Below are 57,063 nucleotides of genomic sequence, written 5' to 3'. Positions count from 1 at the left end.
CTGATCACGCAGGCCATCACCGATAAGGGTAAAACCGGTCACGCAGACGATTATCAATGCAGAGGGTACAAGAACCAGATGGGGGTGGCCTGGGAAGACGCCAAATCCGTTCTTGATCATCATCCCCAGCTCGGGGGTTCCCGCCTCCACCCCCAGACCGATGAAGCTCAATCCGCTCACGCTGAGAAGAAGGCCACCAAGCCCTAAGGTGATCATCGGTATCAGGGGAGCGATGGTGTTGGGCAGTATATGTCTTCCCATGATGTAGCTCTCGCTTGCACCCAGTGCTCGGGCGCTCTCGACGAATCCCTTCTCCTTGACTGAGATCACAGTGCTGCGTATGACTCTGGCGTACTTCGACCAGCCAACTATGGACAACGCCAATATCAGGTTTGGCACTCCCGGCCCCAGGGTTCCGACCAGCACCAGGGCGAGGACGATGTCCGGGAAGACGAGCTCGAAGTCGATGATCCTGCAGATCAGCCGGTCGGCAGTGCCTCCGAAGTATCCGGCCATCATCCCCAGAGCAGTGCCCAATGCCACTCTTATCAAGAGGACCACAGCAGCGATGAAGAGAGAGAGCCTCAGCCCATACACTAGCATGCTCAAGAGACATCGGCCCATGTAATCGGTTCCGAGAGGATGCTCAAGCGTCCAGGGAGCGATCCTGTTTCTCAGATCTATCGCTTCGGGATCATGAGGGGCGATCAGTGGTGCAAAAAGAGCTATGATCAGTACCGTCCCAATGATCGCAGAGCCTATGAGTATCTTCTTGTTTCCAAGGATACCCTCTTTCAGGAGATCTCGCTGGGCCATGCCTATAAAACGCCCTCCGGATCTATTCTGGGGTCGATATAGGTATAGAGCAGATCGACGATGATATTTATGAGGATGAATATCACCCCGATTAAGAGGACGCTGGCCTGAACCAATGGGACGTCTCCTGACTGGACCGAGTCCACCAGGAGCCGGCCGATTCCCGGCCAGGCAAAAATGTTCTCCACAATCACCGCCCCGCCGAATAGGCCTCCCAACTCCAGCCCGAGGTAAGTGACCAACGGGGGGAGGGAATTCCTGAATATATGCCCGAAAAACACCCGTGCTTCGCCCAGGCCTTTCGCTTTCGCTGCCAGGACGTAGTCTTGCCTTGACTCTTCCAGGATATCGTATCGGGTCATGCGCATAAGCATCGCTGCCCCTCCAAAGGAGAGCGATGCTGCAGGCATGAGCATGGAATATAGCCCGCTTCGTCCCGCCACGGGAAGCAGATGCAGGCCTATGGCAAATATGAGGATTAAGACGAAGGCTGTGACATATCCGGGCACGGAGATGCCCAGAATGGCAAGATAGCTGAGCATATCATCGATCCACGAATCCTCCTTCCAGGCGGCTAGAAAGCCCAGAGCAAGCCCAAAGAACATGACTATCAGCATGGAGATCATCACCAGCTCGCCGGTCGCCCGGAGGGACTCACTGAGAATGGTTATGACCGGCCTTCTGGTGACGTAAGAGTAGCCCAGATCGCCATGCAACACCCCGCTGGCCCAGCTCAGGTATAGCTGATATGGAGGTGCATCCAGCCCCATCTCCTTTTTCAGTACCTCCACTGTATCACGGGAAGTGGGAAGCTCACCGTTCATCCTGGTCTGCAGTATTCGCTCCGCAGGATCTCCAGGGAAGAGATAGAGGAGGGCGAAGACAAATACGGTGAGAACGGATATGGTCAGAATGGCAGCGGCAATCCGCCTCAGGATGAGCCCGTACATGTCCTGCTCCCGTCCCTCGCTCTTGTTCCTCTCGCACTCCCTCTTTTCATTCAGGCTTTGTAGGCATTCTCCAGGTGATGCCTGCCGATCAGGCTCAGCTCATAGTCCTGTATATCGGAGCTTGAGGCGGAAATGCCCGTGTAGTAGGTCAGATAAACCACAGGAACATCCTTCAGTATCCTCTCTTGAAGCTGGTCGTAGATCTCCTTTCTCGCCTCCTGGTCCATGGTCTCCCTTCCTTTTTCGATGAGGTCGGCCACATCATCAGGGGCATAGTTCATGCAGTCGTAGTAATACGATTCCGTAGTAAAATAGCTGGCCCATGTGTCCGGGTCTCTATTGAGGAGAGTATTGACGGAGACCAGATAGATGTCCACCTTCCCTCCTTTGGCCTGTTCTCTCACTGCAGAGTCATCGAGAATGGTGATCTCTATATCGATTCCCACCTGGCCCAGCTGATCTTTCAACGCCTCTGCAATGCTTGGAAGCTCCGGCCTGCTCGGATAGGTGAACAGAGATAATTTGAGATCCTCCCCATCCTTATCCATGATGCCATCGTTATCGCTGTCCGACCAGCCGGCCTCTTCCAGGAGTGCAATTGCCTCCTCTGGGTCATATGATGGGGTTTCGAGGTTATCGTTTGACCAGTAGAGATTGGATGAGAAAGGAGCTGATGCCGTCTGATCCATGCCCTCCAGGAGGGAATCGCAGATCAGATCGCGGTCTATTGCCATGCTTATCGCTTGACGCACCAGAACATCATCCAGGGGCGGATTAGCTACATTCAGCAGTAGATGGCGTACTCTGCCCATCTCCTCTTGCTCGTAGACTTTGAAGCTGGAGTCCTCGGCCAGCTTCTTGGCAAGAGCAGGAGAGATAGTGCCAATTATGTCCACCTCGCCTGCTCTCAGCATGCTCTCCCTGGTCTTCTCTTCAGGGACGTTTGAAAATACCACCTTCTCCACCTTTGCTTTGGAGCCCCAATAGTCTTCAAATCGAACACCTGTCATGCTCTCCTTTGGCACCCAGGAGTCGAACTTGAAGGGGCCGGTGCCTATGGGCTCTACGACCTCATCATTGCTGTCGAAAGATGATGCCGCCAGTATCTCAGTTGCATCCTTGCTCAGGTATCCTGCCAGGGGAGCAAATGGCCTGCTGGTGGTTATCACCAGGGTGTACTCATCAGGCGCTGTGACTGACTCCACTGGAAATGCCTTGATGGAAGAATATTCTGCCGATCTTCTGAAGGTCCTCTCCAAGCTCAGCTTCGCAGCTTCTGCATTAAAAGGCGTTCCATCATGGAAGCTGACTCCTTCTCTTAAGTGAAATGTCCATGTTCTGCCGTCCTCGGATACATCCCATGACTGGGCAAGCATTGGCGATAGTTTTCCCTCTGAGTCCACACTCAGAAGCGGCTCAGAAACGTCCACGCTCAATTGATATACAATGGGATCAAGCGATTTTGGCTCCCAGGGCGATGCCACCTTCAGCGTTTCATCATCTGCTGCAGAGATGCCCACGAAGAGGCTGACCAGGAATAGGGCAACTTCAACGATTGCTGCCCTCTGGATTATTCTCTTCGAGAATTGAGGCCCTCTGCTCATAGAATGCCCATAATTCATCATTTCTAATTCCAACCATATTCTTCAATTGGTGCTCTTTTTTTAGTGCTGCAATACCTCTGTAAGCCACTCATGTGAATATCGAATATGCTGATCAATGAGCCGCTTTTCTGGCCACCTCACAGCATTCATGTGATTAAGCTTTCTGGATGGGTGTATATATTAAATAAGGATTTCGGTATTATAGCATTAAATAAGATCAATTCTAATATAAGTAATATTTATGTCCAACTCTTTTGCGATGGGATGCGTCATGTCTTTATAATTTCTTCCAGCTTATTAAAGCATATATAATAAAATACAGCTGTTGCCGCATAGAACAAGCCAGTGACCATAAAAGGCATGCGGCTATCGCCTTTAGCCATCATAAGGCCGCCGACATAGTTTCCAATTCCTACAAAGGTGTAGCAGGCCATCCACATTATGCTGTTTATCATCGACCTCTCCTCAGGCTGAACGATCTCCAGCTTGAAGCTATTCAGGATGGGATTTGCCATATTCATGATCATATATCTCATCACAAATCCAACCACGGCAATGAGCAGGTTATTGGTGAGGACAAACATCAGCAAAAATGGTATCGATAAGATCTGCACAATGGCGACCAGCCGGACCTTCCCCGTCCTTTCGGTGAGAACGGGGACTAGAAAATATCCGAGAATCATGAAGACCTGCGAGACGGAGAAGATGATGCCGATCTGGTTGGCACTGGCACCGAGAACCGTATCAAAGTATACATTGAAATAGGGAAGGGATGTGCCCCATCCTATCCCATAAAGGCAATAAAATAGGGTCATTTGTCTGATGACCTTGGACTTGAATATGGATCGATAGATGTGAAGCTGGCCTCTGATGTCATTATTCTCTTCCGAATTCTTCTCCGCGACATATGCCAGGGGCAGCAGCGATGCCACAGTGGCAACCAATGACACATAGAGAGTTAGCCGATAGGATATGGCGCTGCCAGACTGGGCAGAGATGAGATCTGCCAGGATATCGGGCAGAAATCCGCCCAACATGTTTCCTGATAGGAGGGAAAAGGTGTAGATGAGCGAGGACATGGAGAAGAGATACATCCTCTCTTCTTTGGTCGAGTTTTCCAGGAGGAAGGTCGATCCGGTCACCAGGCCCAGGGCGGATGCCATCCCGGATGCCAGGCTGAATAGCACCAATAGCTCCGGTGTTGTGGTATTATAGAGAAAGAAGAGCGATATAGCGCTGAGAACTGAAGAGAGAAGCAACGTCCTCTTTCTGCCCAGGCGATCACAGACAAAGGCTGCAGGTATGGAAAAGAGTCCCATGGAGGTGGCGGAGATAGATAGGATCAGCCCCAGAAAATCCTCTCCGAAGCCCAGTCGCAGGATGTAGAGATTGAATATGACCCCATATATCCCCGCATTTAGAGTGGTCAGGAAGACGAAGAGCAGATACTTTCTCGCATTGGGGCTGAAGCGCCTTAGCTTGGAGGCATAGCCATTGCCTGCCAGGAGCAAATTCATCAGAAGAAGATCAAATGACATGATAGCTTATTCTGGCAAAAAAAGCTGAGGCTTCACTTAACCCCGGTGACCAGGAACTGCCTGCCGCCGTATCCATGCTTCAGATGGTTGAGGGTTAATAGCAGCTTTCGGTTGAGGTTATCTCTAAGCTGAACATCCCTGAAACCGAGTCTGGTGAGCATCTCTATATCATGGTCAGGCCGCTTCATATTGCAGGACCACAGGTCCCTTTTTATCGTTTTATCCATCTCCTGGTAGCATGGCATCCTCCTCTCGGTGAGCATGATCAGGATCAGAGAGAGACTGCGCCACAGCTGCCTGCATGCCGTCCTATCTCTTTCATCAAACCAGGTGCCATCTACGATCACCAGCCTCCCGCCCGGCCGCAGAACCCTCTGCCATTCAGCAATTGCCTTTTCCGGCTGGGGAAGGGTCCAGAGAACATACCTGTTGACCACAGCATCGAAGGAGCTATCATCAAAGGGCAGAACTTCGCCATCTCCCTGGATTAGATGCATTGGATTGCGCAGAGCTTCCGAGTTCGACTGGGCCTTCTTCAGCATTCCCTCCGAGGCATCAATGCCTGTGACATCATGACCCAGCTCGGAGAGAAGATTGGACACAATTCCCGGTCCCGTGCCCACGTCAAGAATCCGGAGGGGGGCGCTGCCTATAGCTACGCTGAAGATCTTCTGCCATATGCGCCTCTCCCTGGAGGAGTATATGACCTGCCTGACGTTCTCATCGTAGGCCTTTGCCCTCCCGTCCCAGTGTCTGGTTATCCTCTCTTTCATCCCCGGCTCCTGGAAAGGTAGATCGAAAGCGGCAAGACTATCATATCCTCAGGCCTCCACCGGCCAGCGATCATACGGAGGATAGAGGAATGCACCCTTTTCTTCGACATTGAAGTCTATGCGGCAGAAACGGTCCACATATTCCTGATGTATGGCCACGGGATCTATATCCTCGAATAGATCGGGGTAAAAGAGCTTGGCCAGGTATGCAGTGCCTATGATGTTGTTCCCCGCGCCGATGAGCAGGAAGTAGTCCAGACAGTATACCTGATTCTCCTTTACCGCATCGACATTAACCAGCTCACTTCGATTTAGGACTTGATCTCTTGAGGCGGTCATCTTGGAGAGATCATCTGTCTCATATCCGCCATCGCCCCAGCTTGCCACTGCCTCAAAAATATATTTGGGGTTTTCTTTGACGATGAACTCTGGATCCGCAGCGATCATGCCTTTGTACTGAGGATCATCTGGACCCACTGCCCCATCGATGATGTTTTTCCCCCCGGCTAAGACCAGAACCTGGCCCAGATTGCTGCCTGAAGCATAACAATTATAGGGCTCGGATGCGTACTCGAAGAACGCCGTTGGCCTCTCTTCCTCAGGAATGTCTTTGGTCCGGCTTTCAAACAGGTTGTAGTATTCAGTATACCATTTTATGAACTGCTCTGCCTCTTTCTCATGATCTATAAGGTAACCGTAGGTGCGGACGTTCTTCACCAGAACATCAAGCTCACGCATATTGAGAGAGATCAGAGGTACATCGGGGAGGTTTTTCTTGAATATATCCTTCTGTGCCCGGCCCGCGGTTGAAGAAGATCCTCTCTCTATATTGGTCTGGAGAGCATCGGTCTTCAGCATAATTATCCTCTCAAAGTCAGCATTTTCGGCTTGGGCTCCTTCGTCTGGAGAGACTGAAGGAAGGTCGGATAGTTCTGGAAGATATGTCTTATGCGCCGATCTATCTGCACCATAGGCTACAAGGAGGTCTTCTGCACCCAGGATTCTGGTCATCTCCACCCCATTGTAACCCATATTCACCAGGCGCTTTATGGGCTTATTCAACGTCTCTGCCTCACCCAGGATGTCTATATAGGTGATCCGAGTCTCTCTGCCATCCAGTATGGCTTGGACCTGCTCTATATCCTCTTCATCAACATCGCCGTCATAGTTTGCATCGGCAAGCTTGGTGGGCTCGGTTTTGCCCGCTGCGATATCCCTGATATAGTCCAGGTCGGCCTGGTCCAGATGCTCATCCATATTGGCATTGCCATAGATCTCCAGGACGAAATCAGCAGCATTAGTAGGAGATAATATCACGAGAGCATAGATCAAAATCCAAATTAAGCGGTTCGGCTCCATTATTTTATACCTCGCACGGGATAATACATGAATTCAGCAGTCACTTTTTCATACGATAATACATCGAGTTAATAAATACTGTGATGAATTTTTAGGGCTTTAAGAGCCATCCTTTCCCATTGGATCCCCTTTTTTGAGTCGAAAGGCATTGATTCTCTACTCTGGTTGCAGATAGGGATAAAAGGAAATGGTGAGGCAAGGACAATGAAGCGCATCATCGGACTCTCTTGGCCACATCGCCCACCACCACAAATGTGGGCTCATGATACTCCAATCTGCTCAAGACAGAGCCCCTTTTATTCTGGAGCTTCTGCACCTCTTCCAGATGCCTGAATGAGACATTGAAAAGGCCCGCCTCTTCGAAGACATTGCAGATCCTCTCCGGTTTGGATTGGCTGAAGAGTGGGAGCTCCTTTTTTATCGATTGGTAGTGGTCTAGGAATTTGGATTTAAGAGATGGGGCCTTCCTCGAGCAGATTTTAGCAGCAGCACTGGATATGCCCCTGCGGATCTGGGCATTTAGAGAGGGATCAAACCAGGCCCCGTCGATGGCCAGGATGCGGCCCCCGTCCTTCAGAACCCGAGACCATTCTCTCACCGCCGCCAGGGGATGGGGAAGGGTCCAGAGCAGGTGCCTGTTCACCAGGAGGTCGAAGCTCTCACTATCGAAAGAAAGCTGCTCGCCATCTGCATGGCGAAAGTCCACCTGCAAGCCCATCGATTGGGCGTTCTGCCTCGCTTTTTCTATCATCCCGGAGGAGATGTCGACACCGGTCACATCAAGCCCCATCTCCGCCAGTATCAAGGCCATAAATCCGGGACCGGTCCCCACATCCAGGACTCTCTTGTATCTCCTCCCCTGGAGGAATGGCTCTAACTCCATCTTCCAGACGGCCTTCTCCTCCTCTTCAAATCCATGACTGCCGTTGGTATAGCTCCGGCTTCTCCAATCCCAGTATTGCGAAATGCTCTCCTTTGCATCCATAATCGTCTCTTAACCTCCTTTACCCCGATCGGAAACCATCTCAATCACTGACTAGCAGGTCTGATGCCATTAGATGACACTTTATAATATTAAATAGCTCAGTTTTATTGATAGATCATACATACATCTATGCTATTGGGATTTGGTTAATAAATCCTTTGCCCAATTCACATTAGGTCTGAAAATGATAAGTTGGCTAATGAGATTGAAAGATATTATGAAAAATTAGCTTTTTTATTAATAATTGCATTTTGGATCAGAAGCTCCCCCTGCAGGGCTAGTCGATGAATCCCTGCGCTTCGAAGAGGAGGTTTCCTTTATCATCCACCTCTCGGAAGACTGCCCAGGTGGCTTTATCCCTGGAGACAGGATTGAGTTCGTCGTCGAAGTACCTTATCTCTGAGCGGACTGATCTGCTTGATCCGATATTTTCATTACTTTTTAGCATGATATAATATTATACCTTACTAGTATAAGATATTTTCTAAAGTAATGATAGATTTGGTAGAATTATAGAGGAGTGTGGTTGCTATTTGCATGCTGATGGATTTGCTCAGATTTTGAATTTTCAGAGAATTATCAGAAAATGTACTTTTCAACAACATCAAGAACAATTAATAATACATTTATATCTAATGGAGCCATTAAGTATCACAAACACAGGATGGATATTATGGAAGCAAAAAAGCATTCGATCTCAAATCTATCGCTCATCTTTTGCCTATTGCTATCGGGATTGCCCATGGTTCAGGGCGAGGAGCGATCGGACAACTACGCCATAGAGAAGCTTGTCATTGGCACCACCAATCAGGTGGAGGATATCAACGTAAATGTTCGTCTACCGCCGGGGCTCATGATCTGCGCCAGCGTGCTTGGATTTGTAATGATATCGATGGAGCCGGAGAGATCTCAAAAGGCGTTGGAGCTGTAGATGAGATCGAAGACGTTGCTCGAGGATGTTGCTCGAATACCCTGAAAATGTTGAACGAGGTTAGGACATCAACATGCCTTATCATCAATCGCCTCCTGCAGTTGGTGCAAGCTTATCGGCTTAGAGATAAAGCCATCTCCTCCCTCGCTGATGCATTCATCTCTGCGGCTGGTGCAGCCAGTGACAAAGATGATCCTGGGGCCCTCTGGCCAGCGTTTCCGGATGATTCTAGCCGCCTGCAATCCATCCATCTCTGGCATCTGAATGTCCATGAGCACCAGATTGTAAGAGCGGCTTTCCATGGCAATCAAAGCTTCGAGGCCATTGTCTACTGTATCGGCATTATACCCCAGCGTCTTTAGCATCCGCAAGGCGACCAGCTGATTTGCCGGGTCATCCTCGGCAATGAGAATGCTTAAAGCTCTATTGGGGTGCTTTTCAAAGACCAAATCAGATCCTTTTTCAAATGTCATCCCACTCACCATTTTCCCAAGAAAGCAATTCTCTCTATGGTTGGAGAATTAATAGTAATTTGTATTATTAAGTAATAAGCATTTCGATTGTAGTAATATCAAAGCTTTTGTCGTCTTGTACTCCAATAAAATCCAGAAAAAAGAAAAATGAGCCTGCCGGCCTAGAGCACGATCTGCTTATTGTGGTTTAGAACCTCTGCCATCGTGTCTGCACCCTCAACCGATCCAGGGAAGTTGGTGAAGATCACTCGCTCTGCATCGATTCCCTTATCCTTCAAGGACTCTTCAATTCCCTTGGCCAGCTCCCCGGACTGCATATTCTCTATGATATATTTCACATTCTGGTATTTCTCAGGATTGGCATTGATGTCGTCCACCACTCTGGCCGCGGTCTTGGTTCCATTCAGAGCGAACTCGGGCGCAAAGAAGTTGACCACATTCATGCCCAGCCAGTTTTGCACGGGATCTTTTTGCCAGAGCATGACTATGACCTGCGTCTGGTTTAGCTGCTTCTTCTCCGACTCTGTAGGCTCGATGGCGTCAAAGCTTTTTGCATAATCATTGTAGCGCTGCTCGTAGTAGGTTTTGTTGGCCGGGTCTTTATTTGCGAGCCACCCTTCTACCTCGGCAGCCAGCAGCTTGGAGTTGGTCGGGGTGTTCCATCCGCGGGAAGGGTTGGATATCGTCATCCATTCAGCTGTCCCATAGTTATTGGCCGTCATGAAATCGTTGATTGCCGGCATGTTATACCTTTGGTCGTTGCTGTCGTTGTACGCCATAAACATGTTAGCATCTTTGATGAAATCCATGTTGAGCTGAATGCGATTTGGAATGATGTCTGTTTGCAGGTGAGGGCACAGGGTAGGGTCAGCGATGGAAATGGCCTCCACCCTATCTCCGCCGATATAGGTTGCCGGATCCATCAATACACTGGTGGTGCAGACGATCTTGAGAGTTGACGGTGCCGTTTCTGCACCAGCAGGAACGATCAAAAAGATCGCCAGCATCAGTATGGCTAAGTTGGATGATTGAATTCTCATAATTGGAATTAGTAATACTAAATATTTAAGTTTTACTACTATTGACTTGATTATCTTTGTAAGTTCGTATTAAATATAACGAATCAAGAGACATTATCTATTTTAGCCAAAAACGACCTCACTACATCATTGGCCATCTTCCGGGCGATCTCTGCCGGGATTCCCATGGCCAGGCAGTTTTCGGGCAGCCAACCCCTGGCGGAAGGATCGTTGGACCGATGGATATCTGAGACAGAGAAGCATTTTCCGCCATGCCCGCAGGATAGGTAACTAGGGTAGCGCAAGCCGGGCCCCAGGGAACCGATATTAAATTAAAAACGTTATGGCTGCCGAAATGAGCCAGTGCACATAAATCCCTGATCTGCTCGCCGCTGGCAAAACATACTATGCATTTTACGCCAGGGTCCTCCTGGAAATCATCGCAGCGCCTCATCACCACATACCTGCCCAGGGTTTTGATCTCACCTACTGCCTTGTAGGTCTCGCATGCGATATTTTCGTTCTCTTTCAGATGCTTTCCATCCTGTTTTGCAGCCTCAGATCCTGTGGACATCAGGCCCGGCAACCTCGGATCAAATCCCCTATATCCAAACCATGCCGGACCTCCCATGCAGCGGCAAAATAAATGACTGGGGTCATTTCCGGCATAAACAGGACCCGTAATCCTGCCTTCAGCAATCTGATACATGTTGCAGGCAAGGCAATCGCTGAACGAAGAGGACCGGACAGCATTTTCCGGTACCTGATCCGAGCCGTACACGCATACCGGACTGGTCTTCATATTCACGGCATTTGCCAGGAGGGATCCTATTTGCCTGATTGACAATCTTTCCTTGACTATTACCACCGCCGAGAGCTTTAATCATCAATGTATTTTTGTATTTATCCTTCTCTTAAAAGACAGCATTACGGATATTGCAAATACGCCTGTGAGCAGCAGGGCCACCAGAGGAGCGACGGGCAGCGTAAACTCAAAACCCGCCCAGACGCCAAAGGCGCTCACCAAGAGAGCTACCAGCGGCGCAACTATGAACATGCTCTTTACATTAAAGCAGAACTGGCCAGCTATGGATGCAGGCGTCACCAGCAATACGAATATCAAGAGGCCGCCCACAATGTTGAGGCTGAGCGCCACGGATAGGGCAATAATGAATAATAGTACGTAATATACGAGCTTAACCCGGACCCCGGCTGACTCGGCGATCTTCATGTTGAACATGATGGCCGAGATCTCTTTGTAGAACGCTAAAACGAAGAGGATGGAAAGGCAGCAGATGGCAGCAAGGGCATAAATCTCCTCCCGGTATAAAGATATGACATCCCCAAATAGAAGGCTGCTTGCGGAGAGCCCTTTGCCCATATACTCCATATAAGAGATCAAGAAGATGGCCACTGCCATGGACAGGGAGAATAAAACGCTTAAGGTGGCATCGGCCGCCATCTTGGCCTTCTCGCTAACCGGACCGATGAGAGCTGCCACTCCCATGCTGAAGGCGATGGCAGCCATCTGAGCATTCGCTCCCAGGAACATGCCCAGAGCCGCACCGGCAAAGGCAGCATGGGACATGGTAAAGCCAATTGAGGAGAGGCTCATCCTGGAGATGATCACCCCCAGGATGCTGCAGGCGACGGAGGCAAAGATCATCGCCTCCAGGGCATGGCAGACCACATTGTTCTCTATCAGCCACTCGAGCATCTTTCCTTGACCTCGCACTCCTTTCTGATTATCTCCTCCACCTCCCCCGCCTGGCAGCTCAGGTCGCCGGTGATCCTGCCCCGGTTCATGACCACTAGATGAATGGGAATATCGGGGAGTCCATCGAATGCATGAGCCACCATGAGGATGGGGACCCCCTGCTGCACCATCCCCTTGAACACATCCTGCAGGAACTCTCTGGCCCGAAAATCGAGATTGCTGAATGGCTCATCCAGCATGAAGAGATCCGGCTCCTTGGCAATGTTATGGGCGATCATCACCTTCTGCTGCTGGCCGCCGCTGAGGGTGCCTATGGTTTTGTGTGCCAGGTCCTCGATACCTACTGTTTTTATCGCCCTCTGCACGGCATCATAGTCGGACTCCTTCGGGCGGCTCAACAGTCCCTGACGGCCAAAGCGTCCCATCATCACCACCTCCTGGGCGGTGAAAGGGGTGAATGGATCGAAATAGAAGTTCTGAATGACATAGCCCACCCTCCTTCTCACCTCAAAGCCACGTCGGCGAACATCCAGGCCGCAGACACAGGCCCTACCATGGGTGATCTTGACCAGGCCGTTGATCGACTCCAGCAGGGTGGTCTTTCCCGCGCTGTTCGGGCCGCCGATGACCACATACTCCCCCCGATCAACCTCCAGGGAAAGATCCTTGATAACCGGCTCTGAGCCGCCCTCATATGCGGTGTAGATGCTCTCAAGAACTATAGCTCTCAAAAGACGCTCACCCATGGTCCCAATCCGGACGCAGATCCGCAGTGAAGAGATCAGTATCGGCCATGCGGTACATCTTCTCAGCCAGCTGCTCGATGAGCAGGTCATGCTCTTTTCCGCTCTCTGAGGTAAAGGCAATCGGCCTGGGAATGATGACCAGCTCCCTCTCCCCGGCAGCGAAATGACAGCGGATCTCGTTGCTGGGGACGATCCGGATGTTTCGCTTGCCCAGGGTGCAGCCACTGCCGATCTGCACTCCGTCGGCGAGGCAGGATTGAGGAGGCTTATCCTGGCAGAAGACCTCTGCCTTCATCTGGAAGGGATCGGAGCAGAGGTTCTTGCGGGCATATCTGCCGATCATATAGCCCAGGACGATGTAAGGCCCGAGATGGCCATGAAATGCCGCCAAGTCCTCGATGGTATACTCTTTATCCATGCCAGTGTATCTGCATTTGCCCTCTTGGTGGTCCATAATCAGACTGCCTCCACATGATATGCCTTTATTCTGAATTTAAGTGCTACATATTAAATGTTTGTACGCAAATGTTGTTACTAAATCTCTGTCATCCACTTCTGGATCTGCCCCATTTCTTCTTGTATTCGTTCCTCTCGATGAGGTTTATCAATTCCTCTTCGATAAAGGCAATCCTGACGAGGCTGCACGCGGATTAGAGAAATAGAAATAGCAGAAATAATATCATAATATTAGCCACTTCGATTAACGAGTATTCCATAGCGGTAATCCTAAGCCCTAACGATCCCTGGAAATAAGAGATATTAGTGGGGACGCCAATTCTGAAGCATCCTATGCCCAGGTGCAAAAACCTGGCTATAAACAGCAGTAGAAGACAGCTGACGATGGAAAGAGAGCCCTCACGAAGCAATGTGCCTGAAGCCACCAGTGCAGCGCTCTGGCTGACCAGGCTGGCCATGAGAACTATCAGGCTGGATGATGAGAATCCAAGGGGCTCGACCAAGCTGTTGTATCTCTCCACAATGGGCAGTACCAGCACATATTCAATGGCCAATTGGGCTAGAAAGATGGTGGGGACCAGCACCTTGATGATGTTGATGGACGAGGATAGGCACTCCTTAAGACCGGTTTTTAGTATCGCCACCCATCCATACCATTGTTCTGGATCTTCTTCGCACTCCAATGTCAGCGCCTTGGCTGAGAGCAATCGTCTCGCGGCAAGGATGCCGATGCCAGCCACAAAGAAGTTGGCGAGTAGATCCAGGCATACGTAAAGGCCGCCGGTTTGAGGGCCCAGAACGGAGAGGGCCACTGGCAGCGAGAAGATGAGCATGCTATTCAATCCCTTGGGAATAAATCCCACTAAAACGGCCACAATCAGTTCACAATCGGTGATCTGCCTCTTCCTGTCATGGTCAGATAGCGAAAATAGGGTGAGCGGCGAATGACATTGGCCAGGAAAAATCCAATCACGATCGGTGGGATCATGACCTGAGATATCTCCACAGTGGCTATGAGAGCGGTATAAAGGGTCATATCGATATATAATATAGTGATATATTTATATTATTATCCTGCGATCTCGTGTGCCTCCACTAAGATTGTGCCTCCACTAAGATTGCGCCTCCACCAGCCGGGCATATCTCCCTTTCCGGGCGATGAGATCCTCATGCCTTCCCTGCTCTACTACCCGTCCCCCATTTATGACGAAGATCCAGTCAGCATCCACCACAGTGCTCAGCCGATGAGCGATCATGATGGTGGTGCGACCCTCTCTCCTTTCCATCAGAGCCTCTTTGATTGCCCTCTCGTTCTCTGCATCCAAGCTGGAGGTGGCCTCATCCAGGACAAGTATGGGCGCTCCCTTAAGAAGAGCTCTGGCGATGGCGATCCTCTGTCGCTCTCCGCCGCTGAGACGAACTCCCCTCTCTCCCACCAGGGTATCATACCCCTGGGGCAGGGTGATTATAAAATCATGAATGCGGGCCCTGCTAGCGACCTCTTCCACCTCGGCATCGCTAGCTTCTGGCCGGCCTAACCGGATGTTCTCTCTGATGCTATCGCTGAAGAGGAAGACATCCTGAGAAACCACAGAAAACAAACGGCGTAGCTGCATCATGGGATAGCGGCGCAGATCACTTCCACCGAGCAATATCCTTCCCGCTTCCGGATCCCAAAAACGGAGCATCAGATTGATCACTGTGCTCTTTCCTGCTCCGCTCGTCCCCACCAGTGCCACTGTCGATCCTGCGGGAATCTCCAGGCTGATGGAGCTTAAGATTAAAGGCTCATCCGGAGCATAGCGGAAGCTGACATCCTGCAGAGAAATGGATGGCTCTATGGATTCGATCGGAACTGCCGGACCCAGACCGGACTCGTCCCTTACCGCTGGCTGCTCATCCAATAGAAGAAAGAGTCTGCGAGCAGCAGCGCGGGTCAAAGAGAGCTGCTTGGAGATCTCGACCACTGAGGTTATGGAGAGAAAGACGCTTGAGGCCAGGATCATGGTGATGGGAAGAAAGCCTGGCGCAAGGGAATTCTGCCTGACCAGGATGCTGGCACATAGGAGCACGGCAAGAGTCCCTGCAGAGACGATGCTGATCTTCGCTGCGCTTTGCAGCCCGATGTTTCTCGCCTGCCTGGCCTGCAATGCCAGCAGTGTGGCAGAATTTTCAGATAGCTCTTCTAATCTTTGTCTGCTGTAGCCGAAAGACAGGATCTCCTTCATTCCCTGAATGGTATCCAGCTCCTGGGAGTTGAGAAGTGCCTGCTGCCCCCTCAACCTCTCCCCTAGAGTTGTGCCCAGCCAGAAAGCCAGCCTGGGCATGAGGATCAGCAGGATGAGAAAAATGAGCAATGCCTCTGCCAAAAGCAGGTTGATGGTTGCCAGAGCGGTGAGAGCGATGATGGGGACGATAAATGCTACTACCGCTGGTCCTGCTGTATGGGCGAAGAAGAGCTCCAGCAATTCTATGTCTGATACTGCTGTGCTGACCAGATCGCCCGTGCGCCTCCTGGCAAGCTTTGCCGGAGCGAGGGGCTCTATGGCCCAGAAGAACTCGTCCCTCAGGTCGACCAGGATGCGGAATGCCGCCACATGAGATAGATAAGGGCCTAAATAGCCAAAGGTCCCTCTGGCCAGGCCGAGGATGATCATGGCGGCAGCATAGGGATAAAGCTCCTCGATGGCCGTGCCGGCCACCGCCCGGGCGAAGAGAGCTGCACCAAGAACGGCAACGCCGATTCCCGAGACCTGTCTTAAGATCTCGGATATGACGGCCAGGCTCATCAGTCCCAGATGAGGGCGAATAGGATAGATCAGCCGGCGCCAAACCGATCTGGAATCAAGAACGCCTCTTATCATGGCCCTCCTCCCGCCACAGCGGCGAGATTGCTGCCAACTTTCATGGGGAGAGCATTCTCGTCATCCCTGCATTCTGGCATATCCAGGGACTGAGCCGCCACCAGGTGGGCATAGATGCCTCCTTTAGCCAGCAGCTCCTCATGGCCGCCGGACTCGGCGATTCTCCCCATTTCCATGACTAAAATGCAGTCCGCCTTTCTGACTGTGCTCAGCCGATGGGCGATGATCATAACAGTGTGCTGGGCCTGCAGACGGCCGAGGGCCTTCTGGATGTCCTCTTCGTTCTCGGCATCGATGCTGGAGGTCGGCTCATCCAGGAGGAGAATCGGTGCCCCCTTGAGAAGGGCGCGGGCAATGGCGATTCTCTGCCGTTCTCCTCCGGAGAGAAGCACTCCCCTCTCGCCTATGACCGTCTGGTAGCCTTCAGGAAGCGCTACAATGAACTGATGAGCGTTGGCTGCTGTTGCCGCCCGGACGATCTCTTCATGACTGGCCTTGGGATTTCCCAAGCGCAGGTTATTCTCCACGGTATCATAGAATAGGTAGGACTCCTGAGCAACCAGAGCCATTTGGCTGCGCAGGAAATTGAGGGGCAAGCTGCGAATATCATGGCCCCCCAGGAGCACTCTGCCCTCTTGGGGATCGTGGAAGCGGAAGAGAAGATCGATGACTGTGCTCTTGCCAGTTCCTGTCGCCCCAACCAAAGCCACAGTGCTGCCTGGCTTCACCTCAAACGAGATGTTATGCAAAACCGGCCTATCGCCGTGATAAGCGAAGTGAACCCCCTCAAACCTGATCTCCGGCTCAATAGCAGAAGGTGCTGTATCTTGGCCATCCCGGACCTCAGGCATCTGATCTAATAGCTCGAATATGGCGTTCGCGGTTCTTTTTCCCAGCAGGCTGTAGTGATGATATAAAAGCAGATGGCTGACGTGCTCGTAGAAGAGCGAGCCCAGCAAAAGGACCATGACCAGTTTGTCCATCGATAGGCTACCCTGGCTGAGGCGGAATGATGAGACGATCATGGTCAGGGAGTAGCCCAGAACTGGGACCACCTCGGAGACGAAACTGGCTCCGAAATAGAGCTGCAGGCTCTGCACCAATGCCTTCTCCAGGTTCCTGGATCTTCTATGAAGCTCTTGCCCCCGGCGTTCTGCCTGGCTGAAGAGCTTGAGGGTGGTCAGTCCCTGCAGGCTCTCGGCAAAGTAAGCAGACAGCTCCCGGTATGTCTCCCATGCTCTTCTACCCACCTTCCACTCCTCCAGATTGGTGAATATCAGCAGGGAAAGGGGGACCAGGGGGACAAAAGCCATAAGCATCAGGGCGGAGATCAGGTCTACATAGATGGCAAAGCCCAAAAAGAGGAGAACGGGCATAACCAGACAGAGAGCCATATAAGGAACATAAAGCCCCACGTAGGCCTCAAGCGCCTCCACTCCATCCAAGACCGTGGTGGCCAGGGCGCTTGTGTTGCGCATCTCGACGAAAGAGGGACCCAGATCGAGAAGATGCTGATTGATCCTCTTTCGGACGCTGCTCTTGACCATGGCGGCGGAACGCTGGGCGGTGATATCTATGGAGGCCTCGGCAATGGCTCGCAGGCCTATGGCCGCCAGCATGCCTGAGAACAGATCCAGCATGGAGAGGAGAGTGCGACCATCATATATTCCCACGATGATCCTTCCCGCCAGGAAGAGGAGGGCGATGTTGGCAATAGATCCCATCAGGCCAGACAAGAAGGTGAGGGCGATCCAGCGCCTTGCACCAGGGGCGAACTTCAGAATCCGTTTGTCGATTAAGCCTTCCATGTTCTCCTTCTTTTGCCGCAGCCCTTCTCCTGCGCCGTAAAATTAAATCCTGTCGTGTTACACTCGTTAATAAATCTGTCGTAGGAGATATTATAAATTCATATTATTATCTTGCTTTGGAGGGTAAATGAAAATAAATTGGCTTCTGCTCGCTAGAGTTGGTAAGAGGGTATTCGTTTCCCATGGATTTTATCCATTCAGACGCTGATCGAATACCCCCATATTCTCCATCCGCCTGCATTGGATGGCTCACGACATACGCTTTAAATAGCACTTTGTGCAGAAAAGTTAATATTATATCATCACTTCATCGATTCCTGTGTAGGTGGTATATTTTGAAAGAAAAGAGGAATTTCGCCCTCCGAGATGCTTCGGGCAATGAGGTTGGCATCTATACGGGAATGGCACCCAGGCAAGCAGCCCTCAAAGTGGCGAGCAGAGGAGTCAAGGATATAAGGCTGAGGGAAAGGGGCACAAAAAAGGTCCATATCTATCAGGGCAACAGAAGAAAGGTCAAGAAGCCAAAGAACGCTCCTGCCTGGATGCCCGATAAGATCTGGAAGCCGACGGTAAAGAAGATTGGGATAGAGAAGCTGGAGAAGATCTGAACTCATCGTTACTCTGTCGGGGGCAGCGGCCAGCACATCTCCCGTGTTGGCCTTTTTATCTGCCTGAGTCCTCATCCTGTGCAGTAACAATTTTCTTATTTTGATTATGATTAAATTCTAATACAGGTTTGATTGATATGCCTACATGCGACCGCTATCTTCTCCTGCTTGCCGGATGGATCGCTTCGGCTGCAGGATGGAGGGCGGGGCAGAGGAAAGATGGTGATGATACCCTTAAAAGCACTAATGCTGGCCTTTGCATTATTGATGCTCTCTGCATCGGGCAATGGCTATGTACTGCATATATTCGGCAATGCCAATCTCGACGATGATATCAATGACCAGGATTTAGCATATCTAGAGAGGATAATAGAGGGAACCGAAGAGCCGACATGGCTCTCTGATGCGGACAATAATGGAGAGATCGACGAATCAGACATCTCACTAGTGCAGAGCATCATCAACGGAACCCCTAGCGAGATCACAATCGTTGATTCAGACAATAAGACAGTGACTGTAAAGCAGCCCCTGGAGAGGCTGGTGGTCTATACCCATCAGTGCGCTGAGATCCTCCAGCTCCTGGGGGCAGAGGAGAAGGTGGTGGGGGTCAGGGACACATTCGCTGAGCAGCCCAACAGGTTCCCGCGGTTGAGCAAGTACCAGAGCATAGGCAGTGGTGGAGAGCCCGATGTGGAGGCGGTCTTAAAGACCAATCCCGATGCCATCCTCGCTTATACCTGGTACCCATCTGAAGAGTCGCTGGACGATAAACTTCCCCCAGAGGTTGAGGTCCTGCGATTCGATTGTGAGTGCAGCGGCCAGGGCCCCGACGACATGAGAGAGAGGGTCCGGTTGCTGGGAATCCTGATGGGTGCAAGGGATAGGGCAGAGGAGTATCTGCAGTGGCACGACGCCATCCTCGACCAGGTGGAGGATGAGGTCCGGAAGATCCCCCAGAATGAACGGGTGCGGGTATACCTGGAGAGCACGCCCGAGGGCGACCGGCCCATGAGTTCCCGAACGGCTATTGGCACCGGCCATGCAGCCCACAAGCTGGTGGAGATGGCAGGAGGTGTTAACATCGCTGCCGGCCGCCTTCCTGGATATGAGGATACAGCCTTCGAGTATGGCGAGATAGAGACTGAGTGGGTCCTCTCCCAGAATCCGGAGGTCATCGTAGGCCGGGCCATGGGCCCAGGGATCAGGCCTTATGAAAATGTCAATGACAGCCTCCTTGAAAGCTACGCCCAGGATATCAGGAGCCTGCCGGGATTCGATGAGGTCCGGGCCGTGAAGAACGATGGGATATACATCATAACCAATGACTATGCAATAACGCCCAACTACCCCTCTGCCGTCCTCCTTCTGGCCAGATGGTTCTATCCGGATCGATTCGCAGATATCGACCCCCAGGCGGCTCACCAGGAGTATGTGAATATGATGGGCTTGGACTACGATGTCCGAGAGAAGGGCGCGTTCTTCTTCTCTGAAGAGCAAGCAGAGGATCTATGACATTTTTCAGCTGAGATTGATGAATTCGACAACTACCAAAAGAAAGGAGATGCTATAATTGAGTGCAGATAAAATCTTTGTATTGGCACTGGTTCTCCTCGCCAATATCATTCCCCTGTCATCGGGGTCAGGCTATGTGCTCCATGTTTTTGGCAATGCCAATATGGACGGCAAAATCGACCAGGAGGATATAGCCACCCTCAGAGAGATCATCAGCAATAATATGAGTCCCACAGGCCTGGCCGATGCCAACCTCGATGGCGAGGTTGATTTGCGGGATATAGCCCAGGTGGAGATGATCATCAATGGAACGGAGAAGGAGCTGAGCCTTCTGGACGGGAACGATTTGCCCATCACCATCAATAAGCCAGTGGAGAGAATCGTGGTCGAATACCTGGACAATGCCGATCTGATGCAGATTCTCAAGAAGACGGATAAGGTAGTGGGGGTGGACCTGGCAGTGGCCAAATCCCCGGCGGAGTTTCCAGAGATGTCCAACCGGACGTGCGTGGGAGCCATGCACAAGGAACCGGACTATGAGAAGGTATTGAGTCTTGATCCCGATCTTCTCCTGGTATTCTCCAATGTCACCCAGGAGAAGGATAAGAACCTGCCTGGAGTGCCAGTGCTCTTTGCCGGCCTGTACTATCCCGACCTGCTCAAACCTGAGACATCTGCTTTCACCGATGCAGTGCGCAAGCTGGGCTATGTTCTTGACGCGCAACAGGATGCAGAAGAGTATATCCAATGGCATATGAATTCGCTCAATAGACTGGTTGAGAGCACAGGAAGTATTCCTGATAGCGAGAGGCCGACGGTCCTGGTGGCCGCCTATCCCGAAGCTGATGAGAAGACCATCTTCACCTTTGCCCAGATAGACACCCTTACCAGCATGGTGGATCTGGCCGGCGGGAGAACGGTGGCGTCTGATCTGCCTGATTTTATGAAGTCCACCTATAGAATCGAGGTGGACCCGGAGTGGGTCTTGCAAGAAGATCCGGATTATATCGTTTTGCTGGTTGTTGCCACCACTTACAGCGGATTGGTGTTGGATCCGCCCAGCGGCTATGATGCCGATGATCCCACTGGAATGAAGGAGGCTCTGGAGGCCTTTATGAGCCGTCCGGAATATGCCAACCTCAAAGCGGTGCAGAACGGCGATGTCTACATATTGAGCGGCAACCTCAGAAACGATGCCAGCAAAGGCCTTATTGGCGCAGCCTACCTGGCGCGGATATTCCATCCAGATGAGGCGGAGATGGATCCCGAGGAGCTGCATCAGGAGTACTTGCAGAGGTTCCTGGGGCTGGACTACGATTTGGATGAGCACGGAGTATTCATCTATCCGCCCCCTGATCAAGGGCTCCGGAGAGCTGGAGGGGGTGCCGGATGGTTATTATGCTGCTGTATCCTATGAAGGGGCTGCCAAAGCCTGAGAAGAAAGAGTCGACAGGGCACAAGCCCTGTCCAAATTTTTATCAATGCGGGCCAATTTTAGTAATATTTTTCTTTTGATAGTTATGATTAAATAGTAAAATATGCTGATAAGTATCATTGTGATAGAAAAAGGCTGCTTTTGATCGACCGATATGGTCTGCTCTGGCATGATCGAGCGGCCTGACATAAGGAGACTGGAAATGAAGAGATGCTTAATAGCAGTGATTATGCTCTGCGGCCTTTTGGCGCAGGCATCGGCGGGAGACTATATCCTTCATATCTATGGCAACGCCAATATGGACGGGACCATAGATATGAAGGACATAGAATATCTCCAGGAGATAATAGCAGGATCGGTTAATGCTTCTCCCCTGGCAGATGCCAATTTCGACGGTAAGGTTGATGAAAATGACATATCCCAGGTGGAGATGATCATCAATGATTCTCAAGAGAATATCACCATACTTGACGGAAATGGAAAGCCGGTGACGGTAAGGCTGCCCGTGGAAAGGGCCATCGTCGAGCACCTGGACAATTCAGAGATGATGATGATCTTGAAACGGACGGATAAGGTGGCGGGTGTGGATCTGGCCATGTCCAAATCAGAGAAGGAGTTTCCCGATCTGGTCAAAAAGACAAGCGTATCCGGCTTCTCTCCAGCCACAGATCCCGACTACGAGCAGGCTTTGAGTTTGAGCCCCGACCTCCTCCTCACCTTCTCCAACAAGACCGCAGAGAAGGAAGAGAAGATGCCAGAAGTGCCTGTTGTCTTTGCCGGACTATACTATCCTAACCTGATCAATCCAGAGAATTCCTCCTTTACCGATGCCGTGCATAAGCTGGGGTATATCATGCAGGCGAGAGAGCAAGCAGAGGAGTACATCGATTGGCATATCAGCAAGATCGATGAGATCAAGTCATACACCGAGAATCTAGCCGAGGAAAAGAGGCCTAAAGTGCTCATAGCCACCCTGCCAAAAGAGGGAGATAATTCGATATTCACCTATGCAAAGATCGATACCTTAAGCCAGATGGTTACTTTAGCCGGAGGCAGAAGCATCGCCGAAGATCTGCCCGCCTACCTGGAATCAAGCTACAGAATCGAGGTGGACCCCGAATGGGTCATTAAGAGCGATCCCGATTATATGATATTCATCACCATTGTTCTCACTCCGCCAATAGGATACGACTCTGATGACATCTCAGGCATTTCTCAAGCACTTTTATCATTCAAGAGTCGCCCGGAGTATGCCAATCTCACAGCTGTCAAGAACAACCAGGTCTACATCATCAACGGTAACCTGAGAAACGATGCCAGCAAAGGGCTTATCGGGGCTGCCTATCTGGCGCGGATCTTTCATTCTGACAATGTAGATCTGGATCCCGAGGATCTGCATCAGGAGTACTTGCAGAGGTTCCTGGGGCTGGACTACGACCTGGATGAGCACGGAGTATTCATCTATCCACCCCTGATCAATGGCCCCGGAAAGCTGGAGGGGGTGCCGGATAGCTTCTATCAAAGCTATGCAAATGATTCTGAGGCAAGAGCTCAATGAGGCTCCAGGCAATTCTGCGCCATTGTGCTCAAATTTTTTATAATTTTGAAAAACCCGGGGACCGGTCAAGGGAATTTCAGGCTTGATCGATGGCTGATTTGCACTTGCATGCCATTGCCGAATTCTTCGCCTCCAAAGCCCGTCTCTGAGCTATATTGCTACTAATAGCAAAAGTTTTATTAACTAGTAATATCTCTATAGGGAATACAGCGACAGAAAGCTGGTTGACCTCCTTTACCGTCGTCCGCCTGTCGTCGGTCTCCGGCCTCTGCCAGGGCCGGACTCCTCTTCTGAAAACATCGGGAGTTCATAGCGATTGAGGCTAATATGCCATGACCTTGCTTATGATCACAGACATAAGAAAAAGCATCTATGACAGTGGATCGGATATAGTCACTGCGGTATTTATGAATGGAGAGGTCCGTGGTGGCGACAAAATCAGGTTCCCGGATGAGAATATTCTTTTAGCACTGGAGAGCGCCACCGCACAAAAGGATATCCCGGCAATTGGGGTGCATTGCGGTGACCAGTATATCCGCATGCGGGCCAATCCCGGCCACGGTCTGGCTGTCGGAGAAAGGATAAGACTGGAGAGCATATAGAGCAAAGCCTAAAGCCTAATTCCAAACTCCGGCAGCCTCTCTCGCGCCTCTTCGCGGGCCTGCTGGTGCTCGTCAAGGAACCTCTTTATCCTCTCGGCCACATCCTTCTTGCAATTGCCGCACATCCTCCTGCCGCTGCGGCATTCAGCGTCAAGCTCTAAAAGCTCCTTGTCATCCTCAGATAGATGGAATAGAAGGAACTCATATATGGTGCACTTATCCGGCTCTCCTCCCAGCTTCTTCTGCTCTGCCAGGCTCTGCCTGCCGCCAGTGATGGCCCGCATGATCTTTCCTGCCGCCTCTTTGGGATCCTCAGTCAGAGCGATGTAGCTCTCCGGCTTGGAGGAGGACATCTTCCCCCCAGTAAGGCCGGTCATGAAGCGGTGGTAGATGGAGGCAGGGGGTATGAAGCCATACTCTCCGTGCTCCGTCTCCAGCCTTATGATTAACTCCTCTATCTCCTGCTGGGCCTCATCGATCCTCTGGCCCTCTCTCAGCTGGAGGTCTGTAATGTCGATATGCTCCTCATACCTCTTGACCTGTCCCAGCCCCGTCCCCCGCAGAGCCGATTCAGCCGCTTGCATCAACTCCTGGCTAGCGGCCTTGCCCCGGACGCTGATGTAGTCTCCTCTCCTTTCGACCAGAAACCTCCTCATTCGGTAGGCTAGGTCGCGGGTGAGCTTGATATGGGGATCCTGATCTGCACCCACCGGTATCACCACCGGCTTTGGCCCGCCGTACTCCTCGAGCTGTGGGTGGAGGATATCGGCGCTCTGGGCCATCACGCTCTCCATATGAGAGATGCAGGTCTCTCCGCTGAATCCATAGATGGCGCTGACCTCGGAGAAGTTGGCCTCTATCCCCAGCTCAAAGGCCAGGTTTCGCACATCGTAGTTCTTGGACTGAAAATAGATGTGGCTGTTCTCTTTGGGCTGAAATCCCAGGGCGATGAGGCTGAGGATGTACTCCTCGATGCCAAACTGTCTGCACCTCTCCCAGCTTATCCCCCGTACCGCATGGGCTTCCATATCGGCCACTGCAGCGAAGGCATCACCGCCCTGCTGCTGGTGCCAGATGATCTCATTCATCACCATCATGTGGCCGAAGTGAGCCCTGCCGGTAGGCATAAAGCCGCTCATGACGGCGAAAGGCCGGCCGCTTTTCATGGCCGCCAGCACAGCATCGTAGTTTCTGTGGCCGAATATTATCTTGCGCCTCATGTAGCGATGAGGATCTACCAGCTCGGGAAGGATATCATCGAAGCTCGATATCCCAAACTCCTCGAAGAGCTTGGTGTAATCTTCCACATGAACTGCACCCCAGGGATCAAGCCTCGTTTCCATGGCCGAAAGAGGAGGGAGCGCCTATATATCTATCTTCTCATCATCCCTCCGTGTTCCTCTGCACCGGCGATCAAAGGACGAAGTGCTGGAGATGAAATCTGGTGCGACCCCAGCACAGTTTATTCGATTTGACCCTTGCCGCAATATTCCGCGCTGCGATTGTGTCAGCCGGACCAGAGAAGCCGCAGCAGACACACGAAAATTCGTCCCTTGTAGGACGGTTGGATCGAGATATAAGATGACAGATAGGGCATTCCTGGGAAGTATAAGCAGGATCAATGCAGATCACGGGCACACCAGCTATGGCAGCCTTGTAGTCGATATACTGTGTCTATGGCCTTCGCAACCAGCTTCTTAGAGATGCAATGATTAACGTCTCTATGGAACCTAGCTTCTTTACCGGAAAGCTTCTTCAGATGACGTTTTGCGCTATCTGTTCCACAGCTCTGAAGATCGGCTTTGAGGGTTTACATCATTGCATAGATAATAACGATCCATATACATATAGAACTTTCGGCATTCCTCCCCACCCTGAAGGATGGGGCCTCCTGCCGAATTGAGGTGAAATCAAAATTAAAACTGTATTATTATAAATAGTAATATCTCAATAATATTTATCTACTTGCATCAGTATAACAACAATTTAAGCGCTAAAATAAATCGCCTTCCTTGACTGTTGCATTGCGATTACCATAGAGTTGCATCTATGATTTGATGGATATAATATACGACTATGGCAAAACAATGGCAGCCGAGGTTTATATCTATAGTATAATCTTATGTCAAAGAAGAATATCTCGCCTCGAAATAAACTATTTATATCATAAGGTATTTGTTATATACAAAAATAGAATGAGGTCATTATGAGACAATTCTCAGTAAAAGTTTTGGATGATGCCGACAGGGAGTTCGTAGAGGTTCTCCGAGAGCTTGGCATTCCCAGAAATGTGGCCAGTATGATCACCTACCTGGCCAATGTGGAGGAGGCCACATCAAGGGAGATCGAGATCGGATCCAACCTCCGCCAGCCCGAGGTGAGCATTGCCATGCGCACGTTGCGCAATAATAACTGGGTGGAGGAGAGGGAGATCAAAAAGGATGGCAAAGGAAGGCCGATGAAGGTCTACCGGCTGACCATATCCCTGGGCGATATCATAAAGCATTTCGAGGATGAGAAGCGAAAAGAGTCCGTCAAGACCCTGGAGAGCATCGAAAAGCTCAAAGAGTTGAGCCGAAGCTTGAGCGTCACTCCTTAATGGCCAAATGCCATTTGCAGCCAGATAAGTCGCCAGTGTATCTGGCTGTAACTCTGAATTCGTTTATAAACTGTATTGGAGCTGCAAAAACTATTTTCTGCGAGATTCGGCCATCCAAAAGAGCTCTGTCCCAGATAGGCCGTTTAAAAGGGATGAGATGGCAATTTAGACATCCCACCTCTCTGGCATTCAACAATCTTATTCGAGGACCGTTCAGACCTGCAAACCGGAGATCACAGAAGACAAAAATCTTCCTCCCGGAGGATGATCAAGGGTTAAATGAAGCCATTTGGTCTCTTCGGCCCAAAGCTCCGCCGCAGAAGCCTATTTCTCTACTTCTCCTCTGCCTATTAAATCATCCAGGTTCTCTTCCATGAGCTTCTTGCTTTTGATCTCTTCTTTTTTGCCGCCCTTTCTCTCCGCATTTCGCTTCTTAAAGTCAGCCAAGAATCTCACCACTTCTACAGAGGAATGGTATGGATAATTAAGCTTTCCATCATTCTTTTAAAGTGCCTGGCGACTTCCCTTGTAGACCCACTGGTCGTATATCCCCCTGGAGTCCTGGTTGTCGATTACCTCACCCCTCCAGCCCGCCTTCCCCATCTCCTTCGCGATGAGATCCGCTTCCTTTTGGGAGTAGACGGTAAATAATAGCCTCTTTTCGGCGAGCGAGGCTGCAGCAAGAAGTATCTCCCTCCACAGGGGCCAGTTGGAGTCATCGATCAGACCCACCATGAAGCCGAGCACGGTTTGAAACGGCCTGCCGGAAAAATAGCGTGGCAGGAGCCTGGCATCCAGCACGAAGGACCTCTGTGGGTTCATCAGCCCATTCTTTAAGGCTATGCAGAGCTCACAGCGATCGGAGTCCATGGCCATGGGATCTAGATCCAGACGAATGAGGGCCTGAGTGGCCAGTCCGTTGCCGCAGCAGATCTCTAAAATAGGCTCATCAGAGCAGGAGAAGTTGGGCTTCAATAGATCGACCAGCCTCGTTATTCTATCCTCAGCATAATGCAGCTCGTCTGCAGTGCCGCAGCTCTCGCATAGCAGCTCGTCTTTCATGAAGATGGCATAATACTCGACGAGGGCACGGAGAAAGGCGCTCTCATCGACCATGATTCTCTTTGTCGCCTCCGATCCGAACCGATCAGCAGCATTCATCAGGATCCTCTCCCTGCAATACCGGTCTGTTAAAAGCAGCCAGAAATCCTCCGGACTGGCCAGGTGAAGTGCAATGCCGATGTCCTCCAGAAGGATAGAGCGATCCCAATCCACTCCTTCCTCCATTATCTGTCGGGTTACAGGCAGGTCGAGCAGGTCCTGCAGGGACTCTTCCGCCAAAAATATGCTCTCCTCCTCGCCCAGATCAAGTAATTCATTAAGCAGCACGAGATTTGATCTTCTGCCTCTGGAATATTAATCTTCTCCGTGCAGGCCTGTCTGGCCCGATCGTTCGGATCCTGACAGCCTTCTGCCTGGCGGAACAGATATATTATATTCCTGTTAAAATGGCAGCGCTTGAAACTGGTGGATCTTCCAGGAGTTGGCCCCCGCTTAAGAGAGCGCCTCAAAGAGCATTATGGGGATGAAGAGAAGGCTCTGCAGGCGGTGCGAGACGGGGACCTGCTGGGCCTATGCAGTACCCTTAGTGAACGCCAGGCTCTGCAGCTGGTCCAGTATGCCCGCGCCCTGAAGTTCCGGGTCTCTCCAGACGAGTTCTTGGCCACCGATGAGGCCGTCAGGATCTATTCCCTGCTGATCTCCAGGCTGGCTGGTTTTGCCCATACCGAGTACGCCCGACTGAAGATCGGCACCCTCTTTCCCTCCTCCTCCCAGGAGCTGATAGAGGAGAACCGCTTGGCTGCCTCCCGCTCTTTAGAGGTGGCCCGGAGGATGGAAGGCCTGGGCATAGAGGAGCAGCTTCGTTCCATCCGCCCTTTGCGGGAGAGGTCAGCTTCAAGGGTCAGGGAGAGGGCGGTGGCTGCCAGCAACGCTGAGGACTTCCAGAGGCTGAAATCCCGCGGCCTGGACAGATTTATCGATCTTCATCTGGCGGAAAGTCCGCAGGAGCTCTTGGCCCTCGCCCGGAGCTATAGCGTTGTCAGCCTGGTGGGCGGGGGTATGGTAGACGTGGAAGAGGTGGAAAGGGCTGAATCTTTAGAAGACTGGTACCTGGTTCCTGAGGCGGTTTTAGGCTTTTACAGAGAGAATATGGAAACCCTGGCTGCCGCGGTGGAGGCGGCATCGAAGCTTCAGGCGGCGGGAGTAGAGGACTTTCGGGGCTGGGAGGATTTCTTCGACCGGATCAGCAGGCTTGGCGATAAGAGCGACATTGAGGCGGAGCGGTTGAGCAGGCTGGCCGCCCGGCTGGAGGGTTGCGTGGACCAGGCAGCATCCACAGCTAATGAGGAGCTGAAGAGAAGGATCGAGAACAGCTCGCTCACCCTGGATGGGACGGACCTCTTGCAGGTGATGAGCCGGGGAGATGGCATCCGGGAGCTCTTCGAGATCCGGATGAAAGGGATCTATCAGGAGGTCTTGAAAGAGGCCAAGGAGCGCGCCAGAGAGGAGCTGGATCTGAAAGGAGCGGAGGAGGTCTGGCTGGATGAGATATTCTCCTCCGCCGTCAGCTATCCTCTGGAGCTGGACCGAGGAGCATTGCGATCCTTTGAGCAGGAGCTGCGCAGCCGACAAGAGGAGAGGGGCCTGAAGGCAAAAAGAGAGCTGGCCCGTGGTCTGGCCGACGAGAGAAATCGGGCGGAAACGCTGGTCCATATTCTGATGGAGTTCGATTATTCCTATGCACTGGGCTCATTCACCCTGAAGGAGGGTTTGAGCTTTCCGGAGATTGCATCAGAGACCGGCCTGTGTTTTCAGGGAGCAAGAAACCTCTCATTGGAGCAGCCGGAAAAGGTGAGCTACTGCCTTGGTGGAGGGCCGGGCGAGCCTCCAGAGATGGTGGCCCTTCTCAGCGGAGTTAACTCCGGAGGCAAGACCACTCTTTTGGACCTCATCTCTCAGATAGTCATCCTGGCGCAGATGGGTCTGCCCGTGCCCGCCGATAGCTGCAGGATGGGCCTATTCGAGCAGCTTTACTACTTCAGCAAGAGCCGGGGTACCCTCTCCGCCGGAGCCTTTGAGACGGCGATGAGAAAGTTCGCTGTGGTGGAGAACGAGAAGAGAAAGCTGGTCTTGGCCGATGAGCTGGAGTCCATAACCGAGCCCGGAGCCTCGGCGCGCATCATCGCTTGCATGCTCGACGAGCTGAACCGAAGGGGCTCAGCCGCGGTCTTCGTCAGCCACCTGGCTGAGGATGTGCGTCGCTTCTCAGAGACCCCGGTTCGGGTGGACGGAATCGAGGCGGAGGGGCTGGATGAGAACAACTGTCTTGTGGTCTGCCGCAGCCCGCGGTACAACTACCTGGCGAAGAGCACTCCCGAGCTGATACTGGACCGGCTGGTTCGTACCACCAAAGGGCAGGAGAAGGAGTTTTATTCCCGACTCCTGGGGAAGTTCAGGTGATCTTTTTATATTCATGAGTTGACCTGTTATATATGGAAGTCTGGCATATAGTAGCATTCTGTATCCTCTTGTTCCCCCTATTCCTCGCCGCCAACTACATCCTGGTAAAGAAGATGGCCGCAGAGAGGAGGTTGCGCGATGAGCGGCTGGAAAGGGCAGCCTCAGATAGCGTGAGAGAGAGCTATTCCGGCAAGGGACTGCCCCACCAGAGCTGGCCCAAGTATAAGGCGGCGAGGAAGAAGAGATGAACTATGGATCGGCATATTGACCGATAGATGGGACCGACAGATATTTAGTCTGGTGAGGAGATGCTCAACCGCTCCATTTGCATTGATTCGATAAATTGTTGAGATGTTTTTGAGGCTGATATCGGTTCAGCGAATCGATAGGAAATCAAATAAATAATGGAAATGATTTGAAACCGCAGAGGCAGCTTCTTCTCTGGCCCTAAAACGGGCTGTCGGATCAGGCTTCCTTAAAGAGACGGATGGCTCTGGAACGATTTTGATTATGAAATCAATCGCTTCGGGAGACATCCATCGTCGTTTAATGCCTCTGCTTCCGGCAGGCATGCATATCTTGCGAGCTATTGCCGTGGACTTCATCTTGTTTTCAGATTCAAAGAAGAGGCATTAAATGTCATTTGGAAATCTGAATATAATAGATCCGCTCTTGCGAGCGATTGCTCTAGAAGGATATACCACCCCCACGCCGATACAGATGCTGGCCATACCCCCATTACTCGAGGGAAAAGATCTGCTGGGGATCGCTCAGACGGGAACGGGAAAGACGGCGGCATTTGTGCTGCCCATACTGCAGAGAATGTCAGCCGAGCGGCGAGCCAGCCGGCCGGGCTCACCGCGGGTGCTGGTGCTTGCTCCTACCAGAGAGCTTGCTGCCCAGATCGGCCAGAGCTTTGCCACCTATGGCAAGTTTCTCCGCTTCAGACAACTGGTCATATTCGGCGGCGTCCGCCAGGGGCCGCAGGTCAATATGCTCTCCCGAGGAGTCGATATACTAGTCGCCACTCCTGGCAGGCTCTTGGACCTGATGAACCAGGGCTACATAGAGCTGAAAGGGGTTGAGTTCTTCGTCCTGGATGAGATCGACAGGATGCTTGACATGGGCTTCATAAGAGACGTGAAGAGGATAGTCTCGGCTCTGCCGGAGAAGCACAGCTCCCTTTTCTTCTCTGCCACTCTGACCCGGGAGACGGGCGAGCTTGCCCAGAGCCTTCTTAATGATCCGGTGCATGTGCAGGCCTCTCCCTCGGCGTGCACTCTGGACTCCATCGATCAGCAGGTATTCTTTGTCGATCAGAACTCCAAGAACTCCCTTCTGCTCGATCTCCTCTTAAAAGAAGATATGAAGAGGGTCCTGGTCTTCGCCCGCACCAAGCACCGGGCGGATAAGGTGGCGCAGATGCTGTCCAAAAACAGGATTCAGTCGGATGCCATTCATGGCAACAAGTCGCAAAACCAGCGCACTAAGACTATGGAAAGGTTCCGATCAGGCAGGATAAGGGTGCTGGTGGCGACCGACATCGCCGCCCGGGGCATAGATATCGATGATATCACCCATGTGGTGAACTATGACCTGCCAAATGAGCCAGAGAGCTACGTCCACCGCATCGGGCGCACCGGCAGGGCGGGAGCTAGCGGCAATGCATTCTCTTTCTGCTCTGCAGAAGAGCGCAGCTTCTTGAAGGATATCGAGAGGCTTACCCGGGAGAAGATAGAGGAAAGAGAGCATAAGTATCATTCTCCCCGGGCAAAGGCGGCAACTGGCGCGGATGCAAAGCCCTTATCCCCTGCCAGGTCAAGGGTCACCCGGGTTCAGCAGAGGCCGGTCGGCGGTAAGGTCCCGGGCAAGCAGGCCACTTCTCATCGCATATCACATCCGGCCAAGGTCGCCTGCTGAATCAGGAGAGGTGGGCTGGCACTCCGAGCAAGGACCGGCCACCTTTTTATATTTTATAAAATTTTGGTGGAAGCATTCATCAGAAATACTAGTCGGCTCTTCCCCCGAAACCAGATTCAAACAGATGAATAGATCCGGCTGAGCCGTTCTACTATCTCCTCTAAGGTCAAATTCTCCTGCTCTCCCCCTGACATGTCTCTCAGGATCAGCCTGCCGGAATCCAGCTCCTCTCTGCCCACGATCACCGCATGCCTCGCACCCGCTCCTGATGCGGCCTTGAGCTGCGCCCCCATGCTTCTGCCCATTACGTCCAGAACCGTAGGGACTGACCTTCGCAGAGATACTGCGATCCTGGCAGCATCAACCTTGACGTCGGGGGTGTATACAAGGAAGACCGGCGGCTTTCTCTCCTCCATTATATGGGCGATCTCCATTATGCGGTCGAATCCCAGGCCGAAGCCGGTTGATGAGGTCTCTTTCCCTCCAAATAGGCTGGAGAGCTCATATGTTCCTCCGCCGCATATCTGGCGCTGTGCTCCCAGACCCTCAGCATAGATCTCAAAGACCGTGCCTGAGTAGTAATCCAGGCCCCGCACAATCTCAAAGTCGATTTGGAAGTCCACCCCGTAGGCTCCGAGAAGATCCACCGTCTCTTGGAACTCCTCCAGGTGGAGTTGGGAGCTGACCGCCCTTCCATTGCGAGCGGACCCGCGGCCCTCTGACTGCATCTTGGGCTCAGAACAGGCTTTCGGACCCCCGATCCCGGTGGAGGCCTCTTGAGTCTCAGTGAGCAACAGATCGCCGGCGATCTCCAGGGCCTTATCCAAAGACGCTTTGCCCTTCAGATCGATCAGCTCCAGCAGTCCCAGATCTCCTTGATCTAGATCCTCCAGCAGCTCCTTTAAAGCAGACCGCTCCTTTTTGTCGATCATTCTCATCGCAGCCGCTCTTTTATCCCCCTCGATTCTCTCTAAAATAGCCCGTATGAGACCCAGATAGCCGAGGTGAATATCTCCCCTGATTCCCGCGCTCCTGATCAACTGATCTGCCAGAGCGATGGCCTCTGCCTCGGAATCCGGCCTGGCACCTCCTATCAGCTCCGCACCCAGCTGCCAGAACTCCCTGAAGCGCCCTTTCTGTGGGCGCTCGTAGCGGAAGCAATTGCCAAAGTAGTAGAGCCTCAAAGGCTTGGGCGAGTTTTGCAGCTCGGAGACGAACATGCGCATCACTGGAGCGGTCAATTCCGGACGGAGGGCAAGATCTCGACCTCCTTTGTCCTGGAAGCTGTAGATCTCATCTATTACTGAGGCACCGGATTTCTCTGTGAATAGCTCAAGATGCTCAAATGTGGGTGTGGCTACCTCCTGGTAGCCCCAGCGACAAAGCACTTCTTGCATCGCTTTTCGGGCCTGGCTCCGCTTCCGCATCTCTTCGGGAAGGAAGTCCCGCGTGCCTCTCGGCCTCTTGATGATGGTCATATCGAGAGAGGAGTAGACGCAAAATGCCCTTATAGTTTGTGATTCAAAAAGAAGAAATCATGGGAATTATCTCAGCTTCTCTTCCACCTCAGATGGACAGGCGATGATCTGCACTGGCCTTATCACGATGTTGGAGGTGGCGGTGGCACTTCCCCCTTTTACCGAATTTATAGCACTCACTGATATCCCGCTGACGTCTATGATCATATTATTGCCCAAGAGCGCCGCCGAACCGCTCCTGGTCACATTGTTCGAGTTGAGGTCGTTTTTCTTATCCCTGTTCAATGCTTTATCCACAGCACGCTCAATGCTATCTGCCGCAACATGACCATCGTGCCAATTTAGCGATCCATCATTGGTCTCCTGGCCGGTGACGCTGATCTCCAGGGAATTGGAAAGGTCCTCCGACCCAGCATCACAGTCTTGGCTGCCGTCGTAGATAATCTCTCGCTCCCGGTCGGTATTGATTGCCGTCAGGTCTGAAACCACCCTCTTCGAGTCGGTTTCATTCAGCGCTATATCTTCTCTTGAAGGCAATGGCCAGAGAAAAAGTGCTTTCGACCGAAGCGCCGATGTACCTCGCACTGACCAGGGGAGAGTGATCGTCTCTCCATTTACCTTGAACTTCCCTATTGCGCTTCCATATGGTTTATCCAGAGTGCCTGAGAGGGTCTTTTTCATCTCTTTCTGCAGGTCGGGGAGGCCCGCCTCTGATCCCAGTGCATTGAGCATGAGGCATGAGAAGATAAAAATGGCCCCCACCAGCAAGAGGCCAGTGGGCTTCAGCATTTTTTTCATTTTCGTCCTTCAGGTCTGATGATCCCGATCTATTGCTGGTTGGTGACGATCTTCACATTGTTGGTGGCAATAGCGGCTCCAAAGGCCAGTGCCTCCCTATTTCCCACCCGGATCTGCTCCATGTTGACCTTCAAGCAGCATTCCTGGCAGGATTCGGGACCGCAGCATTCGCACTCACCTGAATCCTGATTCTTCTCGATCATCAGGTTATTGGTGGCTGTGGCCAGAGGAGGTCTCCGCCAGATGCCGCCAAAGGCCAAAGCCCTGTCATTTCCGACGGTCAGGCGATCGAAGTTTGTATCTGCGAACTCAGGGAACTGGAACGCAGATGCCTCTGACTGAAATATGCCTCCGCCCCTCCCCAGAACGTCCACCGCTCCACAGGGCTTCATTCCCTGTGCCAGAATAGGCACCGATAGCATCACTACGGCCAATACCACAAGTACTCCCATTTGCCTAATAATTTCACCTCATCATCATTTTAGGATATAATCCATTAGTCACTCGATGATATTTATACGTTCTGGTGGTTTTTTTCATGAAAAGCTAGATTTATAGAGATATTCTTATCGAGAAAATTTTACCATAGGTATGCACCAGCGATAATAATGAGGCCATTTTGCAGATATATTAAATTTTGAAGCAAGTGCAGGCAGAGAGGTAACGTCGCTAGGATCAAATCATAGTGACAGGCTATATTGCGGTCAAAACCATAAAATTAGAATAAAATGGGCATGATAGTTATCATCAGTCCGAACCCTACCCTCATTGCAGCGGCAAGTGATGCGCAGTCATTTCTCTTAATTGTTATGTACCGCAGGGACTCTCAGTGAAGCTCTTCTCAAATACCTCCCTCTCCGGCGCCACCTCGGCGAAGATCTGCGCCTCGAAGTGCTCTATCAGAGTGTCCTCATCCAGCCAGGCATCCGCCGGCAGGCCCGCTTTGACGCAGGTCTGGCCTAAAAACTCCAGGGAATCAAAACCCCATTCAATCGCCACCTGGGGCAGCAGCAGACCGGTGAACGGCCCTTTGGAGACTATGAGGCCGTCCCTTCCCACCTGAATCCTCTCAGGCAGGTCCTTCTTGGGCCCGGTGCAGGCCTGGGGCTCAGTGAGGATGGTGACCTCCAGCTCAATCCTCTTCAGCTCGCCCGACCGCAGGCCAGGGAAACGCGGATCGCGAAAGCCGGCATTGATCGCTGAATCCACAATGGCCCGACCAAGGGGCAAGACCGGCCGAGGATAGCCTATGCATCCCCGCAGGTCCCCATCCTCATGCAAAGTTACAAAGACGCCACGCTTCTGGGAAAAGACTGGCTGCATCCCTTCTGGGTCCAGGGCCTCCTTCGTTTCCATATAATGTGCCAGGGCGCGCCTGGCCAGGCGGACGGCTGCACTTCCCTCATCCACTGTCAGCATGATTATTAATAGGCCTGGAAGATATTAAAGAGTTGTGCGGGTTGGAGCTCGCCCGCTCTAGCGCCAGTTGATGCTGTTCCAGTGCTCGTACTCGTGCTCCCAGTTATCCTTGTTCATGCGCACCAGCTCTTTGAAGTGAGAGCGGATGCCTTCCTGCACCTTCCTCTGCTCAGCGTAGTCGCATTTGGTGCGAATATCCTTGACCAAGGCCCGGCCCAGATCGCGGGCCTTCCTCTCCCCCTCCTCCAGGGCACGAGGGCCTTTGCTCATCTCAGCTCCTGCACTGCCGGTAACAAAAGCGCCGAAGTTGACCATCAAGCTGTCCAGATAGCCAGTGACCTGGTCGTAGTTGCTGCCGCCGGTGGCCAGGCTGCAGCAGTACTTGCCGGTCAGGAGCTGGCAGTGAACGGCATCAGCCATCCGGTCGATGAGAGTCTTCAGCTGGGCGGTCACAGTATGAAAGTAGTTGGGCGAGCCCAATATCAGACCGTCCGCCATAAGGATCTTCTCATACAGCCCCTGAAAGTCGTCTTTATGCACGCACTTGCCGGTTTTAAAGCAGGTCTGACAGGCATTGCAGTACTTGATATCAAGCTGGCACAGGTCGACCAGCTCAGTCTCTGCCCCGTTCTCTCCTGCACCCTCTAAAGCAGCCTGAACCAGCCGCAGAGTGGTGCTCCGCGAGCCTTTTGGGCTCGAGCAAATTCCCAGTATCCTCATCCTCTCTCATCCTCCCAGGCAATCGGATTAGTATTGTCTGGCCATGTATGTGCGCTTGTCGGTCAATTTGCCGCAGACGGCGCAGGCTGCTGGTGAGAAGCTCTTGTACTGAGGCTCGCCAAGCATGTTCGCCTCAACCAGGTCCTCAAGCTGGTGGCCGCACTCCTCCTTCTCGCACCAGGGGACTAGAGCCACCCCTGCCTCAGTCTGGGCTCGGGCTTCATCTATGCTTGCCACCTCCCGGATGCGGGAATTGGCAAATGCCTCTGCCCTCTGATAAAGCGCTGCCTGAAGCCTCTCCGCCTCCCTGACCAGGGCTTGGGCCAGCCCTTCCCTGGGCAGGGTGAGCTTCTCAGCATCCCGGCGCACCACCGTCACCACTCCCTTCTCAATATCCCTGGGGCCGACCTCCAGGCGGATGGGAACCCCTTTCATCTCCCACTTATAGAACTTGGCACCGGGCCGCTCGTCGCTGGTGTCCAGCTCCACCCGGATGCCTGCCTGCTGCAGGATCCTCAACAGATCCCTGCAGACCTCCAGCACCTTCTCCTTGTCGCCGAGGAGGATGGGCACAATGACCACCTGGACGGGAGCCACCTCCCAGGGCAATGCCAGCCCCTTATCGTCCCCGTGCACGGATATGAGGGCGGCAATACAGCGCTCAGAGATGCCGTAGCAGGTCTGATTGACCAGCTTCTGCTCGCCATCCTCTGCCTCATAGGTTATCTCATAGGTCTTGGCAAAGGTGGAGCCCAGATGATGGGCGGTCCCCACCTGCAGCGTCTTGCCATCGGGCATGATCACATCGATGGCTGTGGTATAATCCGCACCAGGGAACTTGTCCCAGCTGGGCCGGCGGCTCACCAGGAAGGGTATGGCCAGGCGGCGATAGAACTCCGAGTACCTTTTGATCGCCACCTCCACCTGCTCTGCCGCCTCCTCCCAGGTAGCATGTACGGTATGCGCCTCTTTGAAGGAGGTGATCTCCCGCAGGCGTATCAGAGGGCGGGTATGCTTGGTCTCATAGCGGAAGGTATTCACTATCTGGTAGATGCGCAGAGGCATATCGGCATGCGACCTTATCCAGAGCTTGAACATGGGGTATATGGCCGTCTCGCTGGTAGGACGGAGGGCGAGCTTGACCTCCAGGGGAGTGGTACCGCCGCAGGTCACCCAGTAGACCTCCTCCTCGAAGCCTTTGATATGCTGGGCCTCCTTCATGAACTCGTTCTCCGGTATCATCAGGGGAAAGAGGGTCTCCTGATGATCAGGATCCAGAAGCTGCCGGATGATGCCGTAGACGTTCTTCTTGATGGCGAAGCCGAAGGGGAACCAGACGCACATCCCCTTTACAGGGTAGCGGTTATCGATGATCTCCCCTGTCATCAGCAGCTCATGGTACCACTGGCTGAAGTCCTCTTTGGGGGAAAGCTTGGCGCTCTGCCCGCCGGATTCCCCTTTGCCTTTGTTCTTAGTATCTGGATATGTCATGCGACCCTCGATATGATAAAGGGGGTGATAAAAGTTTCAATGGCCGCGGCCAAAAGGAGCAGGGGCATTATCCAGCGGAGGAGGAAATGAATTGCTACACGCATCTCTCCGGAGAGGTCTGAGCTCTCTTTTAATAGGGATAGGGCTAGCATATGGCCCAGCCGCAAGCCAATGGCGATGCTCAAGAGGACGACTGGAAGCTCGATGATTCCATGAGGCAGAATGCCTGCCGCCAGATAGAGCCATCCTTTCTGTTCGACCGCGCTATAGCCGACTATTCCCAGAAGAAAGCCATTGGTGGTGGCGACTATCATGGGAACGATCCCCAGCCCTAATCCTAAGAGCATAGCCGTGGCAGAAGCGAGGAGATTTTTGAGGAATATGATTATCATTATCATGAGTGGCGGCTGCTCCAGTATCCATGCCAGCATCTCCAGCTCCTCTGTCCAGCTGGCGGCGAACTCTGGATCAAGCTGAGCAGTATAATAGCCCATGACGGCGGTGAGAGCGAAGAGGAATACTGAGATAGCGACATAGATGTAGATCGACCTCAGATAGGCGGCATCATCCTTGATGGACAAGATATCTCCCAATCAGATCACCCTTTTTACCTTATTTAAGGATACCGTGATCTCGCGAAGGAGAGAAGTATGAAAAAAGCGGTCTCCGCGAGGACGCAGAATGCCGCCGGGAGCCCTGCTGCCGGACCGACAAGGAGCAGGGATACCGCTGCTGCAAGTCCCAGGTTCTTGAAGGAGCCCAGAAGGGTAAGGGATATGGCCTGGCTGCTCTTCAAGCCAGCGGATCTGGCCAGGATAAACACTGCCAATCCCACAGCGAAGGTGCGGGCTATGGATATCCAGGCCACGCTCCACCCATCCGTCCAGAGGGCTCCCTGGTTCAGGCCGATCACAGTATATGTGACCAGGAAGAAACCCAGGTTTATGGGAAGGACGGGGTTGATCGGAAGCAGTCGCACCAGCCTGGAGGCAAGAGCAGGGATGAGGATCAATACAATGGAGATCTGGAGCAGATAGATGGGGCTTATTCCCGTCTGGTGAACGAAGAGGTAGATGATCAGGGGCATCAGCAGGAGCGAGGCCAGGTAGGAGAGTATCTCTCCGGCAAAAGAGAGGCTCATGTCCCCTTTCAGGATGCGGGTCATGGGCAGTACGGCCACTGCCGGCGGGACCGCGGCCATGATGACAAAGCCATGCCTGAGCGATTCGTCGGGCAGACTGTAGCTCAGAAGCAGAATCAATCCGCTCAAAAGGCCGTAGTTTATGATGATGCCGAGAAATCCTCTTTTCAGAGAGGCCGAGGATTTGATATCTCTTCCCAGATCGACCTCGGTCAGGGAGAAGGCCATCATAACCATGAGCGCCGGGGTGACCAGAGCCTCTGTCGCCCCTGCGGGACCCGGCAGCACCAGGCCTAAGAGGACTGAGAGGATGAGGACTGATGTGGAGTTCTGAATGAGATCGACAATCCGCTTTCCCGTGCTCATCTATCCTTCCTGAAGATCAAAGGATCCGTTCCGCCCAATCATCCGTCGCCTCCGGGGCCTCGGGCTGGAGAGCACCCTCAGCCAACCACTCCTATTCCGCTTCCCAGGTAGTAAATGCCGAATAGGATCAGGAAGATGCCGCATAGCCCCAGTATTCTTCTGTAATTCTCTGGGGAGAGGAGACCCCTTCCCCGCTCCAGGCTGCTGGAGACGAGAAGATACCAGCCGAAGTCGGCGCTCCAGTGTCCGATCATGAATATTGCCGCCACGATCAGACCGGCCTCAAGACCTGATACGATAAGGACGCTGCCTATGGAGAGCCACCAGATCCAGAAATAGGGGTTGGCTGCGCTGGTGAGAAATCCTGCTAGATATGGATTGGTGTAAGATCCGTCACCGGAGGAGGCCATGGTGGCGCTCTTGCTATCCCGCATGGTCAGAATGCCAAAAGCGATCAGAGCCAGGCCGCCCATGAGGGCGATGGAGCGAGAGTACTGCTGCATAGTCACCGCCAGACCTTTCACAATTAAAAGAAATATCACGATCTCGATTAGCGCATGGCCAGCAGCAACCTTGGGGCCGGCCAGCCAGCCGTCCTTGAGTGAGGAGTTGACTGTAGCCAGGAGGGTAGGTCCTGGGGCGATGGCCCCGGTCAGGCCGACGGTCAGGCCTATGGAGAAGGTCATGGCTATGGTGGCTATTGATCCTGACAGCGCCTCTGCAGCCTGAATGATATCTAACATCTTCGCCTCAGAACTCTTGGGAATAAGACTGTTGCTCTGCAGGTAAAAGAGGTTTGCTGCCGGCAGCCTTTGTCTGATCGTGGGTGTTAATGTACTATAGCAGTTAAAACGATGACTTTTGAGTGGAAGCAGATGAATGCAGACAAAAGGTACAACAGGCTAATGGACAGGTCGGGATTTGAACCCGAGGCCTCTACCATGCCAAGGTAGCGATCTTCCAGCTGATCTACCTGCCCTTCGAGCCACAAGGTGAGCAGTACTCCATTTAAACATGTCGGTAGAAAGAGGGCAGGCGGCCAGATGAGGATCGGGCCGCTGAGCCATCAGAACTGCTGAGCATCTCATCAATCTCCTCCCCAGCGGGGTTGCAGGAGAAAAAATTAGATTATGCGGCCAATTGTTGCCTAAAGATTCCCTTTTACATCTCTTAAGGAGCAAGGTCATCATCTTGCGCTGGCCGTCGCGATGGCGAAGGAGATCTTCAGCTCACTTTCGTCCTGCAGGGATATGGTTGATAATAAAGCATACTGATAGTCTTAAGCGTTTACTTTATAACTGAGTTGATACATACTTGCTAAAAAATTTTGCGACTGTTTGGAGCGCAAAAGGAATAAACTGGAGTGGAAATACTGGTCTAATAGATCGATCGTCGAGAGGAGGCATAATGTTGCTTTATTGTAGAGGGGATGGGCGTTGAGCAGCAGAATCGTTCAACAGACCCTGGAAGGGCTGGCTGTTTCGTCTATGCCCAGAGTCAGGACCACGGACGGCCATCTGCTGGACTGGGATAGAGAAGCCATAGCCAAGCAGCTTCTAAAAGAGACCAAACTATCTGAACAATTCTATAAAGAGCCAGGCATAACCGAAGAAGAGGCGGAGGACATCGCCAAGGAGGTAGAGCGCCGGGTTAGGTGGATGAACGTCCGCTACCTGAGCGGCCCTCTGGTCAGAGAGATCATGAATGTGATCCTCCTGGAGAGGCATCATACCGAGTGGCGAAATATCTGCACCAGGGTGGGGACGCCCGTCTTCGATGCCCATCTCATCGACATTGGCACAGGCTTCGAATCCAAGGAGAACGCCAACCTGCAGGAGAACGCTGAGACCAGCCACAAGAAGAAGGCGGATAAAATAAGCAAAGAGCAGTACCTTTTGCTTCTGCCCCCATACCTTGCCGACCGCCACCTGGCAGGAGACCTGCATATCCATGACCTGGAGTACTTCGGAACCAGGCCGTTCTGCCAGGACTGGGATCTGCGCTACTTCCTCTACTACGGCCTGATGCCCGACGGCCTGGGCACCAAGGCCAGCGTTGCCGGCCCGGCCAAAAAGCCTGAGGTGGCCATACTGCATGCGGTCAAGGCCCTGGGCAGCGCCCAGACCAACTTTGCGGGAGGGCAGGGCTTCTACAACTTCCTCACCTTCATCGCTCCATACTTCGAGAACCGCAATTATGAAGAGATCGTGCAGCTGATGCAGATGTTCGTCTACGAGATGACCCAGATGATGGTCGCTCGCGGCGGCCAGCTGGTCTTCTCCTCGGTGCAGCTCACCCCGGGCGTCCCCAAGCTCTGGCGGGACAAGCCTGCGGTCTATGCGGGAAGGGTCTGGGACGGCTCTACTCCCGACGCGCCTCTCAAGACCTACGGCAAGTTCGAGCGCGAGGTGCGCCTGGCCTTCAAGGCCCTGATGGAGGTCATGCTCCAGGGCGACTACTGGGGCAAGCCCTTCAACTTTCCCAAGCCCGAGATCAGCATTGAGCCCGATTTCATGAAGGAGGACGAAGAGTTCAATGCCGCTCATCCCGATCTTCCCACCTATCAGGAGCTCTACCTCCAGACATTCAAGCTGGCGGCGGAGTATGGCACACCATACTTTGACAACCAGCTTCCTGCCTACCGGGGTGCAGGGGAGGGAATATCATGCTATCAATGCTGCGCATATCAGTTTGCAGCCACATTCAGTAGCGACGATCAGTTCGACGACAAGCTCCGCTTCCGGGACGGTAAGCACTTCTCCATGGGCTCCTGGCAGGTTGTCTCCCTCAACTGCCCTCGTGCCGCTTACCTCGCTCGGGGGGATGACGATCTCCTCTTCGAGTATCTGCGAGAATTGATGGACACATCGGTTGAGATATTCAAGGTGAAGCGGCAGTGGATGAACCAGATCATCAACAACCATCGCATGCCATTTGCTACCCAGCAGCCCAGGGATCCCATCACCGGCGAGATGGGCTCCGTCGCCGTCGGCCTGGATGCCCTGGTTTATACCATAGGCGTTGTGGGCGTCAATGAGATGGTGCAGTTCCATACCGGAAAGCAGATGCATGAATCAAAAGAGGCCTGGAAGCTGGCGGTTCGGGCCATGACCGAGATGGAGATCTATGCCCGGAAGCTCTCAGAGCAGCATGGCATGACCATTGCCCTCGCGCGCACTCCAGCCGAGACCACGGCCCAGCGTTTTGCTGTATCCGATCTCATCCACGAGGAGTTCAGAGAATGTGCCGAGAGGGTGGTGAAGGGCGACCTGGATGCGTTGAGGAGGAATCTGCATAAGACGCGCGACTTGCCCGTCTACTACACCAATGGAACCCACCTGCCACCCAGCGCGGACGTCACAATCTTCGAGCGGGCAAAGCTCGAGCATGTATTCTTCCCCATAGTTGATGGCGGCAACATCTTCCACGTCTTCTTAGGCGAGGCCACCCCTGATCCCCAGGGCTTGATGGACTTCGGCCTGCGCCTGGCAAGAGAGACCCAGATCGGCTACTTCACCTTCACCAAGGACATGACCGTCTGCCTGGGCTGCTCCCAGGTCTCGGGCGGATTGGAGGATAAGTGCCCCAACTGCGGATCGGAGAATGTGGACCACATCAGCCGGATCACCGGCTACCTGCAGGCGGTGAGCGGATGGAACAGCGCCAAGAGGCAGGAGCTCAAAGACAGGAAGAAATACAATGAACTGGCCTAGATCTGCGAAAGGTATATATCGGATATACATGCAGGTGGATTTGCCTTTGAGGCAAATTGGAGGACTCAATAATGCCCGCAGTTGTTAATAGAGACGAATGTGTAAGCTGTGGAACCTGCGTCGAGGAGTGCCCGGAGGAGGCCATCAGCCTGGACGACGAGGAAATAGCAGTCGTAAATAAGGAAAAGTGCACTGAGTGCAAGACATGTGTTGAGGCTTGCCCCTCTGAAGCAATCAGCATGGAGTGAGTGCAACTCCATCTCATTTTTTTTAAGCGTATCATTTCCCGAGTGCAGTTCTTCATTCTATTGACGCTGTATTATCCCATGCCCGACCGTTCAATATGGCTGAGATGATATGGAAATAGCACGCTATTGGAAACAACGCTGCTTTCGAACTCAAGCGCCCTGCTTTTCCGTCGATGGCACTTCGGCAATGGCCTCATAGAAGGCCTCCCAGTCGATGCTGGTGGCAACGCAGCCGGATGTTGATAGCGGCACCCCTCTGGCCGGTATGCCGTGGCTGTGGCATAGATCCAGTCCCTCCTTAATCTCCATTGAGCACCCCACTCCCACAATTGCTCCTGGTCGGCCTTTCTTTATGATCCTCTTTATGAAGCTGGAGCCAGGAACCACATAGAACCTATAGCCCAGGCTTTCAGCGTATTTCTTGGCCTCGCCGATACCACAGCGACCGCAGTCGATGCACATTATCCCTTCTGGGGTGAGCTTGGCAGGGCACTGGACGCTACGGAGACATTGAGGCATGAAGATGAAGCGTTTCTCATAGGGAGTCTCTAAAAACTTTTTTGTATTAATATAATTTCTCAGGCGCACGCCGACATCATCCACCATGGAGTCATCAGCTCTCGCCACCCAGAAGAGCGACTTTATCACGTCCTCAAGAAGCATGATGCCCAAAAGCATGTATCTGGCGGCGAAGAAGTTGCCCGTCTTAAAGGAGTAGAGGATGAGCAGAGCTATCAGTACGGAGATGAGGAGGACGGCCGCGGCAAGAAAGACCACCGCCTGGCCGATGAGATAGAACAGCTGGTTTAAGTACTCCGGAAGCATGCACTAATCTTCAAATCCCTGGCTTATAAACCTGCTACCAGGATATGTTGCCAGAAGAACGGCGCAAGTTTTTTATCTCACCTGGCAGTGAGAATTATACCTTCGCCATTATGAGATTGAATGAGGATTGAAAGATGGCAAAAATGCATAGCCGAAAAGGGGGCTCCTCTCGTTCCCGACCGCCCATGGTGACCAAAGCGCCAGAGTGGTCTGACGTGTCCAAGGAGGAGCTGGAAAAGACAATCATGAAGCTGCACGATACAGGCATGTCCCCCAGCCGCATCGGCCTCACTCTGAGAGATCAGTATGGAGTACCGAACGTCAAGCTGGTAATAGGAAATAGCATAACCGGCTTTCTGAGGGACAACAATGCTCTGGCGGATATTCCAGAGGACCTGACAAATCTGATGAGAAAAGCGCTCCATGTGAGAAAGCACATCAAAGCCAATAAGAAAGACGTTCACAACAAGAGGGCTCTGCAGCTCACTGAGAACAAGATAAGAAGAATGGTGAAATACTATCACGACTCCGGGCGTCTGGCTCCGGACTGGACCTATTCGCCCGAGACCGCTGAGATTCTCATCTCATGAAGCGGCTGGACAAAGCGGCAGAAGCCATCGCCCGGTCCATCCGGCAGTGCGAGCACATGCGGGTGATCTCTCATAACGATGCCGACGGCATCACATCCGCCGGGCTGATCTGCCATGCCCTTATGCGCGCAGGCATTCCCTTCCAGGCCACATTGGTCAACCGGCTGGACCGGTCTGTGATCGACGGCCTGACCGGGCCGGTGGTCTTCTGCGATATGGGGAGCGGAAAGCCGGATCTGATCTCCCGGGTGCAAGGCGAGTGTTTCGTTTTAGACCATCACCGACCGGTGGGAACGCTGGACTGTATGCACCACAACCCCCATCTCTTCGGAATAGATGGGGCTTTTGAGCTGTCTGCAGCGGGCACCGTCTATTCTGTGGTCCGTCATATGGGCGACAATGCCGATCTGGCAGGCCTCGCCCTGGTGGGAGCGATGGGCGACCGCCAGGCCATGATCGGGGCGAACAGATCCATCCTGGAAGAGGCGGTGGCCAGCGGCGCAGTGCAGGTCAGGGCCGGTCTGAAGCTCTCAGAAGATGGACAGTTGGTGGATGTCCTGGCAAGGAGCATAGAGCCGCTCCTGGACTTCACCGGCGACCGGGAGAAGATCAAGAAGTTCCTGGATGATCTGAATATAAAGGGCAATGTCCAGTCCCTGGCGGGGGATGATCTGACCAGGCTGGCTACAGCATTAACCCTCAAGCTGATCATGCAGGGCAGCTTTGCTGCGGATTCGATTTTAGGAGAGGTGATCCGCCTCCGCCATGAGGTGGTGGAAAACTCCCTGCATATGGTGCAGCTGCTCAATGCCTGCGGCAATAGAGATCTTCCCGGAATTGGGCTCACATTATGCCTGCGGGATCACTGCGCGCTCCTCGAGGCCGAGAGGCTGGCGGATGAGTACAAAGAACACATCCTGCGAGAGATTAGCCTCCTTCGAGAGCAGAGCAGACAGATGAAGAACCTTCGCTACCTAAAGAGGGTGAATATGGAGGCGGGGGCGATCGTCTCGGGCCTGGGGATTCGATATCTTTACTCCGATCTGCCTTTAGTGACATTGAATCACAAGGATGATATGATCAAGATATCTGCCCGAGGGAACAAGCCCCTCATCGCCCGGGGACTGGACCTGTCTGTGGCCCTGCGAAGGGCAGCGGAGGCAGTGGGAGGAAACGGTGGGGGCCATACCATAGCCAGCGGCGCCTCTATACCCCCAGGCAGAGAGGATGAGTTCCTGGCCCTGTTAGACGAGATCCTGGACGAGCAGCTGAACAAAAGGACCGATCCCTCCGGCCAGACCGCTATGGACACGGCATGATTCATGCCCGGCTGGTCCTCTTGGCAGAGGCGGGAGAGGATATGGAGATGGTCGGCAGATCGATTGAGCCGGACAACCTGCCCAATATGAATCTGTTGATCGATAAGAGAAGCCTCTCCCTGCAGTTCTCAATCGAGAAGCCCGGCACTCTGCTCACCACCATGGATGACCTATTAATGAACATTAAAATAGCAAAAGAGACGCTATCTGTTGCGGAGGATAGATGAGATTTCATTTAGAGGCAAGCCTTCGGCTGAGCGCTGATGCCGGCGCAGCCGAGAAAGCCATTTCCGATTTTATAAGGGACGCTGGGCCGATATTGGAGAAAGGCGCTCCTGAGGGCCAGGGGGCAAAGATCACCGAATGGCGTCTGGCCAAAAACAGAATCGATCTGGTCATCGACAGCGACCGATATGTTCGGGCTCATGATGCCCTGCTCAGGCTGCGCCGGCCTCTCTCTGAGCTTTTAGGAAAGCAGTACCGGATTGGCGTGCGGGGCATGGATGTGACCGCTTTTGAGATCGAGGTCGAGTCCGACAGGGAGATCGCCCATCGTATCCCTTATGTGCGGGAGATGAGGCATGAAGGAGGACGGCTGCGCCTTATTCTGGATGTAGGCGAGGGCGGCACATTAGGTCAGTCGGAGATTGAGAACCGCATTCCCGACAGGATCGTCAGCCTTCTGGAGGAGAAGCTGGAGAAGGGCTACGGAGGGAAGACTGAGCACTGGGAGCTTCTCTGGGAGAGCGAGAAAAGAGAGCCCAAATTCAGAGCCGATCCCACTGAGGAGATGCAAAAGGCGGGCTGGATCAAGCACGGCTCTGCCCGTGGCCAGTGGATCTACGGGCCCCAGGCCACACATCTTTTCCGCACATTCGAGGCTATCGTCTTAGAGGAGATCATAGGGCCTTTGGGCTACCAGGAGATGATATTTCCAAAGCTTGACACCTGGGACGTCTGGAAGAAGAGCGGACACGCTCAGGGGGTCTACCCGGAGATCTACTTCGTCTGTCCGCCCAAGACCCGCGATCCAGCCTTCTGGGAGGAGGTCATGGACTATTACAAGGTCACCCATGAGGTTCCCCTGGAGCTGGTCAAAGAGAAGATCGACCTGCCCATAGGCGGGATGTGCTATGCCCAGTGCCCCACCTTCTGGGGATTTCTGCAGGGGATGACCCTTCCAAATGGCGAGCTGCCCATGAGGGTCTTCGACCGGTCCGGCACCAGCCACCGCTATGAGTCCGGCGGGATTCATGGCATCGAGAGGGTGGACGAGTTCCACCGTATAGAGATCGTCTGGCTGGGGACGAAGGAGCATACCCTTGAGGAGGCAGAGAAGCTGAAGGGCTGCTACAAGCACATCTTCGAGGATATCCTGGAGCTTACCTGGAGGACGGCCTGGGTTACTCCCTGGTTCATGGCCCAGGAGGGCAAGACCGGCCTATCAGAGATGACCGGAGCGGGCACAGTGGACTATGAGGCCATCCTGCCCTATAACGGAAACTGGATAGAGTTTCAGAATCTGTCTGTGAACGGGGAGAAGTACCCCAAGGGCTTCACAGTGAAGGCCCAAAGCGGCGAAGCCCTCTGGTCAGGATGCAGCGGAGTGGGCCTGGAGCGCTGGGCCAGTGCCTTCCTGAGCCAGAAGGGGCTGGATCCATCCAACTGGCCGGAGGAGTTCCGCCGGCGCTTCGGGGAGATGCCCAAAGGGATCAGGTTCCTCTGATCTCCCTTTTATCATTTTATTAGGCTTGAAAAGTTGGATGGTACTGGCAAGCACCAGACCGATAAACCTATAAATTAGTTTTAACTAATAAAATGGGCATGGGCGCAGATATCGCCAGTACTGGAAATGTGGGAAAAGTAGTTGGGGCCAAGCTGACCCGAAATGAGATTTTGCAGATCAACGGGCTTGTAGATGCCGGTCTGTACCTCAATCCCTCGGACTTCATTCGCGATGCTGTCCGGGAAAAGCTTGCTGCAATCAAGGTCATCGAATACCATGATGTAGACTATGAGACTGCCAAAAAGGAAGTTGCCGGGTATTTCCAGATGAAGGGCGAGGCATATGCATCTGATGCCAGCACCGACCTACAGCTGGATTATGAGCTGGTATGCAAGATCATGGATGACCTGGAAAAGGAAGGCAAGATGGAGCCAGTAAAATGAAGGGCCATGAGGTCGGCGACTCGATTCACGGTCACAGGATCATAGCTGAGGCGAGACGAGTGAGCGATCCCGTGGTCATAGTAAAGAGTGCCAGGCACAAGGCCCAGCGGATAGTCTTGACAGAAAATGCCCTGGCAATAATCGATAGAAAAGGTAGATGGTGCGGGCAAAGCCCGTGATTTTCAATCACATTTTCCCTCTCCCCAGGGCTACCACCCCTTTGGCGATGAAATCCAGGCCGATCGTCTGCCCGGCGGTGACGAATGCTGCCCGGGGCGGAATTCCATACCCGGACTTGAATGGATCGATAATGTGCATTCCCGGAGAGAGTTCAAGTCGGCAATTGCCCTAATGATCGGTGGTGAATAGAATAGAAGAGGGAAAGCCGAAAGGGGTAAAGGAGGAAGAAAACTCTATCGACTTTCGCCTTTGTCTATATAGACAATCGACGATATATATAGTTTTCCATCCTGACAAAAACCGGCTTTGAAAAGGACAATTGACGCCGAAAGGCTCTTCAAAGATCCGATCCCAAATTATGCTGTTGTGCTCTATGGCCCGCTACAACAAGATGCCCCCGGAAATTTTGGAGAAGCGCGCGCAAGAGGCTCTTGCACGCCTCGCATCCTGCAAGATCTGCCCCCGCCGCTGCCAGGCAAACCGCCTGGAAGATGAGAGGGGCTACTGCCGCACCGGTCGGTGGGCCCGGGTGGCCAGCTATGCTCCTCACTTTGGGGAGGAGCCGCCCCTGGTGGGCCACTCGGGCTCGGGCACCATCTTCTTTTCCGGCTGCAACCTCTCCTGCGTCTTCTGCCAGAACTGGGATATCAGCCAGGAGGATCTTGGCCATGAGGTGAAGGCAGAGGAGCTGGCCAAGATGATGCTCGCCCTGGAAGATAGTGGCTGCCATAACATCAACCTCGTGACACCCACCCACGTCGTCCCTCAGATCCTGGAGGCTCTGGTCCTGGCCCGAGAAGAGGGCCTTTCTGTCCCTCTGGTATACAACAGCGGCGGCTACGACTCCGCAGAGGCCCTGCTTCTATTGGATGGCATCATCGACATCTACATGCCCGATGCTAAATACGGCCAGGACGGCCCTGCCCAGAAGTACTCTGCAGCGCCCGGCTACACCACCGTTAATAAAGCGGCACTGAAAGAGATGCACCGCCAGGTGGGCGACCTGCAGATGGACGAGGAGGGCATCGCCCTGCAGGGGCTCCTCGTCCGCCACCTGGTCCTGCCTGCGGACGCAGCGGGGACGGAGGAGGTGGTGCGCTTCATCTCCCAGGAGATATCCGTGCACACCTATCTGAATGTCATGGCCCAGTACCATCCGGAGTACCAGGCCTGCCGCTACCCCGAGCTTTCCCGCGCCATAACCGCCCGCGAGTACGCCCAGGCCCTGCATCTGGCCGAAAAGGCGGGCCTGGTCCGCGGGCTGGCAATGCTTTAATGCCTGCGGCTCTCACTAATATATGATGATTCCATTCGAATATCTGGAGCATACCGCAGATGTCAAGTTCCGCGCCTATGGCACGACTCCTGACCAGATGCTCTCCAATGCCGCCGCCGCCCTATTTGGCGCCATGATCTCCCCCGGCCAGGTTAAGGTTGAGGAGAGCTGGCAAGTGGAGCTTGAGGCGGAGGATCTGGAGGACCTGGCCTACCAGTGGCTCTCTGAGATCGTCTTTCTCTTCGAGACCGAGTCTGCGGTCTTCTCCCGCTTCCAGGTGGCACTGGAAGAGTTTCAAGATGGCAAGGGATGGAAGCTCCGGGCGGAGATCGGCGGGGAGAGGATGGACCCGGAGAGGCACTCGTTCCTCGCTGAGGTGAAAGCGGTCACCAGGCACAAGTTCGCCATCGAGAAGAACGAGCGGTGGTGCATTCAGGTGGTGCTTGATGTCTGATGGCTCTATGTCTGATGGCTCTATGTCTGATGATGTTCTATGTGTGATAATTGTGGACGTGTGATATATGGAAATTGAGAAGATCGATGATAACATCTACGAGGTGCCAATCGGCTACCGGCCGGGAATGCGGGTGCCGGGCAGGATATTCGTCTCAGCCGCCCTGCGGGAGATGGTCGAGCCGGGGACGGTCGACCAGGTGGCCAATGTCGCCACCCTTCCCGGAATCGTCGGACACTCCATGGCCATGCCCGATGCCCACCTGGGCTACGGCTTTCCCATCGGCGGGGTGGCCGCCTTCAAAGAGCAGGGTGGGATCATCAGTCCCGGCGGGGTGGGCTTTGACATCAACTGCGGGGTGCGCCTGCTCCGCTCGGACCTGCAGGCCAGGGACGTGCAGCCGCTCATCAACACCCTCCTCGATGCCCTCTTTCAGGCGGTGCCCTCGGGCCTGGGATCCACAGGCAGGCTTCATGCCACCGATCGGCAATTGACCGAATCCTTTCTCCGGGGAGCGGAGTGGGCAGTAGAGGAGGGCTATGGAGTGGAGTCGGACCTGGATTTCTGCGAGGAGAATGGCTCCATGCCCGGAGCGGACCCCTCCCAGGTGGGGGTCAAAGCGAGAAAACGGGGCCGCCCCCAGCTTGGTACCCTGGGCAGCGGCAACCACTTCCTGGAGATTCAGAGGGTCGAGGAGATCTATAACCCGGAGATTGCAAAAAGGTTCGGCCTTTTCAAGGGCCAGATCACAGTGATGATCCACTGCGGCTCACGGGGGGCGGGCCACCAGATCTGCACCGATCACCTGGACGTCCTGTCCAAAGCGGTGAGAAAGTACAATATCGACATCCCTGATAAGCAGCTGGCCTGCGCTCCTCTGGGCACTCCCGAGGCAGATCACTACTTCGGGGCCATGGTCTGCGCCGCCAACTATGCCTGGGCCAACCGGCATATCATCGCCCACTGGACGAGGGAGGTCTTCGACCGCTACTTCCCCGGCTCCCAGCTGCAGCTGCTCTACGATGTGGCCCATAACGTGGCCAAGATCGAGGAGCATCGGGTGGAGGGCAAGAAGGAGAGGCTCTATGTCCACCGCAAGGGGGCCACTCGGGCCTTCGGTCCCTCAAGAACGGAGATTCCCGCTGCTTATGAGGGCCTGGGCCAGCCGGTGCTGATACCGGGGAGCATGGGCACGGCCTCATACGTTCTCTGCGGCCAGGACAAGGCCCTTGATCTGACCTTCGGCTCCGCCTGCCACGGCTCAGGCCGGGTGATGAGCAGAAGCCAGGCCCTGAGGCAGTTCACAGGCAAAGAGGTGAAGGCCGCCCTCAACCGGGACGGAATCGCCGTTCGCTCCACCTCCCCTGGAATGCTGGCAGAGGAAGCTCCCCAGGTCTACAAACCCTCTGGCGATGTGGTGGATGTGGTGCACAACCTGGGCATAGCCACCAGGGTAGCCAGGCTGGTTCCCCTGGGGGTCTCAAAAGGATAGCTCCCATGAACCTGAGAGTGGTTTTGGTCGAGCCCCTCTATGAGGGCAATGTGGGCTCTGTGGCCCGGGCGATGAAGAACTTCGGCTTTCATGACCTGGCCCTGGTCAACCCCTGCAAGATCGAGGACTATGGTTGTGCCATGGCCTCTCATGCCCGGGACGTTCTGCAGATGTCCCGGAGCTTCTCAACTCTGGCCGAGGCCCTGGAGGGGGCGAACCTGGTGGTGGGCACAACCGGCAAGAGGCTGGAGCATGAGCAGCACCACCTGCGGCTGCACCTAAGGGTGCCCTGCCTGACCCCAGCCGGTCTGGCGGAAAAGCTCCGGGATAAGGAGGGGATGGTAGCCCTGCTCCTGGGGAGAGAGGACTGCGGCCTGAACAGCGATGAGATCTCCCTGTGCGATATGATCGTCTCCATTCCCACCTCCGAGGAGTACCCGGTGATGAACCTCTCCCACTCGGCAGCGATTCTGTTCTATGAGCTCTCCGGGATTGGAAGCAATAGCTCGAGCAGTGTCCAGATGGCCAGAAAAGAGACGTTGAATCTGTTGCAGGAGAGGGCGGGAGATCTTCTTGCGGATATCGCATATCCCGAGCATAAGGAGGACTATACCCTGCTTATGCTGCGGCGGATCTTCGGTCGGGCGGAGCTGACGGAGAGAGAGGCTCGAGCGCTTCTGGGGATCATAAAAAGGATCCGCTGGAGGATAAGCCATGGCCAGAAGGGCTCAGATCGAGATTGAAAAAAATAATTCTGGCCGGCTGAAAAAAGGTTGCCAGAAAAAAAGTTGATCTCTCCTTTTTTTTTATTCCAACGCCTCCGCCTTATTGTTGCTTGCCATAATCAGGCGCCGGGCGGCATACAGAAGGGCAGCGAAGCCCAGGCTCATGGATACAATGGACACCAGGCCGCCCAGGTAGGGGATGAGGAATAGAAGATTGAGGATGACAAATCCAATGGTAAAGCATACCAGATCCCCCTGTTTCAGCTTGCCCTGCAGGCAGATCCACCGGCCCAGGCTATAGGCCACAAATGTCCCGCTGAGCATCAGGCCGACGATCACGAGGAACGTAGATACCACTGCTATCGGCAGGCCCACCACGGTGATGGCCACCAGCAAGAGAGCGATGAATGAGGCGATGATGATGATGAATCCCAGTACGGTCCTGAGCAGGGTGGAGGTGCGAATCTCCTCGTCCACAGTCCGGAAGATGACGGGAATATGCTTTACCAGGATCAGTCCCAGGATGAAGTATCCGATGATGCTTATCAGGCTGAAGAGATCAAAGCCGCCCCATTTATCCTCTCTTGGCGGGGCCTTATCCTCTGTCCTCTCCGTCTGATAGAAGTCGACCTTGCCTGCCGAGCCGGTGTTGTTGAAGTCGCTCGCATAAACGGTCATTGTGCCATTGATCCGGCCGGAGTTCACCGCATTGCCGGCGCTGATGAGGGCATCTCTGCCCACTGTCCTGCCCGGAAGTATGCTCACCTGGCCTCCTGCTGCCACCAGATTGGTGCCGACATCTCCTCTCAAATCGATGGTACCCCCGACAGCCACCACCTTTCCACCCACATCGGAGTTCACATAGACCTGGCCGCCAGCAGCAATGACGTCTCCCTTTACTGGCGCGTTGATGTTCACTGTGCCTCCGGCGACTACAGCCGAATCAACTGGAGCGTTGATATTCACTATGTTTCCTGCGGCAAAGATATCATCCTCTACGGGATTGACTATGGATATCGTATCGCCAGAAAAGGTCCTCAATGCCTCCCCACTGGTGGAGAGGAATAAAAGGGCCATCAGAACTATTACTGCACTGGAATGATTCATCACATCCACCAGAACTATGTAAATGCAATTCATCAGATAAATAACCCGCTTAAGACATCGTCATCTTCAGGCAGATGAATAAAAATCCAGATGATCATTGAGGCTCCTCTTTTACGGTAAGGATAGGGCTTATCAACTCAGGGGCAACAGTCATTCTGACTGACATTGATAAGACTGCCTGAACTCCTCGCCCCTGCTGGCTCGCCCCAGGCCCTGCACTCTGCCATAGCGGCAGGTGCGGATGCGGTGTACCTGAGCGGCAAGAGGTTTGGGGCAAGGAAGTTCGCTGCAAACTTCGACCACACCGCCCTGACGGAGGCCATAGACTACGCCCACCTGCGTGGGGTGAAAGTTTACGTTACCGTCAATACCCTGATCAGGGAGGAGGAGCTGCTCGATTTAGCCGAGTACCTCGTTCAGCTGTACGATCTGGGTGCGGATGCCATTCTTCTCCAGGACCTGGGCGCAGCCTCACTGGCCCGCCAGCTTGTTCCAGACCTGGAGAGGCATGCCTCCACCCAGATGACCATCCACAATCTCCCTGGTGCTCTCTATGCTGCCCAGGGTGGCTTCAATAGGGTCGTCCTGGCCAGAGAGGTCACTATAGAAGAGATTGAAAGATGGGGACAGAAGATGGAAAAGGCGGGACTGGGCCTGGAGGTATTCGTGCACGGTGCCCTCTGCTACTCTTACTCTGGCCAGTGTCTTCTCTCCTCGGCCATCGGCGGGCGGAGCGGCAACAGGGGGATGTGCGCCCAACCCTGCAGGAAACCGTATGTCCTGATGCATGGCAGAAAGGACGAATACGGCCGGCCAGTGGGCCTGCAGGCTGTGGCCCAAAAGGAGAGCTATATCATCTCCACTCGCGACCTTTCCGTCTACAGGCATCTGGATAAGATAGTCCGCTCGCCTGTGCAGTCCCTGAAGATCGAAGGGAGGATGAAGTCCCACCAGTATGTGGCCATCGTCACCAGCATCTACCGGAGGGCACTGGACGGCATCGCCCGCGGAAGCTGGTCGCCCTCGAAAGAGGAGGAGAGGGACTTAGCCCTGGCCTTCAACCGCGACTTCACATCAGGCCACCTGCTGGGGGCAAAGGATGTCATGGGCAGAGGGATGTCGGACAATCAGGGGCTCCTCATAGGAAGCGTGGCCTCCTATGATCCCCAGAGAGGCGAGGCAGCAGTCCGTCTTTGCGCTTCACTTGTGCCAGAGAAAGGGGACGGCCTGGTATTCCAGTCTCCTGGCCAGGAGATGGGTCTTGTGGTGCAGAAGGCCATCGAAAAGGATGGCCTGGTACGACTCAGGACCCCGGATAGAGTCCGTCCCGGGGCCAGAGTATTTCTCACCGGCAGCACTGCCCTGGCCAGAAGGGCAGAGGAGATCGCAGCCAGGGAGAGGGCTTCTATTCCCGTGGACATCACCCTCACCTGGGAGGATGGATTTCCAGTTGCCGAAGGCCGGCTGGATAGCGGCGAGCTGGCAGTGGCCCGAGGGGAATCCAGGATGGAGGAGGCCGTAAATAGGCCCCAGACCCCGGAGCAGATCGAATCCCAGATGAGAAAGACCGGAGGCACCCCCTTTGTGGTCAGAAAGGTTGAGATGGACTATCCAGGAGGGCTCTTCTCCCCTCCGGGTGCCTTAAACCAGCTGCGCCGCGATCTTCTGGCCGGGCTGGAGAAGGCTGTGCTGGAAGGCCGCCGCCCGGCATCGGACCGGATCAGGGAGGCGAAGGATCGCCTCCAGAAGCTCGAGCTTCCGGCGAGAAGGGCTGGGGAGGAATGGAGCAGGCCCAAATTGTCCGTCTATGCCGACCGCCTGGATATATTGAAGGGAGCGGTTGAGGGCGGATCTCGTCGGATATACTTCGAGCCCCTGATGGAAAAAGGGCGAAAAGATCGGGACAGAATAGAGACGATCCTGGCCCAGCTTCTGGAGGCAAAAAAGCTATGCGGCAAGGCAGAGCTGATCTGGAAGTGGCCGCGAATCACTCGGGATGATTTCATTGACCTTGCCCTGCCCCTGCTCTCCCAGGTCCAGGTGAACGGGATCATGGTGGAGAACGTCGGCCCTGCCTGGGCGATCAAAGAGAAGATGCCCGAAATGCCTATTTATGGCGGATCCGGGCTGAACGTCTGGAACCACCTGACTGCCCAGGCCCTTGCACCCCAGTTCAGCTGGCTCACCCTCTCCCCGGAGCTGTCCAGCCACCAGCTGAAGGATGCCGCCTCCGCCCTCCGAGCTCTGCCCGGCCGGGACGGAAACCCGAAGCTGGAGCTAGTCGTCCAGGGCAGCCTGGAAGTGATGGTGGCCGAGGACTCCGTCCCCCAACTGGCCAAAGGAAGATCTTCGGAGGAGTTCTGGGGCCTGCAGGATTTCAAGCACATCTTTCCTTTGAAGGTGGATGACGAGGGCAGGACCCATATCTTCAACTCCGCCGAGACCTGTCTGATCGACCTCTTGCCTGAGATCTGCCGGATAGGACTGGACGGGATATCCCTGGACGCCAGAGGGCGGACGGAAAGCTATGCTCGGCAGGTGACAGGGGCTTATAATCAGGCGATAGAGCGGACCGAAAAGCTATTGGCCACTGATCCCGCGCCTTTAAAGGAAGGGCTTCTGGATTTGAAGGCGAGGATTCAGCCCCTGGCCCTGGGGGGAATTACCCATGGCCACTTTCTCAGAGGGCTGAAGGACTGAATTAGCAGGCATAGTCCACCACGATCCTGGACTCGCAGACCTGACCCGCCACCTCCGCCACCCTGACATGCTCCGGATGCTTCTGATAGCTTACCAGCTCCTCGGGGCTTATGAACTCCGAGAGGAGCACCAGATCATAGGCATTGCTGGCGGGAATGATATTAAACGTAAATTCTATTAGCTCCTAGATACTAATGACGCCGTGAGCAGCGCTTTGACGAGGATCTGCTGCCGGACGATTCCCGCCCGGGTTCCCGGGCAGGACCAGATCCGACTTAGCTGGACGGAGTGGGCCAAATGACTACCGCTAATGGCAAATATATGCTGGAAACCGTAGCCTCTAAGGTTCTGGAGGGCCTGGATGACGTCCTCAGGGTGATGCAGAGGGCGGCAGAAGAGATCGCAATCGGCAAGCCGCCTGAGGAGATAGACATATCGGGCCTGCCCCTCTATATGGCCCGGTCGAAGGAGGACCAATCCGGCCGGGTGCGGGGAGTGGTCTATGCCATGGATTATGATCAGTATATGGAGATGCTGGATCAGGTGGCCACGAATAGCGGCCTGTGTATTGAGGAGCTGACGGAGCTGGAGGTGAACCTCCCCCAGATGGAGTTCGGTGAGGACCTGGTCACCGGAGGCTTTGAGGACTTCAAGGGCATATGCGTGGAAAGGCACAACCAATGCATCCTGGAGCTGATGGAGGCTGTATCTGTGCTTTTGCAGAGGCGGGGCCTGTCCGTGGCCTGCATTCCCGACGAGGATGTCTTATTCTACCTCCCCCTGAAATGAGGGGCTAAAGAGATCCTTCCGGAGTTCGAGCAGATATGGGATCGGGTGCATTGGCCATGGCGGCTTATTTTCTGGTTTTTGCCTCTGTTCATAGCCTCCTGGCCGATCCCCGGTTCAAGAGATGGGCAAAGGAGAGGGCGTGCGGGGCGTTGGACCGCTGGGGGCGGCTGGCCTTCAATCTGCTGGCCCTGATTATGCTGCTGCCTTTCATCTTTATCCTCCTCTATCTACCGGATGAGGTCATCTACATCGCTCCCTGGCCGGCTTT

59 protein-coding genes, 1 tRNA gene and 1 pseudogene (2 of these 61 running past the window's edge) are annotated in these 57,063 nt (G+C 53.6%); 25 read left to right on the top strand and 36 right to left on the bottom strand.

Translation table 11 applies throughout. The features are described 5' to 3' along the window. The 8 genes from MCON_RS09190 to MCON_RS16225 all read right to left on the bottom strand — a co-directional run. Window positions 1–816, bottom strand: the 5' portion of a protein-coding gene (locus MCON_RS09190; RefSeq protein WP_013719712.1) for an ABC transporter permease. The gene continues 39 nt to the left of window position 1, outside the view; the window shows 816 of its 855 coding nt (coding positions 1–816); it begins with the start codon at window positions 814–816; the stop codon falls past the left edge of the window. Window positions 817–818: 2 nt separating this feature from the next. Continuing rightward, entirely contained in the window at window positions 819–1,766 is a 948-nt protein-coding gene (locus tag MCON_RS09185; RefSeq protein ID WP_013719711.1) for an ABC transporter permease, read from the bottom strand. A 50-nt stretch (window positions 1,767–1,816) separates the two neighbouring features. Beyond that, window positions 1,817–3,370, bottom strand: a complete 1,554-nt coding sequence (locus MCON_RS09180; RefSeq protein ID WP_013719710.1) for an ABC transporter substrate-binding protein — start codon at window positions 3,368–3,370, stop codon at window positions 1,817–1,819. Between the two features lie 269 nt (window positions 3,371–3,639). Next, window positions 3,640–4,908, bottom strand: coding sequence for an MFS transporter (locus MCON_RS09175; RefSeq protein WP_013719709.1), 1,269 nt, complete (start codon window positions 4,906–4,908; stop codon window positions 3,640–3,642). A 32-nt stretch (window positions 4,909–4,940) separates the two neighbouring features. Then, entirely contained in the window at window positions 4,941–5,681 is a 741-nt protein-coding gene (locus tag MCON_RS09170; RefSeq protein ID WP_013719708.1) for a class I SAM-dependent methyltransferase, read from the bottom strand. A 48-nt stretch (window positions 5,682–5,729) separates the two neighbouring features. Further along, a complete protein-coding gene (locus MCON_RS09165; protein WP_157863759.1) occupies window positions 5,730–7,013 on the bottom strand; it encodes an ABC transporter substrate-binding protein in 1,284 nt (427 codons plus the stop codon). A gap of 241 nt (window positions 7,014–7,254) precedes the next feature. After that, a complete protein-coding gene (locus MCON_RS09160; RefSeq protein WP_013719706.1) occupies window positions 7,255–8,025 on the bottom strand; it encodes a class I SAM-dependent methyltransferase in 771 nt (256 codons plus the stop codon). Between the two features lie 277 nt (window positions 8,026–8,302). Continuing rightward, window positions 8,303–8,473, bottom strand: coding sequence for a hypothetical protein (locus MCON_RS16225; RefSeq protein ID WP_157863758.1), 171 nt, complete (start codon window positions 8,471–8,473; stop codon window positions 8,303–8,305). Window positions 8,474–8,698: 225 nt separating this feature from the next. On the opposite strand from MCON_RS16225, the gene MCON_RS09155 reads away from it, so the two are divergent. Continuing rightward, on the top strand, window positions 8,699–8,956 hold the full coding sequence (locus MCON_RS09155) for a hypothetical protein (protein WP_048132248.1): 258 nt from the start codon (window positions 8,699–8,701) through the stop codon (window positions 8,954–8,956). 68 nt (window positions 8,957–9,024) lie between these two features. Here MCON_RS09155 and MCON_RS09150 read toward each other — a convergent pair whose 3' ends face one another. The 10 genes from MCON_RS09150 to MCON_RS09110 form a co-directional block, all read right to left on the bottom strand. Further along, window positions 9,025–9,429: a response regulator gene (locus tag MCON_RS09150; RefSeq protein WP_013719705.1), complete on the bottom strand. Its 405-nt coding sequence runs from the start codon at window positions 9,427–9,429 to the stop codon at window positions 9,025–9,027. A 161-nt stretch (window positions 9,430–9,590) separates the two neighbouring features. Further along, a complete protein-coding gene (locus tag MCON_RS09145) occupies window positions 9,591–10,469 on the bottom strand; it encodes a metal ABC transporter substrate-binding protein (protein ID WP_013719704.1) in 879 nt (292 codons plus the stop codon). Window positions 10,470–10,590: 121 nt separating this feature from the next. After that, on the bottom strand, window positions 10,591–11,316 hold the full coding sequence (locus MCON_RS09140; RefSeq protein ID WP_157863757.1) for a DUF169 domain-containing protein: 726 nt from the start codon (window positions 11,314–11,316) through the stop codon (window positions 10,591–10,593). Window positions 11,317–11,334: 18 nt separating this feature from the next. Then, window positions 11,335–12,165: a metal ABC transporter permease gene (locus MCON_RS09135; protein WP_013719702.1), complete on the bottom strand. Its 831-nt coding sequence runs from the start codon at window positions 12,163–12,165 to the stop codon at window positions 11,335–11,337. Further along, window positions 12,150–12,896: a metal ABC transporter ATP-binding protein gene (locus tag MCON_RS09130; protein ID WP_013719701.1), complete on the bottom strand. Its 747-nt coding sequence runs from the start codon at window positions 12,894–12,896 to the stop codon at window positions 12,150–12,152. The genes MCON_RS09135 and MCON_RS09130 overlap by 16 nt, the downstream gene beginning before the upstream one ends. Before the next feature lie 7 nt (window positions 12,897–12,903). Beyond that, window positions 12,904–13,365 (bottom strand): formylmethanofuran dehydrogenase subunit E family protein, encoded by a 462-nt coding sequence (locus MCON_RS09125; RefSeq protein WP_013719700.1) that lies wholly within the window; start codon window positions 13,363–13,365, stop codon window positions 12,904–12,906. Between the two features lie 196 nt (window positions 13,366–13,561). After that, complete coding sequence (locus MCON_RS09120; protein WP_048132244.1) at window positions 13,562–14,242, bottom strand: hypothetical protein; 681 nt, start codon at window positions 14,240–14,242, stop codon at window positions 13,562–13,564. 2 nt (window positions 14,243–14,244) lie between these two features. After that, the gene (locus MCON_RS16220; protein ID WP_157863756.1) at window positions 14,245–14,403 is read right to left on the bottom strand and encodes a hypothetical protein; all 159 of its coding nucleotides are present in this window, start codon (window positions 14,401–14,403) and stop codon (window positions 14,245–14,247) included. A 76-nt stretch (window positions 14,404–14,479) separates the two neighbouring features. Then, the gene (cydC, locus tag MCON_RS09115) at window positions 14,480–16,231 is read right to left on the bottom strand and encodes a thiol reductant ABC exporter subunit CydC (RefSeq protein ID WP_013719698.1); all 1,752 of its coding nucleotides are present in this window, start codon (window positions 16,229–16,231) and stop codon (window positions 14,480–14,482) included. Beyond that, entirely contained in the window at window positions 16,228–18,039 is a 1,812-nt protein-coding gene (locus MCON_RS09110; RefSeq protein ID WP_013719697.1) for an ABC transporter ATP-binding protein/permease, read from the bottom strand. The genes cydC and MCON_RS09110 overlap by 4 nt, the downstream gene beginning before the upstream one ends. 335 nt (window positions 18,040–18,374) lie before the next feature. On the opposite strand from MCON_RS09110, the gene MCON_RS09105 reads away from it, so the two are divergent. From MCON_RS09105 to MCON_RS09085, 5 genes are all read left to right on the top strand, one after another. Beyond that, window positions 18,375–18,647 carry a non-histone chromosomal MC1 family protein gene (locus MCON_RS09105; protein ID WP_013719696.1) on the top strand — a complete coding sequence of 91 codons (273 nt, stop codon included), beginning with the start codon at window positions 18,375–18,377 and terminating at the stop codon, window positions 18,645–18,647. A 132-nt stretch (window positions 18,648–18,779) separates the two neighbouring features. Continuing rightward, window positions 18,780–20,159: an ABC transporter substrate-binding protein gene (locus MCON_RS09100; RefSeq protein ID WP_232844271.1), complete on the top strand. Its 1,380-nt coding sequence runs from the start codon at window positions 18,780–18,782 to the stop codon at window positions 20,157–20,159. Between the two features lie 58 nt (window positions 20,160–20,217). Beyond that, on the top strand, window positions 20,218–21,576 hold the full coding sequence (locus tag MCON_RS09095; RefSeq protein WP_013719694.1) for an ABC transporter substrate-binding protein: 1,359 nt from the start codon (window positions 20,218–20,220) through the stop codon (window positions 21,574–21,576). A 220-nt stretch (window positions 21,577–21,796) separates the two neighbouring features. Continuing rightward, window positions 21,797–23,152 (top strand): ABC transporter substrate-binding protein, encoded by a 1,356-nt coding sequence (locus MCON_RS09090; protein ID WP_157863755.1) that lies wholly within the window; start codon window positions 21,797–21,799, stop codon window positions 23,150–23,152. Between the two features lie 332 nt (window positions 23,153–23,484). Further along, the gene (locus MCON_RS09085; protein ID WP_048132243.1) at window positions 23,485–23,754 is read left to right on the top strand and encodes a hypothetical protein; all 270 of its coding nucleotides are present in this window, start codon (window positions 23,485–23,487) and stop codon (window positions 23,752–23,754) included. A gap of 8 nt (window positions 23,755–23,762) precedes the next feature. Here MCON_RS09085 and MCON_RS09080 read toward each other — a convergent pair whose 3' ends face one another. Next, complete coding sequence (locus MCON_RS09080) at window positions 23,763–25,097, bottom strand: tryptophan--tRNA ligase (RefSeq protein WP_013719692.1); 1,335 nt, start codon at window positions 25,095–25,097, stop codon at window positions 23,763–23,765. A 70-nt stretch (window positions 25,098–25,167) separates the two neighbouring features. Then, a pseudogene (locus tag MCON_RS17230) lies at window positions 25,168–25,561 on the bottom strand (zinc ribbon domain-containing protein); the annotation flags it as partial. 399 nt (window positions 25,562–25,960) lie between these two features. On the opposite strand from MCON_RS17230, the gene MCON_RS09075 reads away from it, so the two are divergent. Beyond that, window positions 25,961–26,353, top strand: a complete 393-nt coding sequence (locus MCON_RS09075; protein ID WP_013719691.1) for a hypothetical protein — start codon at window positions 25,961–25,963, stop codon at window positions 26,351–26,353. A gap of 324 nt (window positions 26,354–26,677) precedes the next feature. On the opposite strand, the gene MCON_RS16925 is transcribed toward MCON_RS09075, so the two are convergent. Both MCON_RS16925 and MCON_RS09070 read right to left on the bottom strand, forming a co-directional pair. After that, window positions 26,678–26,800 carry a hypothetical protein gene (locus tag MCON_RS16925; protein ID WP_269798791.1) on the bottom strand — a complete coding sequence of 41 codons (123 nt, stop codon included), beginning with the start codon at window positions 26,798–26,800 and terminating at the stop codon, window positions 26,678–26,680. Window positions 26,801–26,857: 57 nt separating this feature from the next. After that, on the bottom strand, window positions 26,858–27,742 hold the full coding sequence (locus MCON_RS09070) for a hypothetical protein (protein ID WP_013719690.1): 885 nt from the start codon (window positions 27,740–27,742) through the stop codon (window positions 26,858–26,860). A gap of 138 nt (window positions 27,743–27,880) precedes the next feature. On the opposite strand from MCON_RS09070, the gene MCON_RS09065 reads away from it, so the two are divergent. From MCON_RS09065 to MCON_RS09055, 3 genes are all read left to right on the top strand, one after another. Further along, window positions 27,881–29,875, top strand: coding sequence for a MutS-related protein (locus MCON_RS09065; protein WP_013719689.1), 1,995 nt, complete (start codon window positions 27,881–27,883; stop codon window positions 29,873–29,875). Window positions 29,876–29,907: 32 nt separating this feature from the next. Beyond that, a complete protein-coding gene (locus tag MCON_RS09060) occupies window positions 29,908–30,123 on the top strand; it encodes a hypothetical protein (RefSeq protein ID WP_013719688.1) in 216 nt (71 codons plus the stop codon). A gap of 388 nt (window positions 30,124–30,511) precedes the next feature. Beyond that, window positions 30,512–31,795 (top strand): DEAD/DEAH box helicase, encoded by a 1,284-nt coding sequence (locus MCON_RS09055; protein ID WP_013719687.1) that lies wholly within the window; start codon window positions 30,512–30,514, stop codon window positions 31,793–31,795. A gap of 116 nt (window positions 31,796–31,911) precedes the next feature. On the opposite strand, the gene hisS is transcribed toward MCON_RS09055, so the two are convergent. The 10 genes from hisS to MCON_RS09005 all read right to left on the bottom strand — a co-directional run bounded on the left by hisS (window position 31,912) and on the right by MCON_RS09005 (window position 40,187). After that, a complete protein-coding gene (gene hisS / locus MCON_RS09050; RefSeq protein ID WP_013719686.1) occupies window positions 31,912–33,273 on the bottom strand; it encodes a histidine--tRNA ligase in 1,362 nt (453 codons plus the stop codon). A 66-nt stretch (window positions 33,274–33,339) separates the two neighbouring features. Then, window positions 33,340–34,071, bottom strand: coding sequence for a hypothetical protein (locus MCON_RS09045; protein ID WP_013719685.1), 732 nt, complete (start codon window positions 34,069–34,071; stop codon window positions 33,340–33,342). 29 nt (window positions 34,072–34,100) lie between these two features. Continuing rightward, the gene (locus MCON_RS09040) at window positions 34,101–34,523 is read right to left on the bottom strand and encodes a hypothetical protein (protein ID WP_048132240.1); all 423 of its coding nucleotides are present in this window, start codon (window positions 34,521–34,523) and stop codon (window positions 34,101–34,103) included. 355 nt (window positions 34,524–34,878) lie between these two features. Beyond that, window positions 34,879–35,490, bottom strand: coding sequence for a TIGR00296 family protein (locus tag MCON_RS09035; protein ID WP_013719684.1), 612 nt, complete (start codon window positions 35,488–35,490; stop codon window positions 34,879–34,881). Between the two features lie 57 nt (window positions 35,491–35,547). After that, window positions 35,548–36,210: a flavodoxin family protein gene (locus tag MCON_RS09030; protein WP_013719683.1), complete on the bottom strand. Its 663-nt coding sequence runs from the start codon at window positions 36,208–36,210 to the stop codon at window positions 35,548–35,550. A gap of 27 nt (window positions 36,211–36,237) precedes the next feature. Next, window positions 36,238–37,701 (bottom strand): proline--tRNA ligase, encoded by a 1,464-nt coding sequence (gene proS / locus MCON_RS09025; RefSeq protein WP_013719682.1) that lies wholly within the window; start codon window positions 37,699–37,701, stop codon window positions 36,238–36,240. Further along, window positions 37,698–38,282, bottom strand: a complete 585-nt coding sequence (locus MCON_RS09020) for a stage II sporulation protein M (RefSeq protein ID WP_013719681.1) — start codon at window positions 38,280–38,282, stop codon at window positions 37,698–37,700. Before MCON_RS09020 ends, proS begins: the two co-directional genes overlap by 4 nt. Before the next feature lie 35 nt (window positions 38,283–38,317). After that, entirely contained in the window at window positions 38,318–39,208 is an 891-nt protein-coding gene (locus tag MCON_RS09015; protein ID WP_013719680.1) for a sodium bile acid symporter family, read from the bottom strand. Window positions 39,209–39,285: 77 nt separating this feature from the next. Next, window positions 39,286–39,951 carry a LysE family transporter gene (locus MCON_RS09010; protein ID WP_013719679.1) on the bottom strand — a complete coding sequence of 222 codons (666 nt, stop codon included), beginning with the start codon at window positions 39,949–39,951 and terminating at the stop codon, window positions 39,286–39,288. Window positions 39,952–40,114: 163 nt separating this feature from the next. Next, window positions 40,115–40,187, bottom strand: a tRNA-Ala gene (locus tag MCON_RS09005). A gap of 508 nt (window positions 40,188–40,695) precedes the next feature. Between MCON_RS09005 and nrdD the strand changes: the two genes are divergently transcribed. Next, window positions 40,696–42,921, top strand: a complete 2,226-nt coding sequence (nrdD, locus tag MCON_RS09000; protein WP_157863965.1) for an anaerobic ribonucleoside-triphosphate reductase — start codon at window positions 40,696–40,698, stop codon at window positions 42,919–42,921. Between the two features lie 71 nt (window positions 42,922–42,992). Continuing rightward, entirely contained in the window at window positions 42,993–43,169 is a 177-nt protein-coding gene (locus MCON_RS08995) for a 4Fe-4S binding protein (RefSeq protein ID WP_013719677.1), read from the top strand. A gap of 150 nt (window positions 43,170–43,319) precedes the next feature. On the opposite strand, the gene MCON_RS08990 is transcribed toward MCON_RS08995, so the two are convergent. After that, window positions 43,320–43,994: a DUF116 domain-containing protein gene (locus MCON_RS08990; RefSeq protein WP_013719676.1), complete on the bottom strand. Its 675-nt coding sequence runs from the start codon at window positions 43,992–43,994 to the stop codon at window positions 43,320–43,322. A gap of 134 nt (window positions 43,995–44,128) precedes the next feature. Between MCON_RS08990 and MCON_RS08985 the strand changes: the two genes are divergently transcribed. The 6 genes from MCON_RS08985 to MCON_RS08960 all read left to right on the top strand — a co-directional run bounded on the left by MCON_RS08985 (window position 44,129) and on the right by MCON_RS08960 (window position 48,251). Beyond that, complete coding sequence (locus tag MCON_RS08985) at window positions 44,129–44,584, top strand: 30S ribosomal protein S15 (protein WP_013719675.1); 456 nt, start codon at window positions 44,129–44,131, stop codon at window positions 44,582–44,584. Further along, window positions 44,581–45,903 (top strand): single-stranded-DNA-specific exonuclease RecJ, encoded by a 1,323-nt coding sequence (locus MCON_RS08980; protein ID WP_013719674.1) that lies wholly within the window; start codon window positions 44,581–44,583, stop codon window positions 45,901–45,903. The genes MCON_RS08985 and MCON_RS08980 overlap by 4 nt, the downstream gene beginning before the upstream one ends. Further along, the gene (locus MCON_RS08975) at window positions 45,900–46,130 is read left to right on the top strand and encodes a KEOPS complex subunit Pcc1 (protein WP_013719673.1); all 231 of its coding nucleotides are present in this window, start codon (window positions 45,900–45,902) and stop codon (window positions 46,128–46,130) included. Before MCON_RS08980 ends, MCON_RS08975 begins: the two co-directional genes overlap by 4 nt. After that, window positions 46,127–47,629: a serine--tRNA ligase gene (locus tag MCON_RS08970; RefSeq protein WP_013719672.1), complete on the top strand. Its 1,503-nt coding sequence runs from the start codon at window positions 46,127–46,129 to the stop codon at window positions 47,627–47,629. The genes MCON_RS08975 and MCON_RS08970 overlap by 4 nt, the downstream gene beginning before the upstream one ends. Window positions 47,630–47,727: 98 nt before the next feature. Continuing rightward, window positions 47,728–48,072: a ribbon-helix-helix domain-containing protein gene (locus MCON_RS08965; RefSeq protein WP_157863753.1), complete on the top strand. Its 345-nt coding sequence runs from the start codon at window positions 47,728–47,730 to the stop codon at window positions 48,070–48,072. After that, on the top strand, window positions 48,069–48,251 hold the full coding sequence (locus MCON_RS08960) for a hypothetical protein (protein ID WP_048132238.1): 183 nt from the start codon (window positions 48,069–48,071) through the stop codon (window positions 48,249–48,251). Before MCON_RS08965 ends, MCON_RS08960 begins: the two co-directional genes overlap by 4 nt. A 7-nt stretch (window positions 48,252–48,258) precedes the next feature. Here MCON_RS08960 and MCON_RS16920 read toward each other — a convergent pair whose 3' ends face one another. Beyond that, on the bottom strand, window positions 48,259–48,390 hold the full coding sequence (locus tag MCON_RS16920) for a hypothetical protein (RefSeq protein WP_269798790.1): 132 nt from the start codon (window positions 48,388–48,390) through the stop codon (window positions 48,259–48,261). A 235-nt stretch (window positions 48,391–48,625) separates the two neighbouring features. Here MCON_RS16920 and MCON_RS08955 point away from each other — a divergent pair, with 235 nt between their 5' ends. The 4 genes from MCON_RS08955 to MCON_RS08940 all read left to right on the top strand — a co-directional run bounded on the left by MCON_RS08955 (window position 48,626) and on the right by MCON_RS08940 (window position 52,217). After that, window positions 48,626–49,528 (top strand): radical SAM protein, encoded by a 903-nt coding sequence (locus MCON_RS08955; RefSeq protein ID WP_013719670.1) that lies wholly within the window; start codon window positions 48,626–48,628, stop codon window positions 49,526–49,528. A 25-nt stretch (window positions 49,529–49,553) separates the two neighbouring features. Then, window positions 49,554–49,982 (top strand): archease, encoded by a 429-nt coding sequence (locus tag MCON_RS08950; RefSeq protein ID WP_048133111.1) that lies wholly within the window; start codon window positions 49,554–49,556, stop codon window positions 49,980–49,982. Window positions 49,983–50,049: 67 nt separating this feature from the next. Continuing rightward, window positions 50,050–51,474, top strand: a complete 1,425-nt coding sequence (locus MCON_RS08945) for an RtcB family protein (protein ID WP_013719668.1) — start codon at window positions 50,050–50,052, stop codon at window positions 51,472–51,474. A gap of 5 nt (window positions 51,475–51,479) precedes the next feature. After that, the gene (locus tag MCON_RS08940) at window positions 51,480–52,217 is read left to right on the top strand and encodes an RNA methyltransferase (RefSeq protein WP_013719667.1); all 738 of its coding nucleotides are present in this window, start codon (window positions 51,480–51,482) and stop codon (window positions 52,215–52,217) included. 63 nt (window positions 52,218–52,280) lie between these two features. On the opposite strand, the gene MCON_RS08935 is transcribed toward MCON_RS08940, so the two are convergent. Next, a complete protein-coding gene (locus MCON_RS08935; protein WP_013719666.1) occupies window positions 52,281–53,339 on the bottom strand; it encodes a hypothetical protein in 1,059 nt (352 codons plus the stop codon). A gap of 132 nt (window positions 53,340–53,471) precedes the next feature. Between MCON_RS08935 and MCON_RS08930 the strand changes: the two genes are divergently transcribed. Continuing rightward, window positions 53,472–56,006 (top strand): DUF3656 domain-containing U32 family peptidase, encoded by a 2,535-nt coding sequence (locus MCON_RS08930; protein WP_013719665.1) that lies wholly within the window; start codon window positions 53,472–53,474, stop codon window positions 56,004–56,006. Window position 56,007: 1 nt separating this feature from the next. Here the strand turns inward: MCON_RS08930 and MCON_RS15645 are convergent, their stop codons facing one another. Then, complete coding sequence (locus MCON_RS15645) at window positions 56,008–56,163, bottom strand: Dabb family protein (protein ID WP_269798874.1); 156 nt, start codon at window positions 56,161–56,163, stop codon at window positions 56,008–56,010. A 140-nt stretch (window positions 56,164–56,303) separates the two neighbouring features. Between MCON_RS15645 and MCON_RS08920 the strand changes: the two genes are divergently transcribed. Continuing rightward, complete coding sequence (locus tag MCON_RS08920; protein ID WP_013719664.1) at window positions 56,304–56,795, top strand: hypothetical protein; 492 nt, start codon at window positions 56,304–56,306, stop codon at window positions 56,793–56,795. Between the two features lie 35 nt (window positions 56,796–56,830). After that, a protein-coding gene (locus MCON_RS08915) for a methyltransferase family protein (RefSeq protein ID WP_013719663.1) crosses the window boundary here: on the top strand, window positions 56,831–57,063 show its 5' end (the start). Its footprint extends 364 nt past the window's final position; the window shows 233 of its 597 coding nt (coding positions 1–233); its start codon is at window positions 56,831–56,833; its stop codon lies off the right edge, out of view.

It is taken from the genome of Methanothrix soehngenii GP6, from assembly GCF_000204415.1.
GTDB lineage: Archaea > Halobacteriota > Methanosarcinia > Methanotrichales > Methanotrichaceae > Methanothrix > Methanothrix soehngenii.
Note: the sequence above shows the minus strand (reverse complement) of the source record. Positions and strands in the feature narration are given on the sequence as shown.

Excerpts from the sequence above, each read along its gene's own strand:
- MCON_RS09185 (WP_013719711.1), bottom strand. The coding sequence starts at position 1,766 with ATGTACGGGCTCATCCTGAGGCGGATTGCCGCTGCCATTCTGACCATA.
- MCON_RS09180 (WP_013719710.1), bottom strand. The coding sequence starts at position 3,370 with ATGAGCAGAGGGCCTCAATTCTCGAAGAGAATAATCCAGAGGGCAGCA.
- MCON_RS09175 (WP_013719709.1), bottom strand. The coding sequence starts at position 4,908 with ATGTCATTTGATCTTCTTCTGATGAATTTGCTCCTGGCAGGCAATGGC.
- MCON_RS09170 (WP_013719708.1), bottom strand. The coding sequence starts at position 5,681 with ATGAAAGAGAGGATAACCAGACACTGGGACGGGAGGGCAAAGGCCTAC.
- MCON_RS09160 (WP_013719706.1), bottom strand. The coding sequence starts at position 8,025 with ATGGATGCAAAGGAGAGCATTTCGCAATACTGGGATTGGAGAAGCCGG.
- MCON_RS16225 (WP_157863758.1), bottom strand. The coding sequence starts at position 8,473 with ATGCTAAAAAGTAATGAAAATATCGGATCAAGCAGATCAGTCCGCTCA.
- MCON_RS09155 (WP_048132248.1), top strand. The coding sequence starts at position 8,699 with ATGGAAGCAAAAAAGCATTCGATCTCAAATCTATCGCTCATCTTTTGC.
- MCON_RS09150 (WP_013719705.1), bottom strand. The coding sequence starts at position 9,429 with ATGACATTTGAAAAAGGATCTGATTTGGTCTTTGAAAAGCACCCCAAT.
- MCON_RS09145 (WP_013719704.1), bottom strand. The coding sequence starts at position 10,469 with ATGAGAATTCAATCATCCAACTTAGCCATACTGATGCTGGCGATCTTT.
- MCON_RS09135 (WP_013719702.1), bottom strand. The coding sequence starts at position 12,165 with ATGCTCGAGTGGCTGATAGAGAACAATGTGGTCTGCCATGCCCTGGAG.
- MCON_RS09125 (WP_013719700.1), bottom strand. The coding sequence starts at position 13,365 with ATGGACCACCAAGAGGGCAAATGCAGATACACTGGCATGGATAAAGAG.
- MCON_RS16220 (WP_157863756.1), bottom strand. The coding sequence starts at position 14,403 with ATGACCCTTTATACCGCTCTCATAGCCACTGTGGAGATATCTCAGGTC.
- cydC (WP_013719698.1), bottom strand. The coding sequence starts at position 16,231 with ATGATAAGAGGCGTTCTTGATTCCAGATCGGTTTGGCGCCGGCTGATC.
- MCON_RS09110 (WP_013719697.1), bottom strand. The coding sequence starts at position 18,039 with ATGGAAGGCTTAATCGACAAACGGATTCTGAAGTTCGCCCCTGGTGCA.
- MCON_RS09090 (WP_157863755.1), top strand. The coding sequence starts at position 21,797 with ATGAAGAGATGCTTAATAGCAGTGATTATGCTCTGCGGCCTTTTGGCG.
- MCON_RS09085 (WP_048132243.1), top strand. The coding sequence starts at position 23,485 with ATGACCTTGCTTATGATCACAGACATAAGAAAAAGCATCTATGACAGT.
- MCON_RS09080 (WP_013719692.1), bottom strand. The coding sequence starts at position 25,097 with ATGGAAACGAGGCTTGATCCCTGGGGTGCAGTTCATGTGGAAGATTAC.
- MCON_RS09075 (WP_013719691.1), top strand. The coding sequence starts at position 25,961 with ATGAGACAATTCTCAGTAAAAGTTTTGGATGATGCCGACAGGGAGTTC.
- MCON_RS09060 (WP_013719688.1), top strand. The coding sequence starts at position 29,908 with ATGGAAGTCTGGCATATAGTAGCATTCTGTATCCTCTTGTTCCCCCTA.
- MCON_RS09055 (WP_013719687.1), top strand. The coding sequence starts at position 30,512 with ATGTCATTTGGAAATCTGAATATAATAGATCCGCTCTTGCGAGCGATT.
- hisS (WP_013719686.1), bottom strand. The coding sequence starts at position 33,273 with ATGACCATCATCAAGAGGCCGAGAGGCACGCGGGACTTCCTTCCCGAA.
- MCON_RS09045 (WP_013719685.1), bottom strand. The coding sequence starts at position 34,071 with ATGAAAAAAATGCTGAAGCCCACTGGCCTCTTGCTGGTGGGGGCCATT.
- MCON_RS09040 (WP_048132240.1), bottom strand. The coding sequence starts at position 34,523 with ATGGGAGTACTTGTGGTATTGGCCGTAGTGATGCTATCGGTGCCTATT.
- MCON_RS09035 (WP_013719684.1), bottom strand. The coding sequence starts at position 35,490 with ATGCTGACAGTGGATGAGGGAAGTGCAGCCGTCCGCCTGGCCAGGCGC.
- MCON_RS09030 (WP_013719683.1), bottom strand. The coding sequence starts at position 36,210 with ATGAGGATACTGGGAATTTGCTCGAGCCCAAAAGGCTCGCGGAGCACC.
- proS (WP_013719682.1), bottom strand. The coding sequence starts at position 37,701 with ATGACATATCCAGATACTAAGAACAAAGGCAAAGGGGAATCCGGCGGG.
- MCON_RS09015 (WP_013719680.1), bottom strand. The coding sequence starts at position 39,208 with ATGAGCACGGGAAAGCGGATTGTCGATCTCATTCAGAACTCCACATCA.
- MCON_RS09010 (WP_013719679.1), bottom strand. The coding sequence starts at position 39,951 with ATGTTAGATATCATTCAGGCTGCAGAGGCGCTGTCAGGATCAATAGCC.
- nrdD (WP_157863965.1), top strand. The coding sequence starts at position 40,696 with ATGCCCAGAGTCAGGACCACGGACGGCCATCTGCTGGACTGGGATAGA.
- MCON_RS08995 (WP_013719677.1), top strand. The coding sequence starts at position 42,993 with ATGCCCGCAGTTGTTAATAGAGACGAATGTGTAAGCTGTGGAACCTGC.
- MCON_RS08990 (WP_013719676.1), bottom strand. The coding sequence starts at position 43,994 with ATGCTTCCGGAGTACTTAAACCAGCTGTTCTATCTCATCGGCCAGGCG.
- MCON_RS08985 (WP_013719675.1), top strand. The coding sequence starts at position 44,129 with ATGGCAAAAATGCATAGCCGAAAAGGGGGCTCCTCTCGTTCCCGACCG.
- MCON_RS08980 (WP_013719674.1), top strand. The coding sequence starts at position 44,581 with ATGAAGCGGCTGGACAAAGCGGCAGAAGCCATCGCCCGGTCCATCCGG.
- MCON_RS08975 (WP_013719673.1), top strand. The coding sequence starts at position 45,900 with ATGATTCATGCCCGGCTGGTCCTCTTGGCAGAGGCGGGAGAGGATATG.
- MCON_RS08970 (WP_013719672.1), top strand. The coding sequence starts at position 46,127 with ATGAGATTTCATTTAGAGGCAAGCCTTCGGCTGAGCGCTGATGCCGGC.
- MCON_RS08965 (WP_157863753.1), top strand. The coding sequence starts at position 47,728 with ATGGGCGCAGATATCGCCAGTACTGGAAATGTGGGAAAAGTAGTTGGG.
- MCON_RS08960 (WP_048132238.1), top strand. The coding sequence starts at position 48,069 with ATGAAGGGCCATGAGGTCGGCGACTCGATTCACGGTCACAGGATCATA.
- MCON_RS16920 (WP_269798790.1), bottom strand. The coding sequence starts at position 48,390 with ATGCACATTATCGATCCATTCAAGTCCGGGTATGGAATTCCGCCCCGG.
- MCON_RS08955 (WP_013719670.1), top strand. The coding sequence starts at position 48,626 with ATGGCCCGCTACAACAAGATGCCCCCGGAAATTTTGGAGAAGCGCGCG.
- MCON_RS08950 (WP_048133111.1), top strand. The coding sequence starts at position 49,554 with ATGATTCCATTCGAATATCTGGAGCATACCGCAGATGTCAAGTTCCGC.
- MCON_RS08945 (WP_013719668.1), top strand. The coding sequence starts at position 50,050 with ATGGAAATTGAGAAGATCGATGATAACATCTACGAGGTGCCAATCGGC.
- MCON_RS08940 (WP_013719667.1), top strand. The coding sequence starts at position 51,480 with ATGAACCTGAGAGTGGTTTTGGTCGAGCCCCTCTATGAGGGCAATGTG.
- MCON_RS08935 (WP_013719666.1), bottom strand. The coding sequence starts at position 53,339 with ATGAATTGCATTTACATAGTTCTGGTGGATGTGATGAATCATTCCAGT.
- MCON_RS08920 (WP_013719664.1), top strand. The coding sequence starts at position 56,304 with ATGACTACCGCTAATGGCAAATATATGCTGGAAACCGTAGCCTCTAAG.